Origin of the sequence: Microbacterium sp. No. 7 (assembly GCF_001314225.1) — a bacterium.
In the GTDB taxonomy this organism is placed as follows: domain Bacteria; phylum Actinomycetota; class Actinomycetes; order Actinomycetales; family Microbacteriaceae; genus Microbacterium.
In genome coordinates this window covers 3,862,208-3,918,593 of sequence record NZ_CP012697.1, presented here as the reverse complement: position 1 = coordinate 3,918,593, position 56,386 = coordinate 3,862,208, and the positions used below count along the sequence as shown (strand labels likewise).

General features: G+C 72.0%; 51 protein-coding genes, 1 pseudogene and 1 riboswitch (2 of these 53 cut by a window edge). Of the genes and pseudogenes, 31 read left to right on the top strand and 21 right to left on the bottom strand.

The annotated features are described in order from the left end of the window. Together AOA12_RS18115 and AOA12_RS18110 are read right to left on the bottom strand one after the other, a co-directional pair. Positions 1-796 carry the 5' end (the start) of an HNH endonuclease signature motif containing protein gene (locus AOA12_RS18115; protein ID WP_054686025.1) on the bottom strand. 872 nt of this gene lie to the left of the window's left edge, so 796 of the gene's 1,668 nt are visible here — the first part of the coding sequence; it begins with the start codon at positions 794-796; its stop codon lies beyond the left edge, outside the window. A 186-nt stretch (positions 797-982) separates the two neighbouring features. Then, positions 983-1,579 (bottom strand): TetR/AcrR family transcriptional regulator, encoded by a 597-nt coding sequence (locus AOA12_RS18110; RefSeq protein ID WP_054686022.1) that lies wholly within the window; start codon positions 1,577-1,579, stop codon positions 983-985. Between the two features lie 337 nt (positions 1,580-1,916). On the opposite strand from AOA12_RS18110, the gene AOA12_RS18105 reads away from it, so the two are divergent. The 3 genes from AOA12_RS18105 (at position 1,917) to AOA12_RS18095 (ending at position 5,494) form a co-directional block, all read left to right on the top strand. Next, entirely contained in the window at positions 1,917-3,185 is a 1,269-nt protein-coding gene (locus AOA12_RS18105; RefSeq protein ID WP_054686020.1) for an FAD-dependent monooxygenase, read from the top strand. 224 nt (positions 3,186-3,409) lie between these two features. Next, the gene (locus AOA12_RS24105; protein WP_082406367.1) at positions 3,410-3,931 is read left to right on the top strand and encodes a DUF4870 domain-containing protein; all 522 of its coding nucleotides are present in this window, start codon (positions 3,410-3,412) and stop codon (positions 3,929-3,931) included. A gap of 174 nt (positions 3,932-4,105) precedes the next feature. Then, positions 4,106-5,494 (top strand): glycine--tRNA ligase, encoded by a 1,389-nt coding sequence (locus AOA12_RS18095; RefSeq protein ID WP_054686018.1) that lies wholly within the window; start codon positions 4,106-4,108, stop codon positions 5,492-5,494. Positions 5,495-5,957: 463 nt separating this feature from the next. Here the strand turns inward: AOA12_RS18095 and AOA12_RS18090 are convergent, their stop codons facing one another. From AOA12_RS18090 to AOA12_RS18080, 3 genes are all read right to left on the bottom strand, one after another. Further along, positions 5,958-6,386 (bottom strand): DUF1801 domain-containing protein, encoded by a 429-nt coding sequence (locus AOA12_RS18090; RefSeq protein WP_054686014.1) that lies wholly within the window; start codon positions 6,384-6,386, stop codon positions 5,958-5,960. A gap of 268 nt (positions 6,387-6,654) precedes the next feature. Further along, the gene (locus tag AOA12_RS18085) at positions 6,655-7,020 is read right to left on the bottom strand and encodes an SdpI family protein (RefSeq protein ID WP_054686012.1); all 366 of its coding nucleotides are present in this window, start codon (positions 7,018-7,020) and stop codon (positions 6,655-6,657) included. A 143-nt stretch (positions 7,021-7,163) separates the two neighbouring features. After that, a complete protein-coding gene (locus tag AOA12_RS18080) occupies positions 7,164-7,733 on the bottom strand; it encodes an HhH-GPD-type base excision DNA repair protein (RefSeq protein WP_054686008.1) in 570 nt (189 codons plus the stop codon). A 202-nt stretch (positions 7,734-7,935) separates the two neighbouring features. Here AOA12_RS18080 and AOA12_RS18075 point away from each other — a divergent pair, with 202 nt between their 5' ends. Beyond that, a complete protein-coding gene (locus AOA12_RS18075; protein WP_054686005.1) occupies positions 7,936-9,048 on the top strand; it encodes a lactonase family protein in 1,113 nt (370 codons plus the stop codon). A 63-nt stretch (positions 9,049-9,111) separates the two neighbouring features. On the opposite strand, the pseudogene AOA12_RS23265 reads toward AOA12_RS18075, so the two are convergent. The 6 genes and pseudogenes from AOA12_RS23265 to AOA12_RS23695 form a co-directional block, all read right to left on the bottom strand. Then, positions 9,112-9,207 (bottom strand): annotated as a pseudogene (locus tag AOA12_RS23265) (HhH-GPD-type base excision DNA repair protein); the annotation flags it as partial. A 12-nt stretch (positions 9,208-9,219) separates the two neighbouring features. Next, positions 9,220-9,606 carry a hypothetical protein gene (locus AOA12_RS18070; protein WP_054686002.1) on the bottom strand — a complete coding sequence of 129 codons (387 nt, stop codon included), beginning with the start codon at positions 9,604-9,606 and terminating at the stop codon, positions 9,220-9,222. Next, entirely contained in the window at positions 9,603-10,124 is a 522-nt protein-coding gene (locus AOA12_RS18065; protein WP_054686001.1) for a PadR family transcriptional regulator, read from the bottom strand. Before AOA12_RS18065 ends, AOA12_RS18070 begins: the two co-directional genes overlap by 4 nt. Positions 10,125-10,222: 98 nt before the next feature. Continuing rightward, positions 10,223-10,984, bottom strand: coding sequence for an aminoglycoside 3'-phosphotransferase (locus tag AOA12_RS18060; protein ID WP_197280978.1), 762 nt, complete (start codon positions 10,982-10,984; stop codon positions 10,223-10,225). Between the two features lie 72 nt (positions 10,985-11,056). Continuing rightward, a complete protein-coding gene (locus AOA12_RS18055) occupies positions 11,057-11,722 on the bottom strand; it encodes an SDR family NAD(P)-dependent oxidoreductase (RefSeq protein ID WP_054685996.1) in 666 nt (221 codons plus the stop codon). A gap of 67 nt (positions 11,723-11,789) precedes the next feature. Continuing rightward, a complete protein-coding gene (locus tag AOA12_RS23695; protein WP_197280977.1) occupies positions 11,790-11,963 on the bottom strand; it encodes a hypothetical protein in 174 nt (57 codons plus the stop codon). 104 nt (positions 11,964-12,067) lie between these two features. Between AOA12_RS23695 and AOA12_RS18050 the strand changes: the two genes are divergently transcribed. The 6 genes from AOA12_RS18050 to AOA12_RS18025 all read left to right on the top strand — a co-directional run bounded on the left by AOA12_RS18050 (position 12,068) and on the right by AOA12_RS18025 (position 16,040). Then, complete coding sequence (locus AOA12_RS18050) at positions 12,068-13,453, top strand: protoporphyrinogen/coproporphyrinogen oxidase (protein WP_442922253.1); 1,386 nt, start codon at positions 12,068-12,070, stop codon at positions 13,451-13,453. Positions 13,454-13,521: 68 nt separating this feature from the next. Beyond that, positions 13,522-13,857: a hypothetical protein gene (locus AOA12_RS18045; RefSeq protein ID WP_082406366.1), complete on the top strand. Its 336-nt coding sequence runs from the start codon at positions 13,522-13,524 to the stop codon at positions 13,855-13,857. A gap of 1 nt (position 13,858) precedes the next feature. Beyond that, positions 13,859-14,269 (top strand): phage holin family protein, encoded by a 411-nt coding sequence (locus AOA12_RS18040; RefSeq protein WP_054685990.1) that lies wholly within the window; start codon positions 13,859-13,861, stop codon positions 14,267-14,269. Beyond that, on the top strand, positions 14,259-14,531 hold the full coding sequence (locus AOA12_RS18035; protein ID WP_054685987.1) for a hypothetical protein: 273 nt from the start codon (positions 14,259-14,261) through the stop codon (positions 14,529-14,531). Before AOA12_RS18040 ends, AOA12_RS18035 begins: the two co-directional genes overlap by 11 nt. Before the next feature lie 161 nt (positions 14,532-14,692). Continuing rightward, positions 14,693-15,493: a uroporphyrinogen-III synthase gene (locus AOA12_RS18030; protein WP_054685984.1), complete on the top strand. Its 801-nt coding sequence runs from the start codon at positions 14,693-14,695 to the stop codon at positions 15,491-15,493. Positions 15,494-15,614: 121 nt separating this feature from the next. Next, a complete protein-coding gene (locus tag AOA12_RS18025) occupies positions 15,615-16,040 on the top strand; it encodes a hypothetical protein (RefSeq protein WP_054685981.1) in 426 nt (141 codons plus the stop codon). Between the two features lie 136 nt (positions 16,041-16,176). On the opposite strand, the gene AOA12_RS18020 is transcribed toward AOA12_RS18025, so the two are convergent. The 3 genes from AOA12_RS18020 to AOA12_RS18010 all read right to left on the bottom strand — a co-directional run bounded on the left by AOA12_RS18020 (position 16,177) and on the right by AOA12_RS18010 (position 20,413). Continuing rightward, the gene (locus tag AOA12_RS18020; protein WP_054685978.1) at positions 16,177-16,995 is read right to left on the bottom strand and encodes an ABC transporter permease; all 819 of its coding nucleotides are present in this window, start codon (positions 16,993-16,995) and stop codon (positions 16,177-16,179) included. After that, positions 16,992-17,921, bottom strand: a complete 930-nt coding sequence (locus AOA12_RS18015; protein WP_054685975.1) for an ABC transporter ATP-binding protein — start codon at positions 17,919-17,921, stop codon at positions 16,992-16,994. The genes AOA12_RS18020 and AOA12_RS18015 overlap by 4 nt, the downstream gene beginning before the upstream one ends. Before the next feature lie 101 nt (positions 17,922-18,022). After that, complete coding sequence (locus tag AOA12_RS18010; RefSeq protein ID WP_054685972.1) at positions 18,023-20,413, bottom strand: CaiB/BaiF CoA-transferase family protein; 2,391 nt, start codon at positions 20,411-20,413, stop codon at positions 18,023-18,025. 256 nt (positions 20,414-20,669) lie between these two features. Here AOA12_RS18010 and AOA12_RS18005 point away from each other — a divergent pair, with 256 nt between their 5' ends. The 8 genes from AOA12_RS18005 (at position 20,670) to AOA12_RS17970 (ending at position 31,675) form a co-directional block, all read left to right on the top strand. Further along, the gene (locus tag AOA12_RS18005; RefSeq protein ID WP_054685969.1) at positions 20,670-21,908 is read left to right on the top strand and encodes an acyl-CoA dehydrogenase family protein; all 1,239 of its coding nucleotides are present in this window, start codon (positions 20,670-20,672) and stop codon (positions 21,906-21,908) included. Between the two features lie 19 nt (positions 21,909-21,927). Continuing rightward, the gene (locus AOA12_RS18000) at positions 21,928-23,040 is read left to right on the top strand and encodes an acyl-CoA dehydrogenase family protein (protein ID WP_054685968.1); all 1,113 of its coding nucleotides are present in this window, start codon (positions 21,928-21,930) and stop codon (positions 23,038-23,040) included. 61 nt (positions 23,041-23,101) lie between these two features. After that, positions 23,102-23,710: a TetR/AcrR family transcriptional regulator gene (locus tag AOA12_RS17995; protein WP_054685965.1), complete on the top strand. Its 609-nt coding sequence runs from the start codon at positions 23,102-23,104 to the stop codon at positions 23,708-23,710. A 62-nt stretch (positions 23,711-23,772) separates the two neighbouring features. Next, positions 23,773-24,702, top strand: a complete 930-nt coding sequence (locus AOA12_RS17990) for a LysR family transcriptional regulator (protein WP_054685962.1) — start codon at positions 23,773-23,775, stop codon at positions 24,700-24,702. A gap of 152 nt (positions 24,703-24,854) precedes the next feature. Further along, complete coding sequence (locus AOA12_RS17985; protein WP_054685959.1) at positions 24,855-27,224, top strand: acetyl-CoA acetyltransferase; 2,370 nt, start codon at positions 24,855-24,857, stop codon at positions 27,222-27,224. A gap of 25 nt (positions 27,225-27,249) precedes the next feature. Beyond that, on the top strand, positions 27,250-29,406 hold the full coding sequence (locus AOA12_RS17980; protein ID WP_197280976.1) for an acetate--CoA ligase family protein: 2,157 nt from the start codon (positions 27,250-27,252) through the stop codon (positions 29,404-29,406). 39 nt (positions 29,407-29,445) lie between these two features. Then, entirely contained in the window at positions 29,446-30,570 is a 1,125-nt protein-coding gene (locus AOA12_RS17975; protein ID WP_054685952.1) for an NAD(P)H-dependent flavin oxidoreductase, read from the top strand. Between the two features lie 97 nt (positions 30,571-30,667). Continuing rightward, the gene (locus tag AOA12_RS17970) at positions 30,668-31,675 is read left to right on the top strand and encodes an MBL fold metallo-hydrolase (RefSeq protein WP_156366572.1); all 1,008 of its coding nucleotides are present in this window, start codon (positions 30,668-30,670) and stop codon (positions 31,673-31,675) included. A 71-nt stretch (positions 31,676-31,746) separates the two neighbouring features. On the opposite strand, the gene AOA12_RS17965 is transcribed toward AOA12_RS17970, so the two are convergent. Continuing rightward, positions 31,747-33,147, bottom strand: coding sequence for an MFS transporter (locus AOA12_RS17965; RefSeq protein WP_197280975.1), 1,401 nt, complete (start codon positions 33,145-33,147; stop codon positions 31,747-31,749). Positions 33,148-33,320: 173 nt separating this feature from the next. On the opposite strand from AOA12_RS17965, the gene AOA12_RS17960 reads away from it, so the two are divergent. From AOA12_RS17960 to AOA12_RS17945, 4 genes are all read left to right on the top strand, one after another. Further along, entirely contained in the window at positions 33,321-34,469 is a 1,149-nt protein-coding gene (locus tag AOA12_RS17960) for an enoyl-CoA hydratase/isomerase family protein (protein ID WP_054685943.1), read from the top strand. Position 34,470: 1 nt separating this feature from the next. Next, positions 34,471-35,379, top strand: a complete 909-nt coding sequence (locus tag AOA12_RS17955; RefSeq protein ID WP_054685939.1) for a J domain-containing protein — start codon at positions 34,471-34,473, stop codon at positions 35,377-35,379. A gap of 387 nt (positions 35,380-35,766) precedes the next feature. Next, positions 35,767-37,368, top strand: coding sequence for an SLC13 family permease (locus AOA12_RS17950; RefSeq protein WP_054685935.1), 1,602 nt, complete (start codon positions 35,767-35,769; stop codon positions 37,366-37,368). A 23-nt stretch (positions 37,369-37,391) separates the two neighbouring features. Continuing rightward, positions 37,392-38,981: an SLC13 family permease gene (locus tag AOA12_RS17945; protein WP_054685932.1), complete on the top strand. Its 1,590-nt coding sequence runs from the start codon at positions 37,392-37,394 to the stop codon at positions 38,979-38,981. Between the two features lie 282 nt (positions 38,982-39,263). Here AOA12_RS17945 and AOA12_RS23915 read toward each other — a convergent pair whose 3' ends face one another. Next, positions 39,264-40,037 (bottom strand): hypothetical protein, encoded by a 774-nt coding sequence (locus tag AOA12_RS23915; protein ID WP_231637122.1) that lies wholly within the window; start codon positions 40,035-40,037, stop codon positions 39,264-39,266. Then, positions 40,024-41,703: an Eco57I restriction-modification methylase domain-containing protein gene (locus tag AOA12_RS17935; protein WP_054685928.1), complete on the bottom strand. Its 1,680-nt coding sequence runs from the start codon at positions 41,701-41,703 to the stop codon at positions 40,024-40,026. The genes AOA12_RS23915 and AOA12_RS17935 overlap by 14 nt, the downstream gene beginning before the upstream one ends. A 76-nt stretch (positions 41,704-41,779) precedes the next feature. Here AOA12_RS17935 and AOA12_RS17930 point away from each other — a divergent pair, with 76 nt between their 5' ends. Beyond that, positions 41,780-42,487, top strand: coding sequence for a hypothetical protein (locus AOA12_RS17930; protein ID WP_054685926.1), 708 nt, complete (start codon positions 41,780-41,782; stop codon positions 42,485-42,487). Positions 42,488-43,016: 529 nt separating this feature from the next. Further along, positions 43,017-43,463, top strand: coding sequence for a hypothetical protein (locus AOA12_RS23260; RefSeq protein WP_156366571.1), 447 nt, complete (start codon positions 43,017-43,019; stop codon positions 43,461-43,463). Here the strand turns inward: AOA12_RS23260 and AOA12_RS17925 are convergent. After that, entirely contained in the window at positions 43,441-44,742 is a 1,302-nt protein-coding gene (locus AOA12_RS17925; protein ID WP_054678531.1) for an ISL3 family transposase, read from the bottom strand. The two genes, AOA12_RS23260 and AOA12_RS17925, sit on opposite strands and share 23 nt — an antisense overlap. Positions 44,743-44,870: 128 nt before the next feature. On the opposite strand from AOA12_RS17925, the gene AOA12_RS17920 reads away from it, so the two are divergent. Genes AOA12_RS17920 through AOA12_RS17910 form a run of 3 tightly spaced genes read left to right on the top strand, consistent with a single transcriptional unit; the run spans position 44,871 to position 47,471 of the window. Then, positions 44,871-45,491 carry a hypothetical protein gene (locus AOA12_RS17920; protein ID WP_054685924.1) on the top strand — a complete coding sequence of 207 codons (621 nt, stop codon included), beginning with the start codon at positions 44,871-44,873 and terminating at the stop codon, positions 45,489-45,491. Next, complete coding sequence (locus AOA12_RS17915) at positions 45,488-46,324, top strand: 6-phosphogluconolactonase (RefSeq protein WP_082406364.1); 837 nt, start codon at positions 45,488-45,490, stop codon at positions 46,322-46,324. Before AOA12_RS17920 ends, AOA12_RS17915 begins: the two co-directional genes overlap by 4 nt. Then, complete coding sequence (locus AOA12_RS17910; RefSeq protein ID WP_156366570.1) at positions 46,311-47,471, top strand: hypothetical protein; 1,161 nt, start codon at positions 46,311-46,313, stop codon at positions 47,469-47,471. Before AOA12_RS17915 ends, AOA12_RS17910 begins: the two co-directional genes overlap by 14 nt. 413 nt (positions 47,472-47,884) lie before the next feature. On the opposite strand, the gene AOA12_RS17905 is transcribed toward AOA12_RS17910, so the two are convergent. Next, on the bottom strand, positions 47,885-49,240 hold the full coding sequence (locus tag AOA12_RS17905; RefSeq protein ID WP_054685915.1) for a D-alanyl-D-alanine carboxypeptidase family protein: 1,356 nt from the start codon (positions 49,238-49,240) through the stop codon (positions 47,885-47,887). 40 nt (positions 49,241-49,280) lie between these two features. Next, positions 49,281-49,390: riboswitch (TPP riboswitch) on the top strand. Here AOA12_RS17905 and AOA12_RS17900 point away from each other — a divergent pair. From AOA12_RS17900 to AOA12_RS17890, 3 genes are all read left to right on the top strand, one after another. Next, positions 49,383-50,024, top strand: coding sequence for an ECF transporter S component (locus AOA12_RS17900; protein WP_054685912.1), 642 nt, complete (start codon positions 49,383-49,385; stop codon positions 50,022-50,024). It overlaps the preceding riboswitch by 8 nt. Position 50,025: 1 nt before the next feature. Next, positions 50,026-51,519, top strand: coding sequence for an ABC transporter ATP-binding protein (locus tag AOA12_RS17895; RefSeq protein ID WP_082406363.1), 1,494 nt, complete (start codon positions 50,026-50,028; stop codon positions 51,517-51,519). Then, positions 51,516-52,325 carry an energy-coupling factor transporter transmembrane component T family protein gene (locus tag AOA12_RS17890; RefSeq protein ID WP_054685911.1) on the top strand — a complete coding sequence of 270 codons (810 nt, stop codon included), beginning with the start codon at positions 51,516-51,518 and terminating at the stop codon, positions 52,323-52,325. Before AOA12_RS17895 ends, AOA12_RS17890 begins: the two co-directional genes overlap by 4 nt. Positions 52,326-52,492: 167 nt before the next feature. Here AOA12_RS17890 and AOA12_RS17885 read toward each other — a convergent pair whose 3' ends face one another. Together AOA12_RS17885 and AOA12_RS17880 are read right to left on the bottom strand one after the other, a co-directional pair. Then, positions 52,493-54,004, bottom strand: a complete 1,512-nt coding sequence (locus tag AOA12_RS17885) for an aldehyde dehydrogenase family protein (RefSeq protein WP_054685907.1) — start codon at positions 54,002-54,004, stop codon at positions 52,493-52,495. 42 nt (positions 54,005-54,046) lie between these two features. Further along, positions 54,047-55,624, bottom strand: a complete 1,578-nt coding sequence (locus tag AOA12_RS17880) for an AMP-binding protein (protein WP_054685905.1) — start codon at positions 55,622-55,624, stop codon at positions 54,047-54,049. A gap of 317 nt (positions 55,625-55,941) precedes the next feature. Here AOA12_RS17880 and AOA12_RS17875 point away from each other — a divergent pair, with 317 nt between their 5' ends. Next, positions 55,942-56,386 carry the 5' portion of a ketosteroid isomerase-related protein gene (locus tag AOA12_RS17875; protein WP_054685902.1) on the top strand. It continues 11 nt past the right edge of the window, so only the first 445 of its 456 coding nucleotides appear in the window; its start codon is at positions 55,942-55,944; its stop codon lies off the right edge, out of view.

Below are 56,386 nucleotides of genomic sequence, written 5' to 3'. Positions count from 1 at the left end.
CATCCGATCCCTCGGCCGCGTCGGCCGCCCTCTCGCCCGCGGCATCCTCGCTCGCATCCCCACCGGCGTCGCGGTCGGACACGATGGTGCGGGCCTGCTGGGTGAGCCGGTCATGGATCGCGTGGGCGAGGGTGGCGGGAAGCACGGCGAACAGCTCCGCGAGCCCGTCCGCCAGGTCCCGCACGCCCACACGACGCGCCTGTGCGGCCATGGTGGCGCGTTCGGCGAGGGAGCGGTCGCGGTAGCGTTCGGCGATCGTGTTCACGACGGGGCGCAGCCGACCCGGCGTGAGCACGCGTGCCCTCTCCATCGCCCGTGACAGGTACTGCGCCAGGTTCTCTTCGTCATCGATGCCGGCGGCGGCCTCGTAGATCGTCAGCAGGTGCACGCGGGAGAGCTCGCCCCGCTCGACCGCGTCGACCGCGACGCCGAACCGGCCGCAGACGTCGATCGCCTGGTTGAGCAGCCGGGTGATCGTCCACTCGCTCATCCGCGTCGTGGTCGCCAGCTCCGCGATCAGCGACCGGCGCGCGATGTCGCGACCGACGTCGGGGATCGGGTCGCCCGCATCCGCGGCATCCGCCGCATCACCGCCGGGGACGCCGATGAGCTCCCCGGCACGGGCGAGGACGCGCAGCTCTCGGGCATCCACCGCGCCGCGCTCGCGCGTCACGGCGGCGAACGCATCCACGACGTCGTCGGTGCGACGCAGCGCGATCGCATGCCGGCTCTCAGGGACGTGCGCAGCGGACGGCGGACCGGCGGGCGACTCGGGAGGTGATTCGGGGAGATGCACGATGACTCCAGGATGAGAACAGCGATCGTCAGGGAGACCCGTTCTGTTCTCGCGTGCCGTCTGGCTGTTCATCCCCAGCGGAGCCGAAGCCCCGCCCACCGTGTGTTTCGAATCTCTGCGACCTATCTTACCATAACATTCGAACATTACAACGACATTCCTTGATGTCGAGGAACATGTGCGCCGCTACCGGCCGCGGTCGATGCGTCCGAGCGAGAGCGGCACGACGACCTCGTCGAGGATGCGGTCGACGAAGGCCTCGTCGACCGGGTCGCCGGTGATGAGCAGCCGGTGCCAGAGCACGGCCTGGCCGAGCTCCGAGACGATGTCGACGGGGAGGTCGGCGGCGATCTCGCCGCGCTCGGCGGCGCGCGCGTAGATCGCGCGCATCGCCTCGCGTCGCCACGCGATGACGGTCGTGCGGAATCCGCGGGCGAACTCCCGGTCGTGCGCCATGACGCCGACGATCACCGGGTAGAGCGCCGCGGCGGGGCTCGTGAAGGATGCCGCCCACTGCGTGAGCACGGCCCGCACGTCGCCCCGCAGGGTGCCGGTGTCGGGCGGCGCGATGAGCATGCGCGCCCGGGTCAGCAGGGTGTCGCGCACGAGCGCCGCACTGTCGGGCCAGCGGCGGTAGAGCACGGGCTTCGACGTGCGGATCGCGGCGGCGACCGCCTCCATCGTGACCGCGGGGGGTCCGCCGGCGATGAGCAGGCGGATCGTCGCGTCGTGGGCGTCGGACTCGATCTGCGCCGACGACCGTCGCGATCGTGTCGGGCTCATCCGGCTCAGTCTAGGCACCGTTGCCGTTCGTGGCGGATGGCTCTAGAGTGGATAGAAACGGAAACGTATCTTGTTGAATGCGGCAGGCTCCCGGGCCTCGCCGCGAGGCGGCGCACGGTGTTCACAACTCAGGAAGCCTGGTGTTCAGAACTCAGGAAGAACCGGCGGCCCGGCCGGTCAGAGGCCGGGTACGGGCCCGAACGGCCTGAATTGTGAACGGCGGGCGGCAAACCCCGGCCGGGCGACGGGTGACCCGGCCGGGCGACCCGGAAGGACCGGATGGCCGGAAGGGGCGCCCCGGCCGGGACGCCGGACGGCGCGGAAAGGAAACGGCAGCATGCGCGTAGGGATCATCGGCGGAGGGATCGGGGGCCTCTCGACGGCCGTCGGACTGCAGCGAGCCGGCATCGACGTCGCCGTGTTCGAGCGTTCGGACGCACCGCGCGTCTCGGGCTCGGGCCTCTCGGTGTTCGGCAACGGCATCGCGGCGCTCGACGCGATCGGGCTCGGCGATCGGTTCCGTGACGTGACCCGCGGTCCCGCCGCGGGCCTGCGCGGCGGGCAGCGCCGTCCCGACGGGCGGTGGCTCACCCTCGTCCCGGTCGAGGATGCGGGGGAGCTGCGCATCGTCCACCGGCGCGTGCTGCACGACCTGCTGCTCGGCGCGCTCGAGCCCGGCACCGTGCGCTGGGACGCTCCCGCGCGCGTCGTCGGCGACGGCGGCACGGTCGAGGTCGGCGGCACCGGCGCGGCGAACGGTGTCACGGAGCGCTTCGACGTCGTCGTCGCGGCCGACGGACTGCGCAGCGCCGTGCGTGCGTCGTGGCCGGGCGACCCCGGCATCCGGTACAGCGGGTACAGCGCGTGGCGCGGCGTCACGCGCGAGCCCGTCGACCTGCTCGGCGGCGCGGGCGAGACCTGGGGACGCGGGCTGCGGTTCGGCATCGCGCCGCTGCCCGACGACTGCGTCTACTGGTTCGCGGTCGCGACGATGCCGCGCGACGAGGCGGTCGCCGACGAGTTCGCCCGCGTCGAGGAGCTGTTCGGCGGATGGCACGAGCCGATCCCCGCGCTGCTCGCCGCGACCGACCCGGCGGAGGTCTTCCGCCTGCCGATCGAGGACCTCGCGGGCCCCGCGCCGACCTTCCGCCGCGGACGCGTCGTGCTGCTCGGCGATGCCGCGCACGCGATGACCCCCGACCTCGGCCAGGGCGGCGGCCAGGCGCTCGAAGACGCCGCGACCCTGGCAGCACTGCTCGCGCCGATCGCGGGGCGCGACAGGGCCGCGGATGCCGGGGGATCGGATGCCAGGACCGCGGATGCCGGGACCGTGGACGCCGGAACCGCGGATGCCCGGGGCGTGGATGCCGGGACCGTGGATGCCCGGGGATCGGATGCCATCGACGCCGGGCTCGCCGCATATGATCGCCTGCGCCGTCGCCGCACCCAGCCGATCGCCCGGCGCGCCCGCCTGGTCGGCGCCGTGGGCCAGGCACGCACCCCGTGGCGCGCCGCGCTGCGCGACGCCGTGCTGCGGGCGACGCCCGCGAGCGCGATGGCCCGCCAGATGGACTCGCTGCAGCACTGGGCGCCGCCGGTTCCCTGACAACACGATTCGCGAGGGTGCCAGTTCTCCTCGCGAGGGTGCCAGTTCTCTTCGCGAGGGTGCTTCTGCGAAAGCCTCGCCGTGAGGAGAACGGGTGCCACCGGGCACGACACAGCCGGGGCGCCGCCGGCCGTGAGACAGCAGCGGGCGCCCGCCGGCCCGAGACAGCACGTTCGGCGCCGGCATGAGGCGGCACGGGCACCGCCGCGCGGTACCCTCACGCTATGACGACTCCGCCCCCGCCCGGACAGCCCCCGTACGGCCCGCCGCCCAGCGGCCAACCGGGAGACGGCCAACCCGGGCACGGTCAGCCGCCCTACGGGCAGCAACCGTACGGACAGCAGCCCTACGTCCAGCCCGGACACGCACAGCCCGGATACGGCCAGCAGCCGTACGGCCGGCCCGCCTACGGCCCGCCGCCGCTGAGCCCCTCCGACCAGCGCCTCTGGGCGACGCTCATCCACGTGGGCGGCATCTTCCTGGGCTTCCTGCCGGGCCTCGTCGGATACCTCGTGATGAGGGACCGCGACGCGTTCGTGCGCGGCCACGCCGTGACCGCCCTGAACTTCCAGATCACGATCGTGATCGCCGTCGCGGCCGGCTTCGTGCTCAGCTTCGTCGGCATCGGCGTGCTGGTCATCCTCGCCGCCTACCTGCTCGACCTCGTGTTCTCGATCATCGCGGCCGTCCGCGCGAACCAGGGCGTCCCCTACACGTATCCGCTCGCGATCCCCTTCATCCGCTGACCGCCCGGGCCCGCCCGCTGACCGCCCCGGCCCATCCGCTGATCGCCCCGGCATACTCGCCGACCGCGTCCCGGCAGATGGCGGCGTGACCGAGCGCGGCTAAGCTTGACGGATGCCGTCACCCTGCGGCATCCACCCCTCTCGCACTCGCGAAAACGACCATTGGAGCCACCTGTGGCCGAGCAGTCACGCCTCGACAAAGTCATCGCCCTCGCCCGTCACCGCGGATTCGTCTTTCAGGCCGGGGAGATCTACGGCGGATCGCGGTCGGCGTGGGACTACGGTCCGCTCGGCACCGAGCTGAAGGAGAACATCCGCCGGCAGTGGTGGCAGACGTTCGTGCGCGGTCGCGGCGACATGGTCGGGCTCGACTCGTCGATCATCCTGCCCAAGCGCGTGTGGGAGGCGTCCGGCCACGTCGCGACGTTCACCGACCCGCTCGTCGAGTGCCTGCAGTGTCACAAGCGCTTCCGCGAGGACAACCTCCTCGAGGACTTCGAGGCGCGCAAGGGACGCAAGGCCGAGAACGGCCTCGCCGACGTGCCGTGCCCCAACTGCGGCACCAAGGGCAACTACACGGAGCCCAAGGCGTTCTCGGGCCTCGTCAAGACCTACCTCGGCGTCGTCGACGACGAGAGCGGCCTGCACTTCCTGCGGCCCGAGACGGCGCAGGGCATCTTCGTGAACTTCTCCAACGTGCTCACGGCGTCGCGCAAGAAGCCGCCGTTCGGCATCGGCCAGGTCGGCAAGGCGTTCCGCAACGAGATCACGCCCGGCAACTTCATCTTCCGCACGCGCGAGTTCGAGCAGATGGAGATCGAGTTCTTCACGCCGCCCGCCGAGGCGCAGCAGTGGTTCGAGCACTGGGTCGAGGCGTGCTGGAACTGGTTCATCGACCTGGGCGTCGACCCCGGCAACATGCGCCGCTTCGACGTGCCCGAGCACGAGCGCGCGCACTACTCGGCCGGCACGATCGACGTCGAGTACCGCTTCGGCTTCCCGGGCAAGGAGTGGGGCGAGCTCATGGGCATCGCCAACCGCACCGACTTCGACCTGTCGAGCCACATCGAGGCATCCGGCCAGAAGCTCACCTACTTCGACCAGGCGTCGGGCGAGACGTACGTGCCGTACGTCATCGAGCCGTCGTTCGGCCTCACCCGCTCGATGATGGCGTTCCTCGTCGACGCCTATCGTGAGGAAGAGGTGCCGAACGCGAAGGGCGGCGTCGACACCCGCACGGTGCTCGGCCTCGACCCGCGCCTCGCCCCCGTCAAGGCCGCCGTGCTGCCGCTGTCGCGCAACGAGCGGCTGTCGCCGCTGGCGCGACAGGTGGCCGACGACCTCCGCGCGCAGGGCTGGGCCGTCGACTTCGACGACGCCGGCGCGATCGGCCGCCGCTACCGCCGCCAGGACGAGATCGGCACGCCGTTCTGCGTCACCGTCGACTTCGACTCGCTCGACGACGACGCCGTCACGGTGCGCGACCGCGACACCATGGCCCAGGAGCGCGTGCCGCTCGAGGGCCTGCGCGACTACCTCGCGGAGCGCCTGCGCGGAGCGTGACCACGGCGGATGCCGGTGCCGCCGTCGCCGCCGGCCCGGCATCCCTCGCCGTCGCCTGGGCTCTCGTGCCGTCGTCATCCCTGCCGGCCCGGCGTCCTCGTCGTCGCCTGGGCTCTCGCGCCGTTGGCATCCCTGCCGGCCCGGCATCCCTCGTCGTCGCCTGGGTTCTCGTGCCGTCGTTATCCCTGCCGGTCGTCATCCCTCGCAGGGCTTGGCATCCCATGCCGTCGCCTAGGCTCTCGCGCCGCTGTCCGGCTCCGGCCGTGTGGTCCGCGCGCCGGCATCTGGCCCCGTGTCGCCGCCCGGCCTCTCCTGCCACCACCTGGCAGCAGGAGAAATCACCGGTGCAGGACGATCCGGCGAGAATCCTCCTGCACCGGTGATTTCTCCTGTGTCCGTGACGCACGCTGCGCCGGATGCCGGATGCCGGATGCCGGATGCCGGATGCCGGATGCCACGCCGCCTACGCGCCGCCGTCGCGGGCCCGGTGGCCGTAGGTCCCGGAGGTGAGCGTGCGGAACGAGGTCTCCACGATGCCGCGCAGCACGGCGAGATCGACGTCGTCGAGAGCCTTGAGGTACAGGCATCCGACGCCCGTGGTGTGCGGGCCGAGCCGCGACAGCGCCTGCTCGTGCGCGCCGACGCCGTCGGGGAGGTAGATCGTCGTCGCGGCCTTGCGCGGCGCGAAGCCCACGGCGGGGGAGTCGCCCTCGCGGCCCGACTCGTAGCGGTAGTGGTACTCGCCGAAGCCGACGATCTTGCCCGTCCACAGCTCGGGCTCCAGGCCCGTGACGTCGCGCATGAGCGCGACGAGCGCCTCCGCATCGCGTCTCCGCGCCGCCGGCGTCACCCCCGCGATCGCCGCTGCGACGTCGTCACCCGTGCGTTCCATGTCGTCCTCCTCGCCTCGAGCACATTGTCGCGCGTCCGCGGCTGCGCCGCGAGGGTGCTGGTTGTTCTCGCGACGGTGCCAGGTGTTCGCGCGAGGGTGCTGGTTGTCGCCACGAGGGTGCCAGTTGCTCACGCGAGGGTGCTTCGGGTAGCACCCTCGGCGAGATACCTGGCACCCTCGCGGCGATATCTGGCACCCTCGCGGTGACAACGGGCACCCTCGGCGAGACAACGGGCACCCTCGCGGTGGGCGGTGGGGGACCGCGCGCTCATCGACGGCGATAGGCGCGCTCGGCGCGCACGGCGGGGATGAGGCCGAGCAGCGCCCACAGGAGCACCCAGGGGAGCACCCAGGCGACGGAGGCGCCGAGGGCCGCGGCCGCGCCGGCGACGCCGGCGAGGGCGAGCACGGCTCCCGCGATCGTCCCGACGAGGGCGCCGACGCCCGCGACGGCGAGGAACGGGGACGCGGCCCGGTGCACGGCGACCCACGCGTGGTCGTCGCGCAGCGTGAGCGCCGTGCGATAGCCGGCGATCCGGCTGCGCCGGAACGTGCCGCGCCGGCACGCCCGCGCCCACCAGAGCACGAGGAGCGCGAGCGCGGCCACGAGGGCGGCGCCGATCAGCTCGGCCATGGAACTCCCCTCGTGCGGTGCGTCCGCGTCGTCCTCCACGCTAGGCGCGTCGCCGATCGCGCACATCCACCCGCGGTCGGACTCCCGGGCCATCCCGAGGTCCCGGGCCATCCCGAGGGCGGGGCAGGAGTGCGGGGCCGCGGCTACTTCTTCGCGGCCGCCTTCGCGGCGCGCTTGCTCTCGCGCACGCGGGTGAGGCTCTCGGGCGAGACGATGTCGGCGACCGAGCGGAACGAGCCCTCGTCGCCGTACGGAGCGGACGCCTCGCGCCAGCCGGCGCCGGCGAACCCGTACTGCTTGCCGAGCAGGGCGAGGAAGATGCGCGCCTTCTGGTCGCCGAAGCCCGGCAGCGCCTTGAGGCGCTTCAGCACGGTCGGCCCGTCGGGGGCGTCGCGGGTCCACAGCGCCGCCGCGTCGCCGTCCCAGTCGTCGACGAGCGCCTGGCACAGCGCCTGCACGCGCGCGGCCATGGAGCCGGGAAAGCGGTGCACCGCGGGCGAGATCTTGAACGCCTCGACGAACGCGTCGGCGTCGTAGCCCGCGAGGGTCGTGGCGTCGAGGGTGCCGACGCGGTCGCGGATCTTCAGCGGTCCCGCGAACGCGGTCTCCATCGCGACCTGCTGGTCGAGCAGCATGCCGAGCAGCAGGGCGAGCGGGTTGTCGCTCAGCAGCTGGTCGGCGGCGGGGTCGTCAGTGATGTGGAGTTCGGGCATGTCAGCCAGTATCGCAGTGGAGCATCCGCGTTTCCGTGCGCGACCGCAAGAAGGCCTTGCGATGCAAGACCCGGCTGGTCGAGTTCTTTCCCTCCTGACGGAAGGTCGATCGATATATGGTCTTGGATGTCGGCAATATGACGAGGGTGCCACGATGGCCGATGCATAGACGCACCCGATTCTCGCAAGGAACGATGCGCATATGACCTCCCAGCCGAACCGCAAAGCAACCGATCGCCTGTACGTCATCGCGCAGAGCCCCGGTATGGCCGTGGTCGATCTCTACGACGACGGCAGTGCAGAGCTCTTTCCCGGCTCGCCGTTCGAATCGGGATCGGGTGGTGTCGACCTTCGGGTCACTCCGGACGGGAAGTACCTTCTGGCTCCCGCGGGCTGGGGGCTGCCGATGGGCGGCGGCATGCGGCAGGCGTTCAAGCCCGAGATCGGCGTGTACCGTGTCGAGGACGACGGCAGTGTGACCAGCGCCGGCAAGTACCGCTTCAACAAGTTCGTCACGCCGCTCGGCACCGAGACCGCAGCCAACGGTCGCGATGTGTACGTCGGAATGGGTCACGGTCTGGCCGGCATGGTCGGCGGCTCGATCCAGCACTTCCACCTCAGCGAGGAGGGCGTGCTCTCGCCCGTCAGCCCCCGCCGCAGGCTCGGCAAGTTCTCGCACGGCCTCGTGCAGTCGAAGATCTCGCCCGACGGCACGAAGCTCTATGTCATCAGTGCGATCACGAACACGATCTTCACCTACGGTCTCGAACCCGACGGCAGCATCGGCGGTCTGATCCACGAGTTGCAGGTCAAGGGCAAGACGCCCGTGAACCCCGTGTACTCGCCCGACAAGCGTTTCCTGTTCACCGCGAACGAGAACAGCAGCTCGATCGGTGTGCTCGAGATCGGGCCCAACGGGCTGCTCACCGAGATTCCCACCTCTCCCTTCCCCGCCGGCGGAGCGGTGCACAATCCGACGTTCAGCCGGGACGGCAGATACGTCTGGGCCGGCAACCCGATCGACGAGACGATCAGCGGATATTCCCTGCGCGAGAACGGCGAGCTCATCGCACTGCCGGGTTCGCCCTATCCGAGCCCGGGCGTGGCCATGGACTTCGCGCAGTCGTCGAACGGCAAGTGGCTGTTCGTCACGGGGTCGCCCGTGAAGGCCACGAAGTGGCCGGTGAAACTGGTGAGTTTCGAGATTCAGGAGGATGGCTCGCTCGTGCGGTCACAGCACCCTGCTGTGCCGCTCGGCCTGCAGTTCGAAGACGGCCCCACGTCGATCTCCTTCCCGATCGCCGAGCAGCGGTAGCGACGGCAGAGAAGTCCATGGAGGGTCCCGTCGGGATCGAATCGACGACAGGCCTCATGGTCAAGCGACCCGCTGGTCGAGCAGCATCCCGATCAGCAGGGCGAGCGGGTTCTGCGAGAGCAGGCGGTCGGCGTCGTCGGTGAGGTGCAGTTCGGGCATGCCCCCCGTCTGTCAGCGCGACCCTGTCAGCGCGACGACGAGGGTCGCCGCGGCGAGCACGATCGTGACGGGCGTCATCGTGAGTCGCTCGGGTCTGCTGCGCGAGATCGCGTTCATGAGGATGCCGAGGGCGAAGTAGCCGAACAGGACCCAGGTCGCGACCCGCACGAACGGGCTGTCGCCGCCCGGGATCACGCCCGCGCGGCTGAGCAGCAACGCTGCCATCGCGGCGTAGAGCACCACGGAGACCGCACTGCCGATGCGGAGCCCCGTGGGCAGCACCCTGTGCCGACCGCCCCAGACGAAGCGGCCGAGCGGCAGCCCGAGCGCCACGAGCACCTGCAGCGCCGCGAGCGCGGCGAGCAGCACCAGGGCGCTCGTGAGAGCGAGCGCGATCATGCGGACTCCAGCTCATCGAGCCAGCGCACCATGAGCTCGTGCGCGCGGATGCCGTAGTCCAGTGTCGCTCGGCGGAACCGTGCGACATCGCGAGACCGTTCCGGTATCGGCGTCGCGTCGATCTCTGCTCGCAGCGCGGTGAGCCGTTCGAGATCCGCGGCGGTGCGCCGGCGCAGCAGGGAGACGACCTCCGCACGATCCTCGGGCGGCATGCTGCCCAGCAGGTACACCTTCGCGAGCCCGATCTGCTCGGCGTCCGACTCCGTGATCGGCGAGAGCATCCAGTCGTGCCACGCCGCGCGGCCGGACTCGGTGACGGCGTACAGATGCTTCGGCCGGCCGGGGCCGGCGGACGCCTCTTTCGTCACCCGCCCCTGCGCCTCGAGCACCCCGAGCGCCCGCTGGATGCCGCCGAGGCTGGCCGCGTAGAAGAGCGAGATGCCGGCGGTGAACCGTTTGCGCAGCTCGTACGCGGAGAGGGGCCCGTGAAGCAGGAGGCCGAGGATCAGGAACTGCATGCGGCCACTATATACCTCATAGGTACATCATGTCCTCGTCGACCCCATCGGCTCCGGGCCGGCGAGGGAGCAGCCGACGACATCGGTCGCCGCCGCGCTCACGTCGCGTCCCAGAGCCGCCGGTAGTAGGCGATGCGGATCGGATCGGGCTCCGCGCCGTAGGCCTCCCAGAACACGGCCTCGTCGTAGCCCCGGTAGTTCCACTCCAGCGACATCGTCATCACGGCGAGGTCGGCCCACCGGTCCGCCGCGCCGAGCCGCGCCAGGTCGACGTGCGCGAGGAACGACCCGTCGCCCGCGAGCAGGGTGTTCGGCGCGCACGGGTCGCCCTGGCAGAGCACGAGCCGGTCGATCGGGGGAGCGGGCTCGACCGTGCCCGCCGGCACGTGCGCGGCGCGCAGGCGGTGTGCCACGCCCCCGTCGAAGGGGCAGCCGTCGAGCGGCACGTCGTGCAGGCGGCGCAGTCCCGTGCCGAGCGCCCGCAGCGCGGCATCCGGATCGCGCGCCCACCGCTCCGAGACCGCGGACTCGCCGGGAAGCGCGCGCGTGAGCAGCACCTCCTCGCCGGCATCCGTCATCAGGTCGACGACGGCCGGGGCGGGATGCCGGCCCGCGATCCACCGCAGCCGTTCCGCCTCGTCGCCGAGCGACTCGCCCGAGGCGACCGGGTTCCATTTCGCGTAGAGGTCGACCGCGTGCCCGGCACCGCCGCTCGCCACCGAGAAGGTGAGGCCGCCGGCCTCGTTCCGCCACGCCGGCCGCAGCACCGCATCGCGGAACCCGCGGGCGTCGAGCGCCGCGCGCACGGCGGCGGGCACCGCGACCCCGGGCGGCGGCGGGCCCGCGAGGCGCGGCGTCACGGCATCCCCCGTGTCAGGCGGGATCCTGCTGATCGCGCAGACGGTCTGCCTGTTCCCCGCCGCATCCCCGTGTCAGACGGGATCCTGGCCGACGGTCGTGCGGAACGGGCCGGGCTGGGCGTGCAGCCCCCAGAGCCGATCGGCGAGCGCGTCGGACGCGAACAGCGGGTCGCCGCCGTCGATCGCGAGCGGAATGATGAGCTGCGCGACGCGGATGCCCTCGGGCTCCAGCGCGTCGTGCAGCATCGCCCCGTAGGCCGACTCGCCCGCGAAGGCGACCGAGGTGCCGGCCACCTTGCCGTTGGGGGTCGCGGCGCTGGCGCCGTTGGCGAAGAGGATGCTGCCGCGGCCGGCCTCGCGCATGCGGGGCAGCACGGCGTGCACCGCGGTCGCCGCGCCGAGGATCGAGAACTCGGCGGCGGCGCGGAGGTCGTCGACCGAGGTCTCGAGCACGGGGCGGAGGAAGTCCTTGCGCGGCACGGGGCTGAACTGCAGCACCTCGACGGTGTCGAGGTCGTCCGCGGCGGCGGCCAGCGCGTTCCGCAGCGTCGCGGCGTCGTGCACGTCGGCCTGGTAGCCGCGGGCCGTGACGCCCTCGCCGCCGAGCCGTTCGGCGAGCGCGTCGACGTGCGCCTGCGTGCGCGAGACGAGGGCGACGGAGAACCCCTCGCGGCCGAAGCGGCGGGCGGCGGCGAGGCCGAGCCCGGGGCCGGCGCCGATGATCGCGATCGTGGGCATGGTGGTCTCCCTGGGTCGTGAGCGTCGTGCGGTGTGCGAGGCGGGCCGTGCCGGCCGCCGGGACGCCTCAGCCGTGCGTGAGGCGGAGCGCCCTGCTCGTGAAGTAGGTCACCTCTCCTTCGGGGTTCTCGACCCCGAAGACCCACAGGCCGGACGGCGTCGCCCGCACATCGATGACGGTGCCGCGCGCGTGCGGGGTGAAGACGTCGTCGCCGGGCTTGAACGTGGTGTCCTTGCTCATACGTCAGATGATAGGGGCGTCCGGCCGGAGGCGCTGCCCCTGCCGAGCAGTTCCGTCGCTCGCGGACGGCGGCGGGACGAGGCGGCAGTGGGAGGATGGAGGGCGTGTCACAGACCGAGGACCTCGTCGAGCGCGCCCGCCGCACCCGCATCGTCGTGATCGGCGGCGGGATCGCGGGCCTCGTCGCCGCGCACGAGTGCGCGCGATTCGGCTTCGGGGTCACGCTCGTCGAGCAGCGCGCAGAGCTCGGCGGAGGCATCGCCGCGGCCGAGCTCGACGGGCTCACGGTCGACGTCGGCGCGATGGAGCTCTCGCCCGGGCTCGCGCCGCTCATCGACGAGCTCGGGCTGTCGGCGCAGGTCGAGGACGCGCTCCCCGGCGCGCGGTGGGTCGCCGGGCCCGCGGGCGCCGGACCCCTTCCCGAGCAGGAGCTCCTCGGCATCCCCGCCAATCCGTGGGCGCCCGAGGTGCGACGCCTCATCGGCTGGCGCGGCGCGTGGCGCGCCTTCGTCGACCGGCTGCGGCCGCCGCTGACGATCGGCCACGAGCGCCGCCTCGCCACCCTCGTGCGCACGCGCATGGGCGAGCGCGTGGTCGAGCGCCTCGTGGCGCCCGTGAGCGTCGGCGTGTTCGGCATCCATCCCGATCGCGTCGACGTCGACATCGCCGCGCCCGGGCTCAACCAGGCGCTCACGCGCGTCGGCTCGCTCGCGGGCGCCGTCGCGCACGAGCTGCCCGAGCGCCCCGCGCCCCGCCGCACGCTCACGGGGGGCATGGGCGCGCTCGTCGCGGCGCTGCGGGAGCGGCTCGACGACCTCGCGGCCGACGTGCGCACCGAGGCGCCGGCCGACGGGATCGCGCGCACGCCCGCCGGGTGGGCCGTCACCGTCGCCGGCGAGACGATCGCCGCGGATGCCGTGATCGTCGCCACCGGCGAGCCCGCCGCCCGGCGCCTGCTCGCCGGGCACGTGCCCGCCCTCGACGGGCCCGGGATCTCGCCCGCGCCCGTCGACAGCGTGACGCTCGTCGTCGACGCGCCGGCGCTCGACGCCGCGCCGCGCGGACACGCCGTCTATCCGGTGCCCGGCGCCGCGACGGCCCTCGCCGTGACGCACCTGACCGCGACGTGGGCATGGCTCGCCCGCGCCGCCGGCCCCCGCCGTCACGTCGTGCGCGTGGACCTGCCCGCGAGCGAGGCCGACCCCGTGCGCCTCGCCGCGCGCGAGGCCGAGACGCTGCTGGGCGTGCCGCTCGGACCCGTGCGCGCCGCGCACGTCGAGCCCCGCGAGCGGGCGCTCCCCGGCTCGGTCGTCGACTCGCCGGCGCCCGCGCTGCGCTCCGCCGTCGGCGCTCTGCCGGGCCTCGCGATCGCGGGCGCGTGGGTGACGGGCAGCGGCCTCGCGGCCGCCGCGGGCGGCGCGGTCGCCGAGGCCGGGCGGCTGCGGCACGCGCTGCTGTGGGGCGACGAGCCCGACGGCGACGACGACTGATCACCCCGGATGCCGGAATCGGCATATGGCGTTACGCTGGACGCACACAATCGGCGTGAGGAGAGCCCATGGGCACCAAGACCGGGATCGTGGTCGGGCTGGCGGCGGGGTACGTCCTCGGCACGCGGGCGGGCCGAGAACGCTACGTGCAGATCAGGACGGCCTGGCTCAAGCTGTGGAACGCCGCGCCCGTGCAGAAGCAGGTCGACCGGGCCAAGGGCGTCGCGCGCGACGCGGCCGTGGCGATCCCCTCGCTCGTGTGGGACTCCGCGGTGAAGGCGACGCGCGCCGCGACCGCGTCGAAGACCGCCGACGCCCCGGCGAAGGGCGCACCGGCATCCGGCATCCCCGCGACGACGGACGGCACGCCCGTGCCGCCGGCCGACACGACGGCGACCGACTGACATGCCGAGCACCCACGGTTTTCGCGACCGCGCCGACGACAGCCTGCTGACGCTCGTCGGCGAGGTGCCCGAGCTCGTGCGCAACCTCGTCACCGCCGAGGTCGACTCCGCCAAGCGCTGGGTCAAGAGCGCCGGCAAGGACGCGGGCATGGGCGGCGTCTGGTTCCTCGTCGCCCTGTTCTTCGTCTTCTGGATGATCCCCGCGCTCGCCGCGTTCACGATCATCGGCCTGTCGTCGTGGATGCCGGTGTGGCTCGCGAGCCTCATCGTCGTGGTGTTCACGCTGCTCGCCGCCGTCGTCTTCGCGCTCCTGGGCGTCGCGCGCATCAAGCGTCTCACCCGATCCGACAACCCCGCCAAGGCGGCCGCCGCCGACGCGCGCATCGTGAAGGACATCGTCGATGAGTTCTGACCCCACGCTGCCCCGCACCGCCGTGCCGCTGGGCATCACCGACCCCGTCGAGAAGGCGCGCGCCGAGCTCAAGGCCGCGCTCGCCGCGATCGAGGAGAAGTCGAACGTCCCGAAGCGCGTCGCGAAGGCCACCGACCGCGGCGTCGCCGACGCCCGCCGGTTCGCCCGGCGCAACCCCACGGGCGCCGCGCTCGCGGTCGCGGGGGCGGCCGTCGCCGTCGGCGCGGCCGTGTGGGGACTCGTGCGGCTCTACACGCGCTGACCCGCGGCGGTCACGACGCGCGGCGGCGCGGGTATGCTCGGTTGTACGCCAAGTAACGACGACGTCACCGCACCCGCGTACCCGAACGTCCGTTTCGTCGTCGCGGTCGCGGTTCAGGGGGCGCCTTTCGCGCCACGCTGTCTCCGCCGCACGAGAGTCCTATGATCCATTTCCTGCCCCGCCCCGCCGCCAAGCCCCTCAAGGGCTGGCGCGTGCTCGTGCCGCGCGGGGGACTCTGGGGCGACTCCGTCGCGGCCAACCTGCGGGCGCAGGGAGCGATCCCGGTCATCGCGCCGCTCATCAACTTCGCGCCCGCCGACGACCTGCAGACCCTCGAGAAGGCGCTCGCCGACCTCGCCGCGGGAGCGTTCGACTGGATCACCCTCGCGAGCGTCGCCACCGTCGACGTCCTCACCGCGTACCGTGCGCAGATCCCGGCATCCACGCGCGTCGCGGCGGTCGGCGAGACGACCGCCGACGCGCTCACGGCCGCGGGATACCGCGTCGACCTCGTGCCCGACGTGGACAACTCCGCCGCGGGCATGGCCGAGCAGCTCGTCGCCCTCGAGCCCGAGCCGCGCCGGTTCCTCATCCTGCGCAACGAGCTCGCCCGCCCGCTCATCAGCGGGCGCCTCGCCGAGGCCGGCCACGAGGTGCGCAGCGTCGTCGCCTACCGCACGGTCGGCGTTCCCGTCGCCGAGCGCATCGTGGCCGACGTGCGCTCCGGCCGCATCAACGCGATCCTGGTCACGAGCGGGTCGGTCGCCCGGCAGGTCAGCGCCCAGTTCCCCGAGATCCCCGAGAGCACCGTGATCGCGGCGATCGGGCCGGGCATCGCGAAGAACGCCCGCAAGGCGGGCCTGGAGATCAGCGTCGTCGCCGACGAGCAGTCGCTCGAGGGGCTCATCGAGGCCGTGGCGTCGCTCTCGCTGCCGCACGCGACCGACGAGTTCGCGTTGTGACGCGCGTCGCGAGCGCGGCGCGCTTCGTGAGCGTGACGCGCATCGTGGTCGCGACGCGCATTGTGAGCGGATCGTTGCGCTCGCGCAGCAATTCGGCAGGTCGCGCTGGCAGACTGATGTCATGGTGACGCTGCTGCTGGATTCGACGCAGCTCGAGGTCTCGTTGTCGGGAGCCGAGCGGGCGCTGTCGTTCCGGCGCGAGCCCGTGCGCATCGCGCGCGACCGCATCCGCAAGGTGCAGCTCACCGATGACGCGTGGACCTGGATCCGCGGCAGCCGCTCCGCGGGGACGCTCGTGCGCGGCGTGCTCGCGATGGGCACCTGGAAGACCGCGGGCGGCGCCGACTTCGTGATCGTGCGCCGGCATCGCGCCGCCGTCGTCATCGACCTGGCCGGCGACCCCGAGTTCGAGCGCGTCGTGCTCACGACGCGGCACGGCAACGAGCTCGTGCGGGCGCTGCGGCTGCAGACCGACGCGACGCCCACCGACGTCGTCGACATCGTCACGGGCGCGATCGCGCTCCCGCGCGAAGACGCCGCGCGCTGACCACCCGCCGGCTCTTCCGGCATCCTGTGCCGTTCACAACTCAGGAGAACCGGGCGGGTCCGCGGCGTATCCCGGGGCCCAGCGGCGGTTCTTCCTGAATTGTGAACGGCGGCGGCGAGGAATCGCGCGGGCGGGGTCAGGTGACGTCGCGGCGCCAGCTGGTGGCGCCGCCGACGACGAGCAGCACGACGGCGTAGCCGAGCAGCACCAGGCCGCCCGCCCACCAGGGCGTCGTGTCGCTGCCGGGCCCGGCGATCATCGTGTAGAGGCTCCCGCCCACGAGGGCGTCGGACGACGAGCCGGGGAGGAACCGGGTGACCGGCTGCACCGCCTCGACGAGGCCGCCGATCGTGCGCACGATCGGCTCGACGAACTGCGTGAACGCGATGACGCCCACGACCGCCGCCACCTGGTTGCGCACGAGCGCGCCGACCCCGATGCCGATGAGCACCCACAGCACGTAGGCGAGCACCATGCGGGCGAACATCGCCCACATGTCGCTCTCGCCGAGCTGCGTGTCCACGCCGAAGACGACGAACATCGCCGCGCCGCCGCCGACCGCGGCGAGCAGTCCGAAGAGCGCGTACACGACGCCCACGATGACGCCCGCGGCGACCTTCGCGGCCAGCGCGACACCACGGCGCGGCGTCGCGAGGAACGTCGGCGTGAGGGTCTTGTGGCGGAACTCGCCGGTGACCAGGAGCGCCCCGATGAGCAGCGGGAAGACGTACCCCATGGCCGTCGCGGTCGTGTAGATGATCGTGGGGATGAGCGGCTCGGGCAGCGCCGGTCCCGATGCGCCGGGGAGCGCCCCCGACGCCATGGCGCCGAACGTCGCGGCGAGGCCGATGGCGGTCGCGCCGATGTAGACGAGCAGCACGATCGCGAGCACCCACCACATCGAGGTCGAGAACTGCTTGGCCAGCTCGGAGCGCGTGGCGTTCACGAGGCTCATCGGTCGCCTCCTTCCGTCGCGGAGGGGTGTGTTCGCGTACCGTCGACGAGCTCGAGGAAGATGTCCTCGAGCGTGGTCGTGCGCTCCGTGAGCGCCGACAGCGCGACACCGGCCGCCGCGGCGACGGCGCCGACGCGCACGGGCTCCACGCCGGGCACCGCGAGGCCCGTCTCGGCCGGCTCGACGGGCAGGCCGGCATCGGCCAGCGCGGCCGCGAGCGCGTCGCGGTCGGGCGCGTCGACGAGCGTCGCGCGCTGCTCGCCCGCGGTGAGCTCGGCGGCGCGGCCCTGGAAGACGAGCCGGCCGCGGCTGACGACGAGCAGCGCCTGCGCCGTCTGCTGCACCTCGGTGAGCAGGTGCGACGAGACGAGCACGGTGCGGCCCTGCGCGGCGAGCGCGGCGAGGAATCCGCGCATCCACTTGATGCCCTCGGGGTCGAGGCCGTTCGCGGGCTCGTCGAGCACGAACACGCCGGGGTCGCCGAGCAGCGCGAAGGCGAGGCCGAGCCGCTGCCGCATGCCGAGGGAGTATCCGCCGACCTTGCGGCCCGCGACGTCGGAGAGGCCGACGAGCCCGAGCGCCTCGTCGACGCGCGTGCGCGGGATGCCGGCGGCGCGCGCGTACACGGCGAGGTGCCCGGCCGCGGTGCGGCCCGGGTGGAAGCTCGACGCCTCGAGCGCGGCGCCGACCGTCTGCAGCGGATGCGGCAGGGCGGCGTAGCGCTTGCCGCCGATCGTCGCGGTGCCCGAGGTCGCGCCGACGAGGCCGAGCAGCATGCGCAGCGTCGTGGTCTTGCCGGCCCCGTTGGGGCCGAGGAAGCCCGTCACGACGCCCGGCTCGACGCGTGCCGTGATGCCGTCGACCGCGGTCACGGGTCCGAAGCGCTTGGTGAGCCCGTGGAATTCGATGACCTGTCCCGTTGTCATGCGCGCCCTCTCGTCGTCTCCTCCCATCCTCTCCCGGAGGGGGAGCGCGCGTCCTCCCCCGCGCGGGGGATTCCCGGCGGGTGCCGGCCGGGGCGCCTCGGTCAGACCTGCGAGGGCAGCAGGGGCGCCTCGAGGATGCCGCGCTCGACGAGCGCCGACGTCTCGTCGGCCGACAGCCCGAGCGCCTCGGCGGCGATCTGCGCCGTGTGCTCGCCGAGCAGGGGCGCGGGCCCGGACGGCGGGTCGGCGACGTGCTCGGCGTGGATCTGCACGTTCTCGAGGGTGAACGGCTGCGTGCCGAACGGGTGCGTCTCCTCGCGGAACGTGCGACGCGCGAGGGAGAGCTCCCACCGCGGCAGGTCGGCGCCGCGCAGCATCGCGCCGGCCGGCACGCGGGCGGCCTGGAGCAGCTCCATGCCCTCGTCCGCCGTGTGCGCGGCGGCCCAGGCGCCGACCGCCTCGTCGATCCGCTGCCGCGCGGCGTCGCGGCCCGCGCGGGTGCGGAGGGCGTCGTCGTCGCGCAGGTCGGGTCGGCCGATCGCCGTCGTGAGCGCCCGCCACTCGTCGTCGCCGCGCACCGTGACGACGAGCCAGTCGTCGTCGCCGGCGGCGGGGAACACGCCCCACGGCGCGTCGTGCGCGGGCGTCTCGACCGCGTGGCCGCGCGCGGCGAGGGCCGACACGACGAGGTCGGGGACCATGTGGCTCATCATGATCTCGGCCTGCGCGGAGCTGCCCGATCCGCCGCGGCCCGTGCGCTCGCGGCGGACGAGCAGCGCCAGGGCGAGGAGCGCGCCGATGCGGCTGCTCACGTGGTCGGGGTAGACCGTGATGTCGTCCTGGAAGCCGTCGGGCGCATCGGGGTATACCCACTTCTTCGTGAACCCCGTGGCGGCGCGCACGAGCGGCCCGTAGCCGAGGCGCTGGGCCCACGGTCCCGTGGGCCCGAAGGCCGAGCTGTCGATCACGACGACGCCCGGGTTGACGGATGCCAGGGAGGCGTGGTCGAGGCCGAGCTTCTCCATCGTGCCGGGCTTCCAGTTGGTGAAGACGAGGTCGGCCTCGGCGATGAGCCGGCGTGCGAGCTCGAGGCCCTCGGGATGCTGCAGGTCGATGCCGATCGACCTCTTGTTGCGGTGCCCCGACGCGAACCCCGGCATCATGACGCCCGGCGGCAGCGACGCACGCGCCCCGTCGGGGAATGCGGAGTTCTCGACCTTGACGACCTCGGCGCCCAGGTCGGCGAGCATCCGCGTGCTGTCGCCGCCGACGATGATGACGCCGAAGTCGACGACCCTGATCCCCTCGAGCGGGAGGCCCCGCTCCGCACGCGGTCGCGCGGCGAGCCGTGCGGCCGTCGCGGGCCGGGCCGGCCGGGGCGGCGGCGGGACGTTCAGCACGCTCGCGCGCACGCCGTCGACCTCGGCGATGCCGACGGGCACCGGCGCGGTGAGGCCGGGCGCGAGCTCGAGGTCGCGGAAGAAGCCGCGCGCCGCGACCTGCTCCGTGCCGACGGCCTCCTCGACGCTGAGCACGGCCGCCGTCGGCACGCCGTAGCGCTGCCCGCTCGCCTCCAGCTCGGCGCGCGTCCTGTCGGCGAAGAACGCCGCGATCGCGGGGATGAGATCGGGTGACGCGAAGCGCACGAAGAGGTTGTCGAACGACGGGTCGGCGAACCGCTCGGGGCGTCCCATCCACTCGAACATGCCCTGCCACTGGCGCTTCGCGAGCACGCAGATGCGCACGTGCCCGTCGAGGCACGGGATGATCGGGTACTTGTGGCTCTCGTCGGTGCGCCCGCGGGGCAGCGAGGCGAGCGACTCGCCCATCGCGGCCGAGCCCGCCATGCCGAAGGCGGGGTCGAGCGCCGCGGCGGCGCCCTCCAGCACGGAGAAGTCGATGACGTCGCCGCGGCCCGTGCGCAGACGGTCCAGGAAGACGGTGAGCGCGACGAACGCGGCCTGCGCGGCCGCCGTGTCGTAGGGGAGCTCGCCCGGCGGCACGAGCGGCTCGCGGCCGGGCGCGCCGGTGCGGGACAGCTCGCTGGAGAGCGCGTGGAAGACGGGGCTGGTGCCCTTCCAGCGCGCGAACCGCGTGTCGCGTCCGAAGTCGCTGACCGACAGCACGACGAGCGCGGGGCGCGCGCGGCGGAGCGCGGCGACGTCGAGCGCCTCCTCCTCGGGGGATCCGGGCGTCGTCGTCTCGATGAGGATGTCGGCGCCCTCGAGCAGCGTGCGCCAGGCCGCCGAGCCCTGGGGGGTCGCGGGGTCGACGCGTGTCGAGGGGATGCCGAGGGTCGCCAGCGCCGCGGCGATCTCGACGCCGTCGACGACGGGGCCGAACGGCACGGCCGTCGTGACGCCCGCGAGGTCGACGCGCGTGATGTCGGCGCCGAGGTCGGCGTAGAGACGGCCGATCGCGAGCATGGGGCCCGTGGAGAGATCGATCACCCGCACGCCGGCGAGCGGCGGGTCGTACTGGTTCTCCGTCATGTGCGGTGTCTCCTCGTCGAGCTGCCGGGCTGCGGTGTGCGGCCGCGCTGTGGGACACATCCGAACAGGCGCGGCGGCGCCGTGTACATCACGGATGCCGACACGGGCGCATGACCGAAAGCGCAAGGTGCCGCCGTGGCATCCGCTCTCGCGGCTATTGCGGACGGAAACCGTCTCTAATAGTCTCGGCCTCACGATCCGAGCTCCGGGAGAGACCCGGGAGACCGGAGAACGAGAGATCCGAGAGGAAGAATCGATGAGCACCGTCGCTGTCGAGAGCGATCTCGACGCCGTCCGCGCCGAGGCGCAGGACTGGCTCGCGCAGAACTGGCACGGGGTCGACGACCCCGCATGGAACCGCCGCGTCGCGGAGGCGGGATACGCCGCCCCGACCTGGCCGGCCGAGGACTCCGGCCGCGGCTACAGCCGCGCCCAGGCGCGCGCCGTCGCCGCCGTCTTCGACGCCGCCGGCGCCCCCGGCGCCGCCCGCGAGCTGCGCGGCTTCCACGAGTACCCGTGGCTCGAGCTGATGGGCGGGCCGATCCGCGCCTACGGCACGCCCGAGCAGAAGCGCGAGCTGCTGCCGAGGCTGCTCGCGGGCGAGTTCGGCGTCGGATGCCTGCTGTACAGCGAGCCGGGCGCGGGCTCCGACCTCGCGGGCCTGCAGACGCGGGCCGAGTGCGACGGCGACGAGTACGTCGTCAACGGCCAGAAGGTCTGGACGACGGGCGGCCATCTGGCCGACACGGCGCTGCTCATGGCACGCACCGACTGGGACGTGCCGAAGCACGCGGGCCTGAGCTTCTTCATCTTCCCGATGAGGCAGCCGGGCGTCGAGGTGCGGCCGATCAGGCAGATGACGGGCGACGCGGAGTTCAACGAGGTGTTCCTCACCGACGCGCGCGTTCCCGCCGCGAACCTCATCGGCGGCCCCGGCAACGGCTGGAAGGTGCTGCAGATCGCCCTCGGCGCGGAGCGACGGGGCATGGGCGAGATGGCGATGGGCACCGCGAAGACGTCGACGCGGCCGTCGCTGTACGCGCTGAGCGACGACCTCGTCGAGGCCGCGCGCGCCGCCGGCCGCAGCGACGACCCCGTCGTGCGCCAGGAGATCATGAGGATCCACGCCTGGCGGCTCACCAACGAGTGGAACAACGCGCGCGCGCTCGAGGAGTTCCGCACGAACGGCGCGTCGTCGCTCGCCTCGCTCGGCAAGCTCGCCAACTCGCGCATCCTGCACGGCGCCGCCGCCCTGCGCTACCGGCTCCTGGGCAACCGCGCGCTGCAGTACGACGAGGCGGCGGACGACGAGGCCTACCGCATCGACTACGACCTCATGTTCGCGTTCATCAACTCGATCGGCGGCGGATCCGACCAGATCCAGCGCAACATCATCAGCGAGCGCGTGCTCGGGCTCCCCAAGGGCTTCGAGCCCGACAAGGGCGTGCCGTTCCGCGACGTTCTCAAGGCCGACGCGACCCGGTCGCTCGGCTGACGCAAAGGGAGGAAGAACCATGTTCTCAGCGCTCACAGAGGAGCAGCGGGAGTTCCGGGAGCTCGTGCGCGGGTTCCTCGCCGAGAAGTCCACCGAGGCCGACGTGCGCCGCCTCATGGCGACCGAGCAGGGCTACGACCCGCAGCTGTGGCGGCAGATGGCCGAGGAGGTCGGCTTGCAGGGCATCGCGATCGCCGAGGAGCACGGCGGCCAGGGCTTCGGCTGGATCGAGCTCGGCATCGTGCTGGAGGAGATGGGACGCGTGCTCCTGTGCGCGCCCTACTTCTCCACGGTCGTGCTCGCCGCGTCGGCCATCGCCGAGTCGGGTGACGCGGAGGCCGCCGCCGCACGGCTCCCCGGCATCGCCGACGGCTCGACGATCGCGACGCTCGCCTTCCCCGGCGAGAACGGACGGTGGGACGCCGAAGGGGTGACGGCGCGCGCGACGCGCGAGGGCGGGTCGTGGCGCATCAGCGGCACGGCGCCCTCGACGATCGACGGGCACGTCGCGAGCCTCTTCGTCGTGCCCGCGCGCACCGACGAGGGCGTCTCGCTCTTCCTCGTCGACCGCGGCGACGGGGTCGCGTCGACCTCGCTGCAGACCCTCGACCAGACGCGCCGGCTCGCGGTCGTCACGTTCGACGGCGCCGCCGCCGAGCCGCTCGGCGAGCCGTCGGCCGGCGCGGCGACGCTCGAGCGCGTGCTCGACCTCGCGGCCGTCGGGCTCGCGGCGGAGCAGGCGGGCGCCGCGCGGGCCGCGTTCGACATGTCGGTCGCCTACCTCAAGGAGCGCGTGCAGTTCGGCCAGCCGATCGGCGCCTTCCAGGCGCTGAAGCACATGGCGGCCGACGTGCTCATCGAGGTCGAGTCGGCGTCGTCGGCATCGTCGTACGCGCTGTGGGCGGCGGCCGAGTCGCGCGACCAGCTGCCGGCCGCGGCATCCCTGGCCGCCGCGTTCTGCACCGACGCGCTCGTCACGGCCTGTCACCAGAACATCCAGTTCCACGGCGGCATGGGCTTCACGTGGGAGGTGCCCGCGCACCTCTACTTCAAGCGCGCACGGGCCGACGAGATCCTGCTGGGCGACGCGGACTTCCACCGCGAGCGGCTCGCGCAGCGCATCGGCGTCTGATCCGGCCCGGCCGGCGCGGCCGCCTCGGATAGGCTCGGACGCATCCGGGCAAGGAGGTCGAGTGAGCGCAGAGGCACCCGCGTCGGTCGGCCGCCCCCGCGACCCCGCCGTCGACGAGCGGGTGCTGCGGGCGGCGGTCGCGCTGTTCGGCGACGTCGGCTGGTCGGGCTTCACCTTCGACGGCATCGCGCGCCGGGCGAGCGTGGGCAAGGCGGCGATCTACCGGCGGTGGTCCTCGAAGGAGGAGCTCCTCGTCGACGCCCTCTCGCACGACCTGAACGTCGTCGAGGATGCCGACACCGGCAGCCTGCGCGGCGATCTGCTCAGCATCGCGCGGCAGCTCATGGCCAGCTATCTCGGCGACGCGGGACGGGCGTTCATGCGCCTGAACGTCGAGTCGGGAGCGGCTGAGGCCATCGGCGAGCGCTATGCGGCCTGGAGCACCTCCCAGGTCCGCGCCGCGCGGGCGACGGTGCGCCGGGCGATCGCGCGCGGCGAGCTGTCGCCCGGCGCGCCGACCACCCTCATCATGGACACCCTGTGCGGCGGGGCGATCAATCACGCGGCCGCGACCCCGCCGCACCTGCGCGATCGGGTGCGCGCGGGGGCCGACGCCTACGCCGAGGCCCTCGTAGACTTCGTGCTGACGGCGGCGAAGGCCGCCGGCTGACGGACCCCGCACGAGCAACGAAAGACCCCACGGCCTGGAACACCTCGAAGGAGAGGCGGGCGATGGCATCCCTGGACCTGCAACGACTGCGCTGCTTCCTCGCGGTCGCCGAGGAGAAGCACTTCGCGCGCGCCGCGGCGCGGCTCAACATGACGCCGCCGCCGCTGAGCCGCCAGATCAAGCAGCTCGAGCGCGAGCTCGGCGGCCAGCTCTTCGTGCGCGGCTACCACGACATCGAGCTGACGCCGCTCGGCGAGAGCCTCGTCGAGCCCGTGCGGCGGGCGCTCGCCGCCGTGGACGCGGTCGGGACGCTCGCCGACGAGCTCAGCGGCCGTGACTCCCCGCTGAGGGTCGGCGCGACCCCGTTCGCGCCCACGCCCTTCCTCGACGGCTTCCTCGAGCTGCTGCGCGGCGAGGGCGTGCCGGTGCACGACGAGGTCGTGCTCGAGTTCGGCAGCTCCGAGCTCGCCAAGCGCATCGTCGCGGGAGCGCTCGACCTGGCGCTCGTGCACCTGCCGCCGCCCGACGACACGCTCGCGTCGATGGCCTGGAACGAGTACCGGCTCGCGATCGCCGTGCGCAACGACGACCCGCTCGCAGGGGCCGAGAGCGTCACGATGGCGGGCCTGCGCGGCCGCAAGGTCGTGCACCCGCTGGGGCGGCTGCACCCCAAGATCCTGGAGGACCACCGCCACCGGCTCGAGGCGGCGGGCATCGAGGCCGTGCTCGACATGCCCGGGCCCGTCGGCCTCGCCGAGATCGCGACCCAGGTGTGGTCGCGCCGGCTCGCGTCGTTCGTGCCGGACGTGCCGGGCACCCTGCTCGGGCGCGTCTTCTCGGCGCCCGAGTTCGTCACGATCCCCGTCAGCGGCGAGGGCCTCGTCATGAGGCTCGGCATCGTCTGGTCACCGGCGTCGAAGGCCTCTCCCATCGCGCTGCGGCGCGCGCTCTCGCTGCTGAGGAACGCCGCGACACCGCCGCCCGCCGGCTGACGCGTGCCCCGCCGGGTCCGCCGCACGTTGCCGTTGCGGACATCTGCGGGTGACCCGATCGGCGATTCACAAGCCCCTCGCCGCGTGTTTGGCTCATCGCGTTGCAGGCGGAGCATCGACGCTCCGCAGGACAGCGTGGTGAAAGGCGCAGCATGTCACACATCGACCCCCGCACCCCCGTGCTCATCGGCGTCGGCCAGATCATCGACCGGCTCGGCGAGGACGGCTATGAGGCCCTCTCCGCCGTCGACCTCGCGGCCCGCGCGGCGGCGCGCGCGATCGACGACGCCGGCGGAGACCCCCGGTCGATCAGCGAACGGATCGACACGGTCGCCGGCATCCGTCAGTTCGAGATCACGACGCCGGGCGCACCCGTGCCGCTCGGCCGGTCGAACAACTTCCCGCGTTCCGTCGCCGGGCGCATCGCCGCGCGGCCGGCCCGGGCGATCCTCGAGGTGGGCGGCGGACAGGGCCCGCAGCACCTCATCACCGAGCTCGCGGGCGACATCGCGGCCGGCCGCAGCCAGGTCGCGCTCGCCTTCGGCTCCGAGGCGATCTCGACGACGCGCGCCCTCGCCGCAGCGCCCGAGAAGCCCGACTTCGGCGAGACGATCGAGGGCGACCTGGAAGACCGCGGATTCGGGCTCAAGGGGCTCGTCTCGATGGAGGCCGCGAACCACGGCCTCGTCGACGCTCCCAGTCAGTACGCCCTGCTCGAGAACGCGCGACGCGCGCGGCTGGGCCTCTCGCGCGCGGAGTACGACGCCGAGATCGGCCGGCTGTTCGCCCCCTTCACGCGGGTCGCGGCGCAGAACCCGTTCGCGGCGGCGCCCGTGGAGCGCTCGGCCGAGGAGCTCGTGACGCCGACCGAGGCCAACCGGCCCATCGCCGACCCCTACCTGCGGTACGTCGTCTCGCGCGACCAGGTGAACCAGGGGGCGGCCGTGCTCATCGCCTCGGTCGAGGCGGCCCGCGAGCTCGGCGTCCCCGAGGACCGGTGGGTGTTCGTCCACGGCCACGCCGACGCGCGCGAGCGCGACCTGCTCGACCGCGCCGACCTCTCCGCGAGCCCGGCCGCCCGGCTCGCCGCGGGGCTCGCGCTGGAGATGGCGGGGGTCGCGCCCGACGAGGTCGCCACGTGGGACTTCTACAGCTGCTTCCCCGTCCCCGTCTTCAACGCCGCCGTCGACGGCCTCGGCCTGTCGCCCGACGACCCGCGCGGGCTCACCCTGACCGGCGGCCTGCCCTTCTTCGGCGGCGCCGGCAACAACTACTCGATGCACGCGGTCGCCGAGACCGTGCAGCGTGCGCGCCGCCGTCCCGGAAGCTTCGGATTCGTCGGCGCCAACGGCGGCGTCATGAGCAAGTACTCCACCGCCGTGTACTCGACGACCCCGCGCGAATGGCAGGCCGACCGCTCCGCGTCGATCCAGGCGCAGATCGACACCGTCGAGGCCGTGCCGCAGGTCAGCCGCGCCCGCGGATGGGCCACGATCGAGACCTACACCGTGAAGCACGACCGCGCGGGCCGCAAGACGGGCATCGTGATCGGCCGGCTGGAGAAGACCGGCGAGCGGTTCGTCGCGATGGGGCTCGAGGGCGACGACGAGATCGTCGCGCTGCTCGAGTCGGAGCAGCCGATCGGCCGGCGCGTGTGGGCGCTCTCGACGGGGCCCGGCAATCGCGTCACGACCAGCCCCGAGCGCGCCGACGCCGTGCGCCCGCCGCGGGCCCCCGCGCTGCGCGACGCGTACGAGCACGTGCGCGTCGAGCGGGACGGCCACCTGCTGATCGTCACGATCGACCGTCCCGAGGCGCGCAACGCTCTGTTCCCGCCCGCCCACGAGGAGCTGTCCGACGTCTTCGACGCGTTCTTCGCCGACGGCGACCTGTGGGTCGCGATCATCACGGGCGCCGGAGAGCAGGCGTTCTGCGCCGGCAACGACCTCGTGTACTCCGCGAGCGGCAAGCCCAACTACCTCCCCGAGTCGGGCTTCGCGGGCCTCACGAGCCGGCGCGGCATGAACAAGCCCGTCATCGCCGCCGTCAACGGCTTCGCGATGGGCGGCGGCTTCGAGACCGCGCTCGCCGCCCACCTCGTCGTGGCCGACGAGACGGCGCAGTTCGCGCTCAGCGAGGTGAAGGTCGGCCTCGTCGCCGGCGCCGGGGGCGTGGTGCGGCTTCCGCGCGCGATCCCCGAGAAGGTCGCCAACGAGCTCATCCTCACGGGCCGTCGCATCGGCGCCGAGGAGGCGCGGCAGCTGGGCGTGGTCAGCCGCATCGCGCCGGCCGGCGGCGCGCTCGAGGCCGCCCAGGCGCTCGCGGCCGAGATCCTCGACGGATCGCCGACCTCGGTGCGCATCTCGCTCGAGGTCATGAACGAGACCCGCGGCATCCCCGACGTCGTCGACGCGGTCACGGCGCGCACGTCGGCGTTCGACGACCTCATGTCGAGCTTCGACGCGATCGAGGGCATCACGGCGTTCGCGACGAAGCGCCGGCCGCAGTGGAAGAACCAGTGAAGAGACCCGAGAGGCGATGACGACGATGTCTGAGATCACCCCCGAGCGGCTGCGGTCGCTCTTCCGCCCCCGCAGCGTCGCCCTCGTCGGCGCGAGCGACAAGTCCATGTTCTCGCAGCTGGCGTTCGGCAACCTGACGCAGTTCGGGTTCCTCGAGCACACCCACCTCGTGAACCCGCGCAACGACGTCGTGCACGACCGTCCGGCCGTCGCGCGCATCGCCGACATCGAGGAGCCCGTCGACGTCGCGTTCCTGCAGGTGCCGCAGGCCGTCACGCTCGACGCGCTCACCGAGGCGGCCGAGGCCGGCGTGCGCAACGCCGTCATCCTGTCGTCCGGCTACGGCGAGGCGGGCGCCGACGGCAAGCGCGCCGAGGCCGAGCTCGTCGCGCACGCCGAGCGGCTCGGCATGCTCGTGCTCGGGCCCAACCACCTCGGGTTCGCGAACTTCGTCGACCAGATCCCCGTCACCTCCATCCCGGGGCTGCCGCGCCGGTCGGGCCCCATCGCCCTGCTCTCGCAGAGCGGCGCGAGCTCGAGCGCCATGCTCGACTTCGCGACGATGTCGGGCAACGACCTGAGCTACATGGTCACCCTCGGCAACGAGGCGATGATCACCGCCGGCCACGCGCTGGAGTTCTTCGTGCAGGACGAGTCGACGCGGGCGATCGCGATCTTCATGGAGACCGTGCGGCAGCCCGAGGTCTTCCGCCGCGCCGCGCTCGCCGCGCTGGAGGCCGGCAAGGCCGTCGTCGTGCTGAAGGCAGGCTCCAGCCAGCTCGCCGCCCGCACGGCGGCCGCGCACACGGGCGCCCTCGTGGGCGACGACCGCACGGTCGACGCGATGTTCCGCGACCTCGGGGTCATCCGCGTCGACACGATCGAGGACATGCTCATCACCGCGGGTCTCGCCGCGCACACGGGACCGCTCGGCGAGGGCGGACTCGGCATCGCCTCGATCTCGGGCGGCGCGTGCGACATCATCGCCGACCGCGCCGAGGACGGCGGCGTCGCCCTCCCCGAGATCGGCGCGCCGACGCGGGAGCGGCTGGGCGAGATCATGCCCGGGTACGGCACGATCCAGAACCCGCTCGACGTCACCGGGGCGGCGGTCATCGACCCGTCGATCTTCACCCGCAGCGTCGTCGCGCTCGCCGAGGACCCCGCGATCGCGGTCGTCGCGGCCGTCACGGGCGTGCCGTGGCAGGGCGAGGGACCGTGGCAGAGCCAGTACCTGGTGAGCGCGATCGGCGCGGGCGCCCAGGCGGTGTCGAAGCCCGTGCTGATCATGAACCAGATCCAGCAGCCCGTGACCGCCTACACCAAGGAGATCCTCGAGATCGGCGGGGTGCCGGGCGTCGTGGGCGGCCTGGGGCAGGCCGTCACCGCATTCGGCGGGCTGTTCCGCTGGTCGGAGCGTCGTCGCGAGCACCTCGCGGAGCTCGAGGCCGAGCGCCTGTCGCCGGGCGCTCGCGGCGCCGTGTCGGTCGAGCTGCCCGCCGAGCGCTCCGGCGCGTGGTCGGAGCACGTCGTGCGCGGCGTGCTCGCGCAGGCCGGCATCCCCATCGTGCCCGCCGTGCTCGCCGGCTCCGAGGACGAGGCCGTCGAGGCCGCGGCGCGGCTCGAGACGCCCGTCGCCCTGAAGATCGCGTCGCCCGACATCCTGCACAAGAGCGACATCGGCGGCGTGCGGCTGAACGTGACGGGCGAGGATGCCGTGCGCGCGGCCTACCGCGCCGTGCGCGCCGCCGGCGAGACGGTGGACGGCGCGCGGCTGGAGGGCGTGCTGGTCTCGCCCATGCGATCGGGCGGCGTGGAGCTGCTCGTCGGCGCCGTGCGCGACCCCGACTGGGGCGCCGTGCTCGCGATCGCGCTCGGCGGCGTGTTCGTGGAGGTCTTCGAGGACTCCGTGCTCACCCAGGTGCCCGTGTCGCCCGCGCGCGTGCGGCAGCTGCTGCGGCGCCTGAAGGCCGCGCCGCTGCTCGACGGCGTGCGCGGCGGCACGCCGGCCGACGTCGACCGGCTGTCGGAGGTGATCTCGGCGATCGGCGACCTCGTGCACGCCCTCGGCGACGACCTCGAGTCGCTCGAGGTGAACCCGCTGCGCGTCGACGGCGGCGACATCGAGGCCCTCGACGCCCTCGTGACCTGGCGCGCCGGCGCGCTCGCCGACGCGCACTGAGCCGGTGCGCACCGGCGCGCCAGAGCAAGGAGAGAGACCATGAGAACCGCATTCACCGAGCTCGTCGGCGTCGAGCACCCGCTCGTCGCGTTCGAGCGCTCGCCGGGCGTCGTCGTCGAGGCGTCGAAGGCCGGCGCGTTCGGCGTGCTCGCCGCGACGGCGTACACGCCCACCGAGCTCGACGCGCAGCTCACCTGGATCGAGGAGCAGCTCGACGGCCGGCCCTACGGCGTCGACCTGCTCGTCCCCGAGCAGAAGGTCGTCGCCGACCGCGAGCGGCTCGTCGAGAGCCTGCGCGCGCAGATCCCGCAGCAGCACATCGACTTCGTCGAGTCGCTCATGCAGAAGTACGACGTCCCGGCGCTGCCCGAGGGCGCGACGACCTACGACCCGGCGAACATCGACGCGAGCGTCGTGCCGCGGCTGCTCGAGGTCTGCTTCCGCCACGACATCGCGCTCATCGCCAACGCGCTGGGCACGCCGCCCGCGGAGATGATCGCGGGCGCCCGCGCCAAGGGCGTCCCGGTCGCCTCGCTCGTCGGCAAGCCCCAGCACGCCGAGCGGCAGCTGGCCGCGGGCGTCGACGTGCTCATCGCGCAGGGCTACGAGGCGGGCGGCCACACGGGCGACATCGCGACGATGGTCCTCACGCCCGAGATCCTCGACCTCGCGGGCGACACGCCCGTGCTCACCGCGGGCGGCATCGGCTCGGGACGGCAGCTCGCCGCCGCCCTCACGCTCGGCGCCGCGGGCGGCTGGGCGGGCTCGGTGTGGCTGTCGACCGTGGAGGACGTCGCGGTGCAGGCGATCAAGGACAAGCTCCTGGCCGCCACGAGCTCCGACACCGAGCGCAACAGGACGCGCACGGGCAAGCCCGCGCGCCAGCTCGTCAGCGCGTGGCACCGGGAATGGGCGGCGGCGGGACTCCCCGCGCTGCCGATGCCGCTCCAGCCGATGCTCACGATCGACGCGTGGTCGCGCATCGACGCCGCGTCGGAGCAGGGCCACGAGGGCGCCCTCGAGCTCGAGTCGTTCTTCGTCGGCCAGATCGTCGGCGGATTCCGCGGCATCCGCACGACGCGGCAGGTCGTCGCCGACATCGTGTCGGAGTGCGAGGAGCGTCTGCGCGCGGCGGGCCGGCTCGTCGAGCCCGCCCGCATCTAGCATCGATCCGGGGTCGCGCGAGGCGGTGCGCCCCGCGCGACCCCGTCGTGCGCCGTCGCGGAGAGGACGTCGCACACGAGAGGAAAGGCAAGACATCGTGGAACCTGTCAGCGAGGCGCAGCACCGGGCGGCGACGACGGGAGGGATGCCGGAGCCCGAGCGCATCCGCGAACGCCTCTGGTCGCTGCCCATGCCGATGCCCGGGGGATTCCTCGCCTACACGCTCGCGGTCGTGCACGTCGACGAGCGGGGCGCGGTCACGATCGTCGACCCCGGCTGGGGGTCCGACGACGCGCTGGAGCGTCTCGCCGGGTTCCTCCGCTCGATCGGCCGCGGGCTCGCCGACGTGCGCACGGTCGTCGTCACGCACGCGCACCACGATCACATCGGGCTCGCGCCCCGCCTGCGTGACGCGGCGGGGAGCACCGTCGTGCTCTCCGCGCGCGAGCAGGCGTCGATCGACGCCGAGGCGTCGTCCTCCGACTTCGCCGACCTCGACGGGCGGGCCGTCGCCTGGGGCGTCGCGCCCGAGGTCGCGGCGTCGCTGCGCGAACGCCTGAACGAGGCGAACAGCGGCACCGCACAGCCCGAGCCCGCCGACGTGCTCGTCGGCGACGGCGACCTGCTGCCCGTCGCGGGGGCGAGCTGGCGCGCGCTCCTCACCCCCGGGCACACGCCGGGGCACCTGTGCATCGTCGACGAGGAGCGGCGCATCCTGTTCTCCGGCGACCACGTGCTGCCGACCGTGCATCCGGGCCTCGGGCTCGGGAGCGGATTCGACGGCAACCCCGTCGACGCCTATCTGCGCTCGCTGGAGCGACTGAGCCCCTACGACGACGTCGAGGTCGTCCCCGGCCACGGCTACCGCTTCCGCGGGCTCGGCCCGCGCCGGCGCTCGGCCGCGGAGCACGCGCTGCGGCGCGCCCGCGAGGTCGCCGCGGTCGTCGCCGCCGAGCCCGGCCTGTCGACCTGGGAGGTCGCGTCGCGCCTCACCTGGACGGGCGGCTGGGAGCGGCTCGCCGACAGCGTCATGCTCTTCTCGGGCCTCATGCAGACCGACATGTATCGCGACTTCGTCGAGACCGGCGGCCTCGACCGCCGCTGACGCCCGCGCAGCGCGCGCACGAGAATAGGGGGCGAGGGCCGTGACGGCGCCTCGCCCCCTTCTCATGCGGTTCAGGCCGTCTCGTCGGCCGTCTCGGCCTCCGAGATCGACGTGCCGCGCGTGCGCGGGCCGAACCGCACCACGAGACCGGCGAGCAGCGCCGCGCCCGCGAGCACCCAGACGGCCGTCGAGGCGCCGAACGTGACGAGGATCGGCAGCACGACGAACGGTGCGACGGCGCCGCCCAGGTGTCCCACGCCCTCCGAGATGGAGGCCGCGGTGCCGCGCGCCCGCGTCGGGAAGATCTCGACCATGTAGATGTAGGCGGGCGTGACCGACCAGCCGATGCCGAGGGTGACGAGGAAGACGCCGAGCGTGCCGCTGACCGCGCCGAACGGCAGGAACAGGAGCAGGAGGCCCGCCGCGATCATCAGCGTGCCCTGGATGATGAGGGTGCGACGTTCGACGCGCTCGATCAGGAAGATCATCGCGAGCGGCGTCACGACCGCGGCGAGGCGGCCCAGCACGGTCACGAGGAGCGAGTCGGACGCGGCGATCCCGAGGCCCTCGAGGATGAGCGGGGTGTAGCTGAGGAAGCCGTACGCCGCGAGGTAGTAGACGAGCCAGAAGGTGAGGATGATCGCCATCCGGCCGAGCGACGGCTGCGTCGCGAGGATCCTCAGCGGACGGCGCTCGTCGTCGTCCGCGGGCGCCGCGTCGGCGGCATCCTCGGTCTCGCTCTCGTCCGCGGGCGACGGTGCCGCCGACGAGCCGCGCGTGAGGAGGTCGGTGACGCGCTCGGCGCGGTCGATCCTGCCGACGGCGGCCAGCCAGCGCGGCGACTCGGGCAGCCCCCTGTCGTGCAGCGCGAAGACGACGAGCACGGCGATGCCGCCGAACGCGAGCAGGAAGCGCCAGCCGTTCTCCCAGTTCTCCAGCACCCAGAGCGATGCGAAGCTCACGGCGATGAGCAGGATCGCCTGGACGGTGTAGATCTTCGCCAGGTACTTGCCGCGGAGGTGCGCCGGCGCGAGCTCGCCGATGTAGGTCGAGCAGATCGCGAGCACGGCGCCCATGCCGGCGCCGGCGACGAAGCGGAAGAAGGTGAACGAGGCGAGGTCCCATGCGAGCCCCGACAGCGCGCTGCCGGCGGCGAGCACGATGACCGTGGCGAGGAGGCCCTTCTGCCGCCCGAACCGATCGGCGATGGCGCCGAACAGGTAGGCGCCGACCGCGTAGCCGGCGAGGTTCCAGAACACGGGCACGCCGAGGTCGGTCACGGCGAGGCCGAAGTTGACGAGGAGCGAGGGTCCGACGAGGGCGAAGACGCTGATCTCGTAGTTCGCGGAGAAGTAGCAGACGAGCAGGCCGAGCGAGCCGACGAAGCCGAGGGGGACGCGTGGCAGCGCGTCGAGCCGCGCATCGATCGCGGCCCCTCGGGCGGTGGTGGCTTTCAAACGTGATCCGGACATCGTTGTCCCTTTCGTGAAGTCGCCCGAGGCATAACGGACGAAAATCGTCTGGAGTCGGCGCCACGCTATTGCAGACGACTTCAGTTCCGCAATCGCATGAGCGAATCGGCAACGCCGCATGAGCGAATCCGCAGCGCGGACCCCGTGCGCGGAGCCCCAGTAGCCTTGCGTGTATGAGTGACCCCGTCTCGCACCAGGTCGTCGCCCGCGTGGAGGGCGCGATCGGGCACCTCACCCTCGACCGCCCGCGGGCGATCAACGCGCTCGACATCGGCATGATCCGCGACCTCGCCGCTGCCCTCGACGGCTGGCGGCACGACGACCGCGTGCGCGTCGTGCTGCTCGACGGCGCCGGCGACCGCGGCCTGTGCGCCGGCGGCGACGTGCGCGCCCTCTGGGAGCGGATCGTCGCGGGCCACCCCGAGGACGTCGCCCCCTTCTTCCGTGCGGAGTACGCGCTCAACGCCCGCATCGCCGAGTATCCGAAGCCGATCGTCGCGATCGCCGACGGCGTCACGATGGGCGGCGGCATCGGGCTCGCGGGGCACGCCGGCACCCGCGTCGTCACGGAGCGCTCGAAGCTCGCGATGCCCGAGACGCGCATCGGCCTCACCCCCGACGTCGGCGGCTCGTGGCTGCTCGCCCGCGCCCCCGGGCGCCTCGGCGAGTACCTCGGCCTCACGGGGGCCGTGATGGATGCCGCGGACGCCGTGTTCGCGGGCTTCGCCAACGTCGTCGTGCCCTCCGGCCGGCTCGCCGAGCTCGCGACCTGGCTCGGCGACACGAGCGCGGAGGCGGGCGACGGATCGGGCGGGAACGCGGGCGCGGGGACCGGCGCGGGGCGGGATGCCGCTGTCGACGCCGCGTCGTTGCGCGCGGCGCTCGCCGACCGGTTCGGCGTCGCGCCCGGACCGTCGCGGTTCGACGACGACGGCGCAGCGGGCGATCGCCCGTGGATCGACGACGCCTTCGCCGCCGGCACGGTCGCCGAGATCGTCGCGCGGCTGCGCGCGCGGCCCGAGCCCGCGGCATCCGCCACGGCCGACCTGCTCGGCGAGCTCTCGCCGACGAGCCTCGCCGTCACGCTCGCGGCCGTGCGGTCGGCCCGCGCGCTGCCCGGCCTGCGGGCGGCCCTCGCGCAGGAGTTCGGCCTCGTGACCTGGTTCGCGCACACGCAGCCCGACCTCGTCGAGGGCATCCGCGCGCAGCTCGTCGACAAGGACCGCACGCCCGCGTGGCGCCCCGCGTCGATCGCCGAGGTGCCCGCGGGCGTCGCCGACGAGGCGCTCGCGTTCGCCCCCGATCCGCCGCTGTGGGGCTGAGGTGTTCGACAGCCCCCTCTCCGACTCCGCCTACGACGTGCTCGGCGTCGCGCCCGACGTCGACGACGAGGCTCTGCGCCGCGCCTACCGGCTGCGCCTGCGTCAGACGCATCCCGACACCGGCGGCGACGCCGCGGTGTTCGTGCGCGTGCAGCGCGCGTGGGAGCTCGTCGGCACGCCCGAGGCCCGCACCGCCTACGACCGCGGGCACGGGTTCGGCTCCGCGCCGTCGCACGAGCCGCGCGCCTGGTCGCCGCCGCGCGCCGACACGCGGCCGAAGGCCCGCTCGTTCGGCCAGCCGGGCGGCAGCAAACGCGAGCGCTACCTCGGCCTGATGCGCGAGTGGGCGGGCCGCGGCGTCGCCCTCGACGACCCGTACGACCCCGCGCTGGTGCGCTCCGCGCCGCGCGAGATCAAGCGCCTCCTCGCCGAGGCCCTCGCCGAGGAGGAGACGGCGCGCACGGTGTCGGCGCTCGGCATGGGCTACACGGTGTGGCACGAGGTCGTCGCCCGCGACCCCGCGGCGCCCGTCGACCACATCGTGCTCGGTCCGAGCGGGCTCTACGCCGTGGCATCCGACGATCTCGGCGGGCCCGTGCGCACGCGTCGCGGCGAGATCGTGGGCGACGGGCTCGCAGGCGCCCCGGTCGCGACGCTCGTCGCACGGGCACGCGGCATCGGACGGGCCGCGGGCGTGCGGTTCAGCGGCGCGATCGTCGTGCTGCCCGACGAGGACGTGGCCGCGTCGATCGACGAGCTCGGCAGGGTGAAGGGCCTGCCCGTCGCGGTGGTCTCGCGCTCGGCGCTGGCGACCGTGCTGCGGCGCGGCCTCACGGGCGCCCGCGCGATCGGCGGCAACGAGCTGTTCGACGTGCGCACCCGGCTGCAGCAGGCGCTGCGCTTCGTGTAGCGGGCCCGGGGTCCGGCCGTGCCGGCGGTCTCGGCCTCGGAGCGCGGTCGGGCCGCGTGCACAACTCAGGAAATCTGCGGGGGAACGCCGCCCGCGACCGGCCGAGACCCCCGTTCCTCCTGAATTGTGAACGGTATGGATGCCGAGCGAGCCGGATGCCGGAGCGCTGAAGTCCCGGCATCCGGGCATCCCGGCGTCCAGAACTCCCAGCGTCCGCACCTCGGAGGTCTGGCGCCCGTCGCCCCGCATGCCGTTCACAATTCAGGAAGAACCGCCGCCGTCCGCCGGATACGCCGCGAAGGCGCCCGGTTCTCCTGAGCTGTGAACGGGTCAGCCGCAGGCCGACGGGCCTGGAGGGGCGGGGGAGGGCCGCTCTAGGGTGAGAGCATGGAGCCGGCCACCTGGACGTTCGTCATCCTCGGCGCCGCCATCGTCGGGTTCGTGAGCGGCAGGGTGCCGCTCGCGATCGTGTCGATCGGCGTCGCGCTCGCCCTGTGGGCGACCGGCGTGCTCACGATGCCGGAGGCGCTCGCGGGCTTCGGCGACCCGACCGTGCTGTTCATCGCGTCGCTCTTCGTCGTGAGTGAGGCGCTCGACGCGACGGGCGTCACGGCGTGGGTGGGCGGCCAGGTCATCGCGCGCGCCGGCCGGGGCCGCGTGCGGCTCACGGTCATCCTCGCGCTGCTGGCCGCCGTGCTGTCGGCCTTCATCAGCATCAACGGCGCCGTGGCGGCGCTCGTCCCGGTCGTCGTGGTCGTCGCGATGCGCGCCGGCATCGTGCCGTCGAAGCTGCTCATCCCCATCGCGTTCGCCGCGAGCGCGGGGTCCCTCCTCACCCTCACCGGCACGCCCGTGAACATCGTCGTCTCCGAGGCGGCCGTCGCCGCCGGCGGGCGGGCGTTCGGGTTCTTCGAGTTCGCGCTCGCCGGCATCCCCGTCGTCGTGCTCACGGTCGTCGTCCTCGTGCTCGGCGGCGACCGGCTGCTGCCCGAGCGCACGCCCGAGCACCTGGTCGACGCGGCGCCCGATCCGCACGAGCACGCCCGCACGCTGCGCGAGAGCTATGCCGTCGACCTCGACACCGGCACGCTGTTCTCGGTCGAGGAGGGCGTGGCCGAGGTGCTCATCGCGCCGCGGTCGTCGCTCATCGGACGCACGGTGTGGGCGGGCATGACGACGCGCGACGAGAACCTCGTCATCCTCGCGGTGCGCCGCGGCGAGAGCGACGGGCCCAACGCGTCGCGCGGCACGGGGATCGCCGGCTCGCTGACGATGCAGGCGGGGGATGCCGTGCTCGTGCGCGGCCCGTGGGACGCGCTCACCCGGTACGTGTCGTCGCCCGACGTCATCGCCGTCACGCCGCCGCACTCCCTGCGTCGCGGCGTGCCCCTGGGGCGCGGGGCCCGTCGGGCCCTGGGCATCCTCGTGGCGATGGTGCTGCTGCTCGCGACGGGCGCGGTGCCGCCGGCCGCCGCCGGGCTCGCCGCCGCGGGCGCGCTCGTGCTCACGGGCGTCGTGACCGTGCCGCAGGCGTATCGCGCGATCTCATGGACGACCGTCATCCTCATCGCGGGCATGGTGCCGCTGTCGGGCGCGTTCATCTCGACGGGCGCCGCGGGCGCCGTCGCCGACCTCGTGCTCGCCGCCGTCGGGTCGACGTCGCCGCACCTCGCCCTGCTCGTGCTGTGCCTCGTGACGATGGTGCTCGGCCAGTTCATCTCGAACGTCGCGACCGTGCTGATCGTCGCGCCGATCGCGGTCGCGATCGCGCACAGCCTCGACCTCAGCATCCTGCCGTTCATGATGGCGCTGACGGTCGCGGGCGCGGCCTCGTTCATGACGCCCGTCGCGACCCCCGCGAACCTCATGGTGCTGCAGCCGGGCGGATACCGCTTCGGCGACTACTGGCGGCTGGGCCTGCCGCTCATGATCGTGTACCTCGCGGTCGCGGTGGTGTACGTGCCGCTCGTGTGGCCATTCCAGGCATAATATTTCGGCACTAGGCTATGCCCGTGGACCCGGCAGCCTGGACGTTCGTGATTCTCGGCGCGGCGATGATCGCGTTCATCAGCTCGCGCATCCCCCTCGCCGTCGTCGCGAGCGGCGTCGCACTGTCGCTGTGGGCGACCGGCGTGCTCACGCTGCCCGAGGCGTTCGCCGGCTTCGGCGATCCGACGATCGTGTTCATCGCCACGCTGTTCATCGTGATCGAGGCGCTGGAGGCCTCGGGCGTCACGGCGTGGCTCGCGAACCTCGTCGTCACCCGCGCGGGCACGAGCCGCACCCGGCTCATCCTCGTGATCGGCGTGACCGCGGCGGTGCTGGGCGCCTTCATCAGCGTGAGCGGCACGGTCGGCGCCCTGCTGCCGGTCGTCGTGGTCGTCACGGTGCGGGCGGGACTCGTGCCCTCGAAGATGCTCATCCCGCTCGCGTTCCTGGCCAGCGGCGGATCGCTGCTGACCCTCACCGCGTCACCGGTCAACATCGTCGTCTCGCAGGCCGCCGCCGCGGCGGGCGGACGGGAGTTCGGCTACGTCGAGTTCGCGCTCGTGGGCCTGCCGCTGGTCGCCATGACGATCCTCATCGTGCTGCTGGCGGGCGACAGGCTGCTGCCGACGCGCAACGCCGAGACGATGGCCATGCCCGACCCCGTGAGCCACGCCCGCACCCTGCGCGAGGACTACCACGTGGACGTCGCGACGTCGTCGCTGTTCACCGCGAGCGACGGGGTCGCCGAGGTGCTCATCGCGCCGCGCTCGTCGCTCATCGGCCGTCGCGTGTCGCCCGGCATGACGACGCGGGTCGAGAACCTCGTCATCCTCGCGGTGCGCCGCGGCGAGGAGCTCGGCTCGGCGGTGCGCGAGGCGGAGGAGTCGACGGAGCCGATGACGCTGCGCGCGGGGGATGCCGTGCTCGTGCAGGGCCCCTGGGAGGCGCTGAACCGCTACGTCGCCTCGCCCGACGTCATCGCCGTCTCCGAGCCGCAGTCGCTGCAGCGGGCCGTGCCGCTCGGCCGCGGGTCGAAGCGCACGCTCGTGATCTTCGGCCTGATGGTGGTGCTGCTCGCCTCGGGGCTCGTGCCCACGGCGGTCGCGACGATGCTCGCGGCGGGCGCCCTCATCCTCACGCGGGTCGTGAAGATCCCGCAGATCTACCGGTCGATCCCGTGGAGCATCATCATCCTCGTGGGCGGGATGATCCCGCTGTCGACGGCGTTCATCTCGACCGGTGCGGCGTCGATCGTCTCCGACCTCGTGCTCTCGGTGATCGGCTCCGCGTCGCCGACGATCGCGCTGCTCGTGATCTGCGCGATCGCGATGATCCTCGGGCAGTTCATGTCGAACCTCGCGACGGTGCTCGTGATGATGCCGATCGCGATCGCGATCTCGCAGTCGGCGGGCGTCAGCCCGCAGCCGTTCATGATGGCGCTCGCGATCTGCGGTGCGGCGTCGTTCCTCACCCCCGTCGCGACCGCGGGCAACCTCATGGTGATGCGCCCGGGCGGATACCGGTTCGGCGACTACTGGCGCCTCGGCCTGCCCCTCATGATCGGGTACTTCCTGGTCGCCGTGTTCTACGTGCCCCTCATCTGGCCGTTCTGACCGCCGCCCTGACCCTCGTCTCGTTCCCGCGGGGGTGCCACTTGTTCCCGCGGGGGTGCCAGTTGTTCCCGCGGGGGTGCCAGTTCTTTTCGCGAGGGTGCCAGTTATTTTCGCGAGGGTGCCAGTTATTTTCGCGAGGGTGCCTCGGGGTCGTGCCTAAAGCACCCTCGTGGGGATAGCCGGCACCGTCGCGGGGACAAGTGGCACCCTCGGCGGGACAAGTGGCACCCTCGCGAGGACAACGGGCACCCTGGCGGGGCCGGCGGGTTCGCACACGCGGGGTCAGAGCTTGGTGATGGTGCCGTCGGTGCCGTCGTAGAGATCGAAGTTGCGCTCGCCGACGAGCTCGAGCATGTCGTCGAGCAGCGCGTCGAGGTCGACCGCGGCGTTCTCGTCGTTCACCTCATGGGCGCGGATCGACGGATGCCGCGGCGCCGTCCCGTCGCTGCCGTCGCTGCCCGCGTCGAGCAGGATGACGGCGAAGGTCTCGAACTGCTCCTCGCGCCCCGCGGGGTCGCGGCGTCCCGTGAACAGGCGCAGACGGGGGAAGGCGTTGCGGAACGTGCTCTTGCGGCGCTTCTTCGTGCCGTCGGGGTTCGTGTCGTCGCTCTCCGCGGCGGCGTCGAGGAACAGGAAGGCGCCCAGCACGGCGTACGGGAATCGGCGGTGCAGCGTGACCGCTTCGATGAGCATGTCGCCGCGGCGGTTGGTGAGGTTCTTCTGGAAGGTGCCGGCGGCGCCGTCGCGGAACATGATCGTCTTGATCGAGACCGCGAAGATCAGCCCCGACTCCTCGGTCGCCCACGACACGTCGACCTTCTTGGCGCCGATGCCGCCCGAGAGCCGCCGCTCGGCGCCGCTGACGCCGCGATGGTCGGGCGGCGCGGGGCGCACGCCGTCCATGCCGCGCTCGCGCAGCTCGGCTGCGAGCGCGAGCGCGAGGTTGTCGCTGAGCCGCTGGTTCCAGTTCTTCTTGACGCCCTGCGTCGCGCCGTCGGCCGGCTTGGGACCCGCGGCGGAGACGGCCTGCAGCAGCCGTCGCTCACACCTCGACACGACGCCCCCTCGCGGTGCGCCGCGCCGCCAGGTGCAGGTACTGATCGCGCAGCGCCGCGACGTCGGACCGCGGCATCCCCAGCTCGCCCACGAGCAGGATGCCGTCGACGAGTGCCGCCGCGTCGAGCAGGCGGCCGGCGCGCAGCAGCGCCGCCACCCGCGGGCGCGCCGCGGTGAGCGTCGCGCCCGCCGCGGCCACGACGGCGGGACTCGGCACGGGCAGCCGGTCGGCCTCGCGCGGCTCGATCTTGAGCATGCCGCCGCCGTACGCGCGGCCGACGGTCTCGGCGCCCACGAGGGTCATCGACGTGAGCGCGGCGACCGGCAGCAGGTCGCGCCCGAGGTCGCGGTGCGCGTCGCTCAGGTACACGCCGTGCACGCTGTTGAGATGCCGCGCGCCCGCCGCGTTCGTCGTGATGCGCGGCGTGTCGGCGTTCATGTACGTGAGCAGCAGATCGGCGGGCTCCACGAGCGGCACCTGCCACCAGGTTCTGCGGACCCGGCACTTGTACGCCTGGTGCACCCTCGCGGTCTCGCCCGCCCGGATGTACTCCCACGCGGCGGCCGACGGGCGGTCGCCGGGCCGGAACAGCAGCGTCGCCGCCCCGCCGTCGCCGAGCGTGCGCCACGCGCGGCGGGACAGCTCCAGGCCGCGCAGGTGCGCGCTGCCGGGCGGCGAGAGGGGCAGCAGCTCGGAGCGGGGGATGCCGCGGTCGGCGGCCTCGCGCGGAGACATCGTGAAGTAGCGGTTGTTGCCCGTGACCATGCCGAGGGTCGTCTCGCCCCACTCGTGCAGCACCGTGAAGCCGTCGCCCGCGAGCGTCGCGTACGCGGCGCGGGCGGGCGCGCTGAGCAGCGAGGGCGTCCATTTGTCGGCGGGATCGTTCGGCATCCACGTCGTCGCGTCGAGCGTGCTGCCGAGCGCCGCGGCGTTCTGCGCTTGGTAGACCGACATGTGCGTCGCGCCGCCCTCGTCGAAGCCGTCGGCGAGCAGCAGGATGACCTCTTCCTGCGCCTCGGCGAACACGCGCTCGGTGAACAGCACCAGGTCGACGCGCGCGAAGCGGGAGAGCAGGAACCGGCGCACCTCGGCGGCATAGTTGACCGACAGCAGCTCGGCGGGCACGACGAGCCCCAGCCGGCCGCCGCGGCGCAGCATGAGCGCCGCGTGCACCGTGAACGCCGCCCACGACGACGCGAGGCCCGACAGGTTCACGCCCGCGCGCAGCGCCGCCTCGCGCGACCGGGCGCGGGCCGCGCCCGAGAAGTCCTGGTAGCGGATGTAGGGCGGATTGCCCACGACCGCCGCATACGAGCCGCTCGGCGGCGTGAGGAAGAAGTCCTGAGCGGCGATGCGCGGCTCGCCCCCCGCCTCCCGCACGAGGCGCCGTGCCGCGGCGGCGGAGGGGGCGTGGATCTCGACCCCGTCGACGCGCGGCGCGGGCCGCCCCAGCATCCGCAGCCGCTCGACCGCGCGCGTGAGGAACGCGGCCTCGCCGCACGAGGGCTCGAGTACGGTGTCGCCGGCGTCGCGGATCGCCCAGTCGACGACGAACGACGCGAGGGGATCGGGCGTGAAGAACGCGCCCCGCGACTTGCGCAGCGCGGGGGTGTCGCCGACGAGCGCGATCGGCGCCACAGGGGCGGTCGCGGGCTCGGCTGGCATGCTCCCATTGTGTCGTGAACCTCCGACACGGGCTGCCAGCCCTGCGGTAGGGTCGCGATATCACCCGGGGGGATGGATGACGAACAGGACGATCGCGTCGGCCGGTCTCGCTGCGCTGACGGCTGCGGCGCTCGCCGTGGCGCCGAGCGCGGCGGCGGCGGTGGATGTCGCCGCGGACGGCTCGACCTGCATCCAGCGCCTCGACGACGGCTCCCAGACGTGGATCGGGAGCGCGACGACCGAGTTCAACGCCCTGGCGGAGGAGCTGGGCGAGCTTTTCGCCGACCATCCCGGACGCACCACGGGGATCGCCGCGTGCACGCACTACGACGGCCTCATGGTCTTCCTCCCGCCGAGGGCCGACGACGAGGGACAGGACGCCTTTGACGAGGAGCTGTCGCGGATCGTGCGCTCACACCCGGAGTACCCCGTATATACGACGGAGGTCGCCGCGGCATCCGTGGTTCTCGTTCCCCTCGCCACCGAGATCGTCGCGACGCTCCATGATGAGGGCGTCGTCGGCGCCGCGCCCGACGTGTACACCGGCGGGCTGCACGTCACCGTCGACTCCCTGACGGTCGGGATGCCGGAGAGCCTGCGGTCGCGCATCGACGAGGTCGTGCAGCGGTCGGCGGGCATGGCGCTGCCCCTGCGGCTCAGCGTGCAAGAGGGACCCTACGAGGCTGCCGTGGCCACCGTCGCGCGGGGCTCCGCCGTGGACGTGCTTGCCGCACTGCGACTGCTCTTCGCTGCGGTGGCGTCGTTTGCCGGTGGGGGTGGGTGAGCGCGGCTACGTCAGGCGGGGGCCGTCTCCGTATGTGTGGCTTGTGAGTGCGGGGGCCGGCGCGGGGGTGGGATGGCGCGGGGGTTCGCGTATCGCGTCGGTTCGGCGGATTTCGATACGCCGTCGACTGCGTCGACGGCTACTCAATCAGCGGGGGTGGGTACGTCAATCGGCGGGGGTGGGGCTGGTCGGCCAGTGGGAGGGGGATATTGGGCGAGCATTCCTGGGCGATGCGCCGCCGGGTCTGCAGCGTGCTTGTGCAGACCCGACCGTGCTTCTAACCTCGCAAGAAGTCGCCGATTGTCCCCCGAATGGCCGACAAGGATGCGCCTGAAGTCTGTCCAGATGGTGAACACTTGGCGAATCCGGGCCTGCTGCCGATTTAGCGGGTTGCCTGTCGGGTACTTTTTGAAAACTCGACGGCACGCGAATAGATGCACTCAGGAGCGTCGCGGTCGACATGTGTCGGATCATGATTCGGGGGGAATCCAACGTGTACGAGCAAGCAAAAATCGCAGACCCTTCCACCATGGCGAGCCTGGTCAACTCTCATAACGAGTGGGATCCTCTCGAGGAGGTCATCGTCGGTACTGCACGGGGGGCACGTGTGCCAATTGGTGACAAGGGGTTGTTTGCGATTCGCTACGCGGACTATGACAACGCTGCCAGCATACCCTCCGGTCCGCATGACCCCCGGATCGTCGCAGAAGCCGAGGAAGATCTTGCCGCCATCGTTGCGGCATTCGAATCTCTGGGGATCATCGTGCGACGGCCCAAGCAGCTCGATCTCTCCTCTAGGTTCAGTACGCACAACTGGGAGAGCGATGGAATGTATGATTACTGTCCGCGCGACATCTTCCTGCCAGTCGGTGACAAAATCATCGAGACCCCGATGTCGCTACGGTCGCGCTTTCTGGAGACTTTCGCATATAAGGATATCCGGCTCTTCGGAATTAGGGGTGTAGTTGGGGTCTGAATCCTCCGGCTTCGAGCAGGCTTCTTGCGATGTAGTTCGTGAGGTTCCGGAAGCCGAGCGCGGAGCCGCGGAGGTGTTCAAGTCGTCCGTTGATCGCCTCCGTTGGGCCGTTCGAGGTGCCGGGCCGATCGAAGAACGCGAGCACGTCGGCGGCGCGCTGCTTGAGGGTGCGGCCGAGCTTGCGGATCTCGACGAGCGCGGCAGGAACCCCGGTGCTGACCGCGTCGATCAGGGTCTGCATCATCTGCTTGCCATTCTTCTTGTCGGGTTCGCGATACGCGGCGATCATGCGCTGGTAGATGCCCCAGGTCGCTTCGACCTCGACGTGCTCCTCGGTCGCGAACAGCGCCTCCAGCCGAGCGCGTTGCCGGTCGGTGAGTAGCTTGTCGCCGGTGTGCAGGGTGCGGCGCGCCTGATAGAGCGGGTCGCCCTTCATCCCGCGGTGTCCGTGTAGATCCTGCTGAACGCGGCGGCGACACACATCGAGCGCATCGCCGGCGAGACGGACCACATGGAACGGATCCATCACCGGGACCGCGTCGGGCAGCTCTTCGGCGGCGGCCGTCTTGAAGCCGCTGAACCCGTCCATCGCGACCACCTCGATCCGCTTGGACCACTCCTTGGGCCGTGCCGCGAGCCACTGCTTGAACACGGCCTTCGAACGGCCCTCGACCATGTCCAGCAGCTGGGCCGGGCCTGTCTTCTCGCGGGCGGGCGTGAGGTCGATGATCACGGTCACGTACTTGTCGCCGTACCGGGTGTGACGCCAGACATGCTCATCGACGCCCAGGGTCGTGACCCCGTCGAACCGGCCGGGAGCGTCGATCAGACGACGCCGACCCTCGGCGAGAATCGCACTGTTCGCGGTATGCCAGGACACCCCCAGACCGGCCGCGGCGCGGGTCACCGTGAGATGGTCGACCACGATCGCCGTCAGCGCCCACCCGAGCCCGCCACGCGAGATCTTCGCCCGCGGCGCGGCGGCCTTCGTGGTGTCCTGCCGCCACGTCTTCCCGCAGTGCGCGCACCGGTAGCGGCGCACCCGGACCAGCAGTGTCGTGGGCCGGTGCCCGAACGGCTCATGCGCGAGCCGACGCACCACGGTGTCTCTCGGGACGCCTTCCGCGCCGCACTTCCGGCACCAGGGATCGTTCTCGACGACGCGGCACTCGATCACCGCCCGATCCGCCTCGAGATGTTGACCTACAGCCTCGAGGCCGAGCTCGTCGAGACGGCAGAACGTGGTCAGGCAGGGCGCGGCGAAGGTAGTTTGGAGCACGTCGAGGTCTTTCGGATGGGCAGTGTAGGAACTTCCATCCTGGAAGACCTCGACGCCTATCCGGCAATCGACCCGCGAACCTCGACTACACCCTCAACTGCGAAGAGCCGGATATCCTGATCGAGTACATGAAGAGCGGGGCCAGCTGGATCTCCGCGCCGAAGCCACAATTGCTCGACAGCACATACAACAACGACGATCCGTCCCAGTCTGCGATTCGGGAGGTTGAGCCGATCTTCGATGCGGCGAACTGTTTGCGCGTCGGCGAGGACATCCTCTACTTGGTTTCCGACACGGGGAACAAGCTCGGTGCGATCTGGCTCCAGAACGTTCTTGGCTCGCGCTACCGAGTGCACCAGCTGGAGAATCTATATGCATCGACTCATATCGATACAACGATCACGCTTCTCGCGCCCGGAAAGGTGATGGTTAATCCGTCGCGTGTCCGGGAGGAGAACCTTCCCGAAATCTTCCGAAACAACTGGGAGGTCATCGAAGCTCCGGAGCCCATAGACATGGGCTTCACCGGTGTTGCATACGGGTCGGCGTGGATCAGCATGAACTTCTTGATGATCAATCCCGGTCTGGCGATGGTCGATAAGAATCAGAAACCTCTTATCGATGTGCTCGCCAAGCACAAGATAGATGTGATCCCGCTCGAACTCCGGCACGGTCGCACGCTTGGCGGGGGGTTCCACTGCGTCACTAGTGATGTTCGTCGCTCAGGGACGCTGGAAGACTACCGATGATAGCGGGCTCTGCTCCGCTCGCGGCGGAGGTGTCTTCTCCTTCGAGTCCTGGTCGTTGGCCTCGATTCCGTCGGGTAACCAAGTATGCAAATGCCGACGAGATGAATCGTGCAGCCGCCCGCTGGGTGGCGCACTTCATCCAGGAGGCGGTCGATACTCGAGGCAGCTGCGTCTTCATGCCTTCGGCGGGGCGAACCCCGATGGGGCTCTACGAGATACTCCGTGCCGAATACCTTGATGCTGTCGATTGGGCCTCCGTGACTCTTGTTCAGATGGACGAGTATGTCGGTCTGGGGGCGAACGATCCGTATAGCCTCGCATCGTGCATCGAGACGCACCTCGCGCGTCCGCTCGGGATTGAGGAGTTCGTCACCTTCAATGATGATCGCGGCCGGCTGCGGCAGAACCTGACGGAATACGAGGCTCAAATATCCGCGCTGGGAGGGCTCGACGTGACTCTCTTCGGAATTGGCGAGAATGGTCACCTCGGGTTCAACGAGCCGGGATCGGGGCTCTTATCGCCGACGCGTGTTCTGCCGCTCGACGACCGAACGATCCATTCCAATTTCTCAGAGTCGCCCGAGGAAGGCTTCAGCGTCCCCGAGAACGGGATCACCGTCGGACTTCCCGTGCTGCTCTCGTCTAGGCGGAGTCTGCTCATTGCTTCCGGGGCTCGGAAAGAGGAGGCCGTCTTGAACCTGCTTGGTGGTCCTGTTTCTCCTGAATGGCCGGCCACGTTCCTTCGCGGTCAGCTGGGAGCATATGTGATGATCACGGATGACTGCGTGCCGGCGGGCGCGGAGCGAGAGACGGGCGCGCGTGGTCGTACGTAGTTTTCCGAGGGTATCGCTGCTCGGATTCGGGGCGCTGTCGAACTTCGGGATCCTGCTCCTCGAGATCTTCACGGCGATTCTGATCTATCAGCGCACGTCATCGTTTTCGTTCGTCCTCCTCGTGGTCTTCGTCCAGATGATCGTGGAGGCGGGAATGACATACGTGACTCCTTTCCTGCTCCGCAAGATGGGGCCGGCGTCTATGATCGTCTGGTTCCTGCCGTTTCGTATCGTCGGATGCCTCTTCCTTCTCGGCGACGATATGAGCGCTGCGGATGCGCTCATCGCGGGAGTGCTCATTTCGCTCAGCACCACGGGTGATGCCATTCCAAGGAACGTTCTGCTCACGGCGTCCACGAGAGGGAGCGCTTCGCGGGGCATGGATCTCGGCCTGTTCGAGGCGTTCCGCTACATTGCTGTCGCGCTGTCGCCTCTTGTCGGTGCCTACGCCTTCGAGGGAGGCGGCTTCGTCGCCTTGGCGGGCCTGTCGAGCGGCCTTTCGCTCGTCGCGGCGCTCTGCGCTCTTCGCGTGCAGAGGTATGTCGGTCGGGGCATCCGCGAGCAGAAGGGGAAGAGGATCGGGATTCGAAGAATTCCCGTGCCGATTCTCGCGCTGTGGTGCAGTACCGGAGCCAGGTACCTGGCCGAGAACACGCTCTACCCGGTGGCGGCTATCATGCTTTACCAGACGTCCGTCAGCCTCGGCTGGATCTCTCTGCTGGCGGTTGCGGCCGGTGTCATCTTCGGAAAACTGTCGGACAGGTTGAGTGGCAATCTCCTCATCCTGCTGCCGGTGTGCGCCGTCGCCGTCGGCTGGTTCGCTCGATCCTTCGAGCTGACGTTCGCCTCTGCGCTGCTGTTCGGCGTGATCTGCGGCGTCGGCAGCAAGGCGGTCGGTGTGCTGGAGAAGAAGATCAGCTTTGACTTCGGAGACACGGTGGGACCGACGATCGAGTTCGTCACGCTGCGTGAGCGAATCATGCTGATCTCGCGAGCGGCGCTGATCGGCGTGTGTCTGCTCGGAGGCTTCTCGGTGTTCGTCTGCATCCTCGTCTGTGCAATCGTCATGGTGCTGAACATCGCGACCGTGCTCTTCGCGGTGTTCGTGAGGCGGGGCGTCGCACCCGTCGCCGGTCCCAGCCGCTGAGCTCGGGCCGATCGCAGAGGTGGATTCGTCGCGAGGCAGGTGCTCTTCGCTGCGTTGGCATCACTCGCCGGTGGGGGCGGGTGAGCTCGGCCCGGTCAGGTGGGGGCTGTCTCCGTGTGTGTGGCTTGTGAGTGCGGGGGCCGGCGCGGGGGTGGGATGGCGCGGGGGTTCGCGTATCGCGTCGGTTCGGCGGATTTCGATACGCCGTCGACTGCGTCGACGGCTACTCAATCAGCGGGGGTGGGTACGTCGATCGGCGGGGGTGGGGGCTGTTCGATCAGCGGGGGGTGGGGGACGGTTCGATCGGCGGGAGTGGGGGTGGAACGGATGCGACGGTTGTGGGGCGTTGCGCTCGCTCGCGGGGGTCGGGTCCCGCGTGCTCGACGGCGTGCAGGCGCTGAGGGGCATGCCGCTCAGCGCGCTGCCAGGCCCCAGAGCTGGAGCGGGTGGGTGAGGCGCCACCAGGCGTCGGGATCGGTGAGGTCGGCAGCGAGGTGCACGGGCGTCGTCGCCGCGTCGACGGGGCCCGCGAGCGAGAGGGTGCCCACCTCGGCATCCTTCTGCCGCGCGTCGCCGAGATCGAGCGTCACGTCGGGCGAGACGGTCGCGCCGTTCCACAGCACGACGGCGGCATCCGCGGCGGTCACGAGGTCGCTCTGCGCACCCCACACGGTCGTGACGGCGCCCACGCGCGTGCCCGCCGCGACGCCGTGCGCCGTCGTCTCGCGGGCGACCTCGTCGAGCAGGCGCGCCGTCTCCGAGAACCGCTCGTCGGAGTCGGGCTGGGCCACGACCGACGCGTAGGCGAGCAGGCGCACGGCGCCGACCGTGAACTCCTTGGCCGCCGTGAGCGTGAACTCCCAGTCGAGGCTGCCCGTCTTGATGCCGACGATCGACGGGTCGGCCGCGAGCAGCTCGTTCGTGTTCTCGAACTCCCCGGCGCCGGGCAGCTCGGCCCACGGCATCCGCACGATCTCGGCGACCACGGGGTGCGCCATCGCGAGCCGCGACAGGGCGACGAGCGACGCGGCGTCGCCCGCGTTGGCCTCGTCGATGCCCGTCGGCTCGACGACCGCGATGCCCGTGAGCCCCTGCCGGGCCAGCCAGTCGGACGCCGCGGCCGCGAACTCGCCCTCGCCGGGCCAGTAGGTGCGCGCGAGCCGCTCGGTGTAGTTGCCCGCCGAGCCGATCAGCACGCCCTGCAGCATCTGGTACAGGCTGAGCGAGCCCTCCGCGGGAACGTCGAGCGCCGACTCGTCCCGCCCCAGGAACTCCCAGTACTCGTCGCTGTCATCCCACGTGAAGTCGAACGCCGGTCCCGGCTCGCCCGGTGCGAGCGGCTCGCGCTCGAGCACCATCAGCACGGTCACGAGCTTCGTGACGCTCGCCATCGGCGCGACGTCGCCCGACGACGCGGGCGTGCCGGCGAAGCCCTCGACGCCCACGGCCGCCGCGCCCTCCGCCGGCCACGCCACGGCCGTCGCGGGAGCGGTCACATCGGCGACGGGCACGGGCGCGACCGTCGGCTGCGGCAGCGGCCAGAGCAGGGCGGATGCCGTGTATACGGCCGCCACGCCCACGACCGCCGCGAGGGGGATGAGCGCGCGTCGCCCGCGCCGCCGCCGCGGACGCTGTGCGAGCAGGTCGGGCACGACGCGCCGGTACGCGTACTCGCCGCCGGGCGCCGCGGGCGCCGCCACGTGGTCCTCGTCGACCCAGCCGAGCGCGACCCGCTGCGGCGTGCCGCCGGAGCCGTCTCGAGGGGTCATTCGCCCAAACTAACCTGCCCGGGCCTCGGTTATACTCATCGACACAACCCACGGGAGTCCGGTGAGCCGGGCTGAGAGGAAGCGAACCACGCTTCGACCGTCGAACCTGATCCGGATCATGCCGGCGCAGGGAGGAGAGAGAATGAACACGTCTGCATCCGTTCAGGGCCCCGTCGAGGCTCACCTGCAGCCGAGCCGCTTCGGCTGGCGGGTCGTCGACATCGTCGTCGCCGCCGTGCTCGGCGTCGCCGTCGGGCTCGTCTTCTGGGCCTGGAACACCGTCGGCGGGGCACTGTGGTCGGTCTTCGACGCCGTGACGCCGGGCCTCGCGGGACTCGCCGTCGGCATCTGGCTCATCGGCGGCGTCATCGGCGGCCTCGTGATCCGCAAGCCGGGCGCCGCCCTCATGGTCGAGCTCGTCGCCGCAACCGTCTCGATGCTCATCGGCAACATCTGGGGCGTGTCGACCGTGCTGTCGGGCCTCGTGCAGGGACTCGGCGCCGAGCTGATCTTCCTGCTGTTCCTGTACCGCCGGTTCACGCTGCCCGTCGCGATCCTCGCGGGCATGGCCGCGGGCGTCGGCGCCTGGATCTTCGAGCTGTTCTACGGCAACTCGCCCAACATCCTCAAGACCGTCGAGTTCAACATGATCTACCTCGGCTCGCTGCTCGTCTCGGGCGCGGTGCTCGCCGGCATCCTCGGCTGGGTCCTCGTGCGGGCGCTCGCCGCGACGGGCGCCCTCAGCCGGTTCGCCGCGGGCCGGGAAGCACGCGCCGAGGTCTGAGATGACCGCGCGCGTGACGGCCTCGGGCTGGGGCTGGCGCTACGCGGGCCGCCGGGCGCCGGCGGTCAGCGACGTGACGCTCGACATCGAGCCCGGCGAGCGGGTGCTGCTGCTCGGCGCATCGGGGGCGGGCAAGTCGACGCTGCTGGCGGGCATCGCGGGGCTGCTCGGCGGCGCCGACGAGGGGGAGGTGCGCGGCGCGCTGCTCGTCGACGGGCGCCCGCCCGCCGCGCAGCGCGGCCGCATCGGCCTCGTGCTGCAGGACCCGGATGCCGGTGTCGTGCTCTCCCGCGTGGGCGACGACGTCGCCTTCGGCTGCGAGAACCTGGGCGTGCCGCCCGGCGAGATCCCCGCGCGCGTCGCCGAGGCGCTCGACGCCGTCGGGCTCGACGTGCCGCTCGACCGGCCCACGAAGGCGCTGTCGGGAGGGCAGAAGCAGCGGCTCGCGATCGCGGGCGTGCTCGCGATGCGCCCCGGCATCCTGCTGCTCGACGAGCCGACCGCGAACCTCGACCCCGCGGGCGTCGCGGAGGTGCGCGCGAGCATCGAGCGGGCCGTGCGCGCGTCGGGGGCGACGCTCGTCGTCATCGAGCACCGCACCGAGGTGTGGGCCGACCTCATGACGCGCGTGATCGTGCTCGACCAGGGCGGCGGCCTGCTGGCCGACGGACCGCCGGACGCGGTGTTCGCCGCGCAGGGCCGCGCGCTCGCCGACGCGGGGGTGTGGGTGCCGGGGCACGGGATCGACCTGCCCGTGCTGCCTGCGGCGGATGCCGGTGACGCGGTGCTCACGGCGCACGATCTCGCGATCTCGCGCGACGGCGGCACGGCCGTGCAGCGCGGGCTGGACCTCTCGGTGCCGCGCGCCGCGGCGACCGTCGTGACGGGCCCGAACGGGGCCGGCAAGTCGACCCTCGCGCTGACCCTCGCGGGTCTGCTGCCCGAGCTGGCGGGCGAGGTGCGGTCGGCGCCCGAGCTCGCCGGCCGTCGCGGACCGCGGCCGTCGCGCCTCACCTCGCGCGAGCTGCTGACCCGCATCGGCACGGTGTTCCAGGAGCCCGAGCACCAGTTCCTCGCCCAGACCGTGCGCGACGAGCTGCTCGTCGGCCCTCGCGCGCTGAAGATGACGGATGCCGCGGCCGACGCGATCGCCGACGAGCTGCTGGAGCGGCTCGGGCTCGCGCCGCTCGCACGGGCGAACCCGTTCACGCTGTCGGGAGGGCAGAAGCGGCGGCTGTCCGTCGCGACCGTGCTCGCGACGGCGCCGCGCGTGATCGTGCTCGACGAGCCGACGTTCGGGCAGGACCGGCGCGGCTGGATCGAGCTCGTGCGCCTACTGCAGGAGCAGACGGCGGAGGGACGCAGCGTCGTCGCCGTCACGCACGACGCGGCGGTCGCCCGGCACCTGGGCGGCCGGCACGTGCGCCTGGAGGCGGCCGGGACTGCGGGCCTGGGCGGACTCGGCGGTGCTGCGGGCCTGGGGAGCGTCGCATGACCGGCACGGCGACGCGCACGAGTCCGGCATCCGCACCCGCCCTGCCCCGGGAGGCGTGGCTCGATGGCGTCAACCCGGCGACCCGCATCCTGCTCGCGCTCGTGCTGTCGGTGCCGCTGCTGGCATCCATCGACGCCGTGAGCGCGGCCGTCGCGATCGCGCTGCAGCTGCTGTGCGTGCCGCTCACGGGGCTGCGCCTGCGCACGGTGCTGCTGCGCCTGCTGCCGGTGCTGCTGCTCACGCCGATCGCGGGCGTCAGCATGCTGCTGTACGCGCAGCCCGAGGGGCGCGTGCACTGGACGTTCTGGTACGCGACGATCAGCGACGGGTCGATCGTGCTCGCGATCGCCGTGAGCCTGCGCGTGATCGCCCTGGCGCTGCCCGCGATGCTGCTGTTCGGGCGGGTCGATCCGGCCGAGCTCGCCGCGGCCCTCGCGCAGATCGCGCGCCTGCCGTCGCGCTTCGTGCTGGGCGTGCTCGCGGGCACGCGCACGCTGGGCCTGTTCCTCGACGACTGGCGGTCGATGACGCTCGCACGTCGCGCGCGCGGCGTGGGCGACCGCGGCGCGCTGCGCCGGTTCTTCTCGATGGTGTTCGTGCTGCTGGTGTTCGCCGTGCGGCGCGGCACGAAGCTCGCCGTCGCGATGGAGGCCCGCGGGTTCGGCGCGCCGGTCGCCCGCACGTGGGCGCGCCGCTCGCGCCTCGGCCCCCGCGACGCCGTCGCGCTCGTCGGGGCGATCGCGCTCATCGCGCTCGCCCTGGCCGCCGCCGTCGCCGCGGGCACCTTCCGCTTCGTCTGGAGCTGAGCGGCTCCGGCATCCCGGGTGCTTCCTCTGCCGACCGCCGCCGCTACGCGCTTGTTCCCGGCATGGGCCTGCGGTCGCGAGGGACGGCCGCGAAACTCCGGCGCGGCGCTGACGATCCGGGATGCGCCGCCGATGACGGCGCATCCCGGATCGTGGTTCGCGAGAGGCTAGACCGCCACAGGCGGGTTCACCACAATCGCGAAGGCGCGCTCGGCGAGGCTCGCGGAACGGTTCACTGAGATGTACTTCTGCTCTGTGTACTCGTCGAGCGAGTCGGGGCCGCCCTCACGTCCGAGGCCCGACTGCTTGAAGCCGCCGAACGGGTACTCGGGGTGGATGACGTGCCAGTCGTTGACGTACACCATGCCGGCCTCCAGGCTCCGGGCCACGTCGAGCGCGCGCTGCTCGTTCGCGCTCCACACACCCGCGGAGAGGCCGTAGTTGGTGTCGTTCGCGATCGCGACGGCCTCGGCCTCGTCCTCGTAAGTGAGCACGACCAGCACGGGACCGAAGACCTCGTCGCGGGCGATCGGGTCGGTGTTGACGACGTCGGTCACGATGGTCGGCTCGACCCAGTTGCCCTTCTGGAACCGTTCGCCCTCGGGCACGCCGCCGCCGAGCACGACCTTCGCCCCCGACGCCTTCGCGCTCTCGATGTAGCCCAGCACGCGCTGCTGCTGCTCCTTGGTGATGAGCGGGCCGACCGTCGTGGCGATGTCGAGCGGGTCGCCCACGACGAGCGTGCGGCCGCGCTCGACGAGCCGTCCCACGATCTCGTCCTTGCGCGACGCGGGAATGAGCAGACGAGTGCCGGCCTCGCACGCCTCGCCGTTGTTGGCGTAGCAGGCGAACAGCGCGCCGTCGACGGCGACGTCGAGGTCGGCGTCGTCGAGGATGATGTTCGGTCCTTTGCCGCCGAGCTCGAGCGTGACGCGCTTGAGGGTGTCGGCCGAAGCACCGAGAATGCTCTTGCCGACCACGGTCGATCCCGTGAAGGCCACTTTGCGCACATCGGGGTGTGCGACCAGGTGGGCGCCGACCGGCTCGCCGTCGCCGACGACGACGTTCAGCACGCCGGCGGGCAGCCCCGCGGCGTCGAGCGCCTTCACGAGCTCGAGCGGGAGCAGCGGCGCGTGCTCGTCGGGCTTCAGCACGACGGTGTTGCCCGCGGCCAGGGCCGGGGCGACCTTCCACACGCTCGTCAGCAGCGGGATGTTCCACGGCACGATTGCGGCGACGACGCCGATCGGCTCGCGGCGCAGCACGCCCTCGGCCGGGATCGGGCCGATCGCCGGTCCGGGGCCCTCCCACTGGTAGCCGCGGGTCAGCGCGGCCACGTACTGCAGCTGCGCGACGGCGAGCCCCAGGTGCAGCGCCGCGGTGATGCGGATCGTTGCGCCGTTCTCGCGCGACTGTAGAGCGGCGAGTTCCTCGGCACGGGCGCCCAGGCTCGCGGCGGCCGCCTCGAGCACCGCTGCCCGGTCGGCCGGCGGGGTACGACGCCACGTGCCCTCGTTGTGCGCGGCGTTCGCCGCGGCGACGGCCTTGTCGACGTCGGCGACCGAGGCCTTGGCGACGGTCGCGACGAGCGACTCGTCGGCGGGGCTCCGGATCTCGTAGCTCTCGTCGGTGTCGAGCCACTGCCCGCCGATGAGCTGCTGGTAGTGCGGAACGGTCATTGTTCTCTCCTGTGTGAATGTGGACGGATATGCATGGGAAGCTCAGCTGACCTGCCGGGCGCGACCGGCCCAGAACGGCTCACGAAGTGCCTTCTTGTCGACTTTGCCTGCGGGGTTGACGGGAAGGGCGTCGACGAAGTCGATCGTCTTCGGCGCGGGCACGCCGCCGAGCTCGGCCTTGACGTGGTCGATGAGCTCTTGTTCCGTCACGTGGGCGTCGTTCTTGACGACGACGGCGGCGTGCACCGCCTCGCCCCACTTCTCGTGCGGAACGCCGATGACCGCGCTCTGCGCCACGGCCGGGTGCGTCGCCAGCACGTCCTCGACCTGGCGCGGGAAGACATTGAACCCGCCCGAGATGACCATGTCCTTCTTGCGGTCGACGATGTAGAGGAAGCCGTCCTCGTCGAGACGGCCCACGTCGCCCGTGTGAACCCACCCGTCACGAAGCGTCTCGGCGTTGCGCGAGGCGTCGACGTAGGTGAGCATCTGGCCCAGCTGACGGGTCGTGATCTCGCCCGCCTCGCCGACCGGGAGGACGTTGCCCTCGTCGTCGCGGATCGCCACGTCGACGTAGGGGAGCGGGCGCCCGGCCGACGCGAGGCGCTGGACGGCCTTCTCCGAGTCGAGGCGGTGGTCGGTCTTGCGCAGCGAGGAGATGTAGCCCTGCTCCGTACCGGCGTACAGTTGCAGGAAGATGGGGCCGAAGATCTCCAGCGCCTGGCGAAGCTTCTCCGGCGCAGCGGGCGAGCCCGCGTAGACCACCGTCCTCAGGCTCGACAGGTCGTAGTCGGCGCGACGCGGGTGATCGATGAGCAGGTAGATGATCGTGGGCACCACGGCGGTCGCCGTGACGCCGTACTTCTCGATCGACGACAGCAGCACGTCGATGTCGAGGCCCGGCAGCATCACGTTCGTCCCCCCGCGCAGCAGCACGGGGAGGATGAAGATCTGCGTGTAGTGGGTCAGCGGCGCGCCGTGCGCGAACACCTCGCCGAAGGCGATGTCGCCGATCTCCTGGCCCGCGGTGATCGAATAGTGCCCCCATGTGAAGTGCGAGTTGACGACGCCCTTCGGGTCGCCCGTGCTTCCCGAGGTGAACAGCACGTAGGCCTCGTCGTCGTCGACGAGGCCTACGTCAGGGCGCGCCGAGGCATCGGCGCTCTCGACGAACGGCCCGAAGGCGATGACTTTGCTCAGCTCCGGCGATGCGGGGAGCGCGTCGCCGCCGACGCGCACCACGCGGGTGAGCTCGGGCAGATCGGGCACGATGGCCGCGATCGCCTCGTCGAACTGCGCGTCGTAGATCAGCGTCGTCGCCCGCGTCTGCGCGAGCGACGACCGGAACTGATTGGCGGTCTGCCGGGTGGGCATCTGCACGAGCACGCCGCCCGCGGCCCAGATGCCGTGCTGGATCGGGATGAACTCCAGGATGTTCGGCAGGAGCAGTCCGACGCGCTCGCCCTTGCCGAGCCCCGAGCCGACGAGCGCGTTGGCGATGCGGTTGCGCAGAGCGCCCAGTTCCGCGTACGTCAGCTGCCGCTCACCCTCGATGATTGCCACCGAGTCTCGGTGGTACGTGATCGTCCGGTCGAGAACGTCGGGAAGTGTGCCCCACATGTTCGTCTCTCCTCATCGAAAGTCGGGATCGCGGCGACCATGGCCGCGGGGGAGGTCGGATACGTCCCCGTGGCCGTCCACGCTAGGCCGTGGTCGAGCAGCTCCGACACCCTCGCCGGGGTGAAACCTGTCACCCCCAGGGGGGATGCTCGCCTCTGCGTGGCGCGGTCGGCGCCCCTGCGGCGGCGCTCGGGGGAAGGATTCACCCCCCGGGGCGCGCGATTCCCCCTGGAGGGTGATTGCCCGCCCATGACGCGGAGCTAGCGTCGAGCAAGATCGCACGACAACGGACGTCGTGCAGAAGAGAGGACACGCACATGAGCAATCTGTTCTTCGCGGTCAAGTGGTTGAAGGCATTCCGTTCCAGTGCGGAGGATGTCGTCGCGCTCTACGGCGAGCCGTTCAGCTTCACCGACCCGATTCTCGACCAGCACGGGATCAGCGAGCGCGAGGACCTTCTGCGGGTCTTCGCGCCGTATGCCAACAAGGACGAGTCCAATGGCATCGGCATCAACAACTTCCGCGTCGATGAGGTTGTCGGCGACGGGGAGGGCGCCGTCTACCGATGGACGTGGGAGGCGCCGACGGCGCAGGCATTCCTCGGCATTCCGACGCCGGACAAGACGCCTGGCTCGCGCGGCATCACCCTCCACCTCTACTACCCGGACGGGAAGATCAGCCGCGAGGAGAGCTACTGGGACGCGGTGGCGGCCGTCGCCCCGTTCGTCCCCGAGATCGACCGCGTCAACAAGTTCAAGCCCG

Excerpts from the sequence above, each read along its gene's own strand:
- AOA12_RS18110 (WP_054686022.1), bottom strand. The coding sequence starts at position 1,579 with ATGAGCCCGACACGATCGCGACGGTCGTCGGCGCAGATCGAGTCCGAC.
- AOA12_RS18105 (WP_054686020.1), top strand. The coding sequence starts at position 1,917 with ATGCGCGTAGGGATCATCGGCGGAGGGATCGGGGGCCTCTCGACGGCC.
- AOA12_RS24105 (WP_082406367.1), top strand. The coding sequence starts at position 3,410 with ATGACGACTCCGCCCCCGCCCGGACAGCCCCCGTACGGCCCGCCGCCC.
- AOA12_RS18090 (WP_054686014.1), bottom strand. The coding sequence starts at position 6,386 with ATGGAACGCACGGGTGACGACGTCGCAGCGGCGATCGCGGGGGTGACG.
- AOA12_RS18085 (WP_054686012.1), bottom strand. The coding sequence starts at position 7,020 with ATGGCCGAGCTGATCGGCGCCGCCCTCGTGGCCGCGCTCGCGCTCCTC.
- AOA12_RS18080 (WP_054686008.1), bottom strand. The coding sequence starts at position 7,733 with ATGCCCGAACTCCACATCACTGACGACCCCGCCGCCGACCAGCTGCTG.
- AOA12_RS18075 (WP_054686005.1), top strand. The coding sequence starts at position 7,936 with ATGACCTCCCAGCCGAACCGCAAAGCAACCGATCGCCTGTACGTCATC.
- AOA12_RS18070 (WP_054686002.1), bottom strand. The coding sequence starts at position 9,606 with ATGATCGCGCTCGCTCTCACGAGCGCCCTGGTGCTGCTCGCCGCGCTC.
- AOA12_RS18065 (WP_054686001.1), bottom strand. The coding sequence starts at position 10,124 with ATGCAGTTCCTGATCCTCGGCCTCCTGCTTCACGGGCCCCTCTCCGCG.
- AOA12_RS18055 (WP_054685996.1), bottom strand. The coding sequence starts at position 11,722 with ATGCCCACGATCGCGATCATCGGCGCCGGCCCCGGGCTCGGCCTCGCC.
- AOA12_RS23695 (WP_197280977.1), bottom strand. The coding sequence starts at position 11,963 with ATGAGCAAGGACACCACGTTCAAGCCCGGCGACGACGTCTTCACCCCG.
- AOA12_RS18045 (WP_082406366.1), top strand. The coding sequence starts at position 13,522 with ATGGGCACCAAGACCGGGATCGTGGTCGGGCTGGCGGCGGGGTACGTC.
- AOA12_RS18040 (WP_054685990.1), top strand. The coding sequence starts at position 13,859 with ATGCCGAGCACCCACGGTTTTCGCGACCGCGCCGACGACAGCCTGCTG.
- AOA12_RS18035 (WP_054685987.1), top strand. The coding sequence starts at position 14,259 with ATGAGTTCTGACCCCACGCTGCCCCGCACCGCCGTGCCGCTGGGCATC.
- AOA12_RS18030 (WP_054685984.1), top strand. The coding sequence starts at position 14,693 with ATGATCCATTTCCTGCCCCGCCCCGCCGCCAAGCCCCTCAAGGGCTGG.
- AOA12_RS18025 (WP_054685981.1), top strand. The coding sequence starts at position 15,615 with ATGGTGACGCTGCTGCTGGATTCGACGCAGCTCGAGGTCTCGTTGTCG.
- AOA12_RS18020 (WP_054685978.1), bottom strand. The coding sequence starts at position 16,995 with ATGAGCCTCGTGAACGCCACGCGCTCCGAGCTGGCCAAGCAGTTCTCG.
- AOA12_RS18015 (WP_054685975.1), bottom strand. The coding sequence starts at position 17,921 with ATGACAACGGGACAGGTCATCGAATTCCACGGGCTCACCAAGCGCTTC.
- AOA12_RS18010 (WP_054685972.1), bottom strand. The coding sequence starts at position 20,413 with ATGACGGAGAACCAGTACGACCCGCCGCTCGCCGGCGTGCGGGTGATC.
- AOA12_RS18005 (WP_054685969.1), top strand. The coding sequence starts at position 20,670 with ATGAGCACCGTCGCTGTCGAGAGCGATCTCGACGCCGTCCGCGCCGAG.
- AOA12_RS18000 (WP_054685968.1), top strand. The coding sequence starts at position 21,928 with ATGTTCTCAGCGCTCACAGAGGAGCAGCGGGAGTTCCGGGAGCTCGTG.
- AOA12_RS17990 (WP_054685962.1), top strand. The coding sequence starts at position 23,773 with ATGGCATCCCTGGACCTGCAACGACTGCGCTGCTTCCTCGCGGTCGCC.
- AOA12_RS17985 (WP_054685959.1), top strand. The coding sequence starts at position 24,855 with ATGTCACACATCGACCCCCGCACCCCCGTGCTCATCGGCGTCGGCCAG.
- AOA12_RS17980 (WP_197280976.1), top strand. The coding sequence starts at position 27,250 with ATGTCTGAGATCACCCCCGAGCGGCTGCGGTCGCTCTTCCGCCCCCGC.
- AOA12_RS17975 (WP_054685952.1), top strand. The coding sequence starts at position 29,446 with ATGAGAACCGCATTCACCGAGCTCGTCGGCGTCGAGCACCCGCTCGTC.
- AOA12_RS17965 (WP_197280975.1), bottom strand. The coding sequence starts at position 33,147 with ATGTCCGGATCACGTTTGAAAGCCACCACCGCCCGAGGGGCCGCGATC.
- AOA12_RS17960 (WP_054685943.1), top strand. The coding sequence starts at position 33,321 with ATGAGTGACCCCGTCTCGCACCAGGTCGTCGCCCGCGTGGAGGGCGCG.
- AOA12_RS17950 (WP_054685935.1), top strand. The coding sequence starts at position 35,767 with ATGGAGCCGGCCACCTGGACGTTCGTCATCCTCGGCGCCGCCATCGTC.
- AOA12_RS17935 (WP_054685928.1), bottom strand. The coding sequence starts at position 41,703 with ATGCCAGCCGAGCCCGCGACCGCCCCTGTGGCGCCGATCGCGCTCGTC.
- AOA12_RS17930 (WP_054685926.1), top strand. The coding sequence starts at position 41,780 with ATGACGAACAGGACGATCGCGTCGGCCGGTCTCGCTGCGCTGACGGCT.
- AOA12_RS23260 (WP_156366571.1), top strand. The coding sequence starts at position 43,017 with ATGGCGAGCCTGGTCAACTCTCATAACGAGTGGGATCCTCTCGAGGAG.
- AOA12_RS17920 (WP_054685924.1), top strand. The coding sequence starts at position 44,871 with ATGAAGAGCGGGGCCAGCTGGATCTCCGCGCCGAAGCCACAATTGCTC.
- AOA12_RS17915 (WP_082406364.1), top strand. The coding sequence starts at position 45,488 with ATGATAGCGGGCTCTGCTCCGCTCGCGGCGGAGGTGTCTTCTCCTTCG.
- AOA12_RS17905 (WP_054685915.1), bottom strand. The coding sequence starts at position 49,240 with ATGACCCCTCGAGACGGCTCCGGCGGCACGCCGCAGCGGGTCGCGCTC.
- AOA12_RS17900 (WP_054685912.1), top strand. The coding sequence starts at position 49,383 with ATGAACACGTCTGCATCCGTTCAGGGCCCCGTCGAGGCTCACCTGCAG.
- AOA12_RS17895 (WP_082406363.1), top strand. The coding sequence starts at position 50,026 with ATGACCGCGCGCGTGACGGCCTCGGGCTGGGGCTGGCGCTACGCGGGC.
- AOA12_RS17890 (WP_054685911.1), top strand. The coding sequence starts at position 51,516 with ATGACCGGCACGGCGACGCGCACGAGTCCGGCATCCGCACCCGCCCTG.
- AOA12_RS17885 (WP_054685907.1), bottom strand. The coding sequence starts at position 54,004 with ATGACCGTTCCGCACTACCAGCAGCTCATCGGCGGGCAGTGGCTCGAC.
- AOA12_RS17880 (WP_054685905.1), bottom strand. The coding sequence starts at position 55,624 with ATGTGGGGCACACTTCCCGACGTTCTCGACCGGACGATCACGTACCAC.